General features: G+C 65.2%; 59 protein-coding genes (1 of these 59 running past the window's edge). 33 read left to right on the top strand and 26 right to left on the bottom strand.

Going from position 1 to position 54,344, the window contains the following annotated elements; translation table 11 throughout:
* The 4 genes from ACS5Q0_RS15195 to ACS5Q0_RS15180 all read left to right on the top strand — a co-directional run.
* Positions 1 to 254, top strand: partial view of a c-type cytochrome gene (locus ACS5Q0_RS15195; RefSeq protein ID WP_473127490.1) — the 3' portion only. Its footprint begins 76 nt before the window's first position; the window shows 254 of its 330 coding nt (coding positions 77–330); the start codon falls outside the window, past its left edge; the stop codon is at positions 252 to 254.
* A gap of 85 nt (positions 255 to 339) precedes the next feature.
* On the top strand, positions 340 to 1,632 hold the full coding sequence (gene pncB, locus ACS5Q0_RS15190; protein WP_473127489.1) for a nicotinate phosphoribosyltransferase: 1,293 nt from the start codon (positions 340 to 342) through the stop codon (positions 1,630 to 1,632).
* Between the two features lie 5 nt (positions 1,633 to 1,637).
* Entirely contained in the window at positions 1,638 to 2,402 is a 765-nt protein-coding gene (locus ACS5Q0_RS15185; RefSeq protein WP_473127488.1) for a LamB/YcsF family protein, read from the top strand.
* Positions 2,403 to 2,405: 3 nt separating this feature from the next.
* Positions 2,406 to 3,149, top strand: coding sequence for a class I SAM-dependent methyltransferase (locus tag ACS5Q0_RS15180; protein WP_473127487.1), 744 nt, complete (start codon positions 2,406 to 2,408; stop codon positions 3,147 to 3,149).
* Here the strand turns inward: ACS5Q0_RS15180 and ACS5Q0_RS15175 are convergent.
* Together ACS5Q0_RS15175 and ACS5Q0_RS15170 are read right to left on the bottom strand one after the other, a co-directional pair.
* A complete protein-coding gene (locus tag ACS5Q0_RS15175; protein WP_473127486.1) occupies positions 3,123 to 4,025 on the bottom strand; it encodes an alpha/beta fold hydrolase in 903 nt (300 codons plus the stop codon). The two genes, ACS5Q0_RS15180 and ACS5Q0_RS15175, sit on opposite strands and share 27 nt — an antisense overlap.
* A 102-nt stretch (positions 4,026 to 4,127) precedes the next feature.
* Complete coding sequence (locus ACS5Q0_RS15170) at positions 4,128 to 4,793, bottom strand: YcbK family protein (protein ID WP_473127485.1); 666 nt, start codon at positions 4,791 to 4,793, stop codon at positions 4,128 to 4,130.
* Between the two features lie 329 nt (positions 4,794 to 5,122).
* On the opposite strand from ACS5Q0_RS15170, the gene ACS5Q0_RS15165 reads away from it, so the two are divergent.
* Positions 5,123 to 5,563 (top strand): DUF4112 domain-containing protein, encoded by a 441-nt coding sequence (locus tag ACS5Q0_RS15165; protein WP_473127484.1) that lies wholly within the window; start codon positions 5,123 to 5,125, stop codon positions 5,561 to 5,563.
* Positions 5,564 to 5,598: 35 nt separating this feature from the next.
* Here the strand turns inward: ACS5Q0_RS15165 and ACS5Q0_RS15160 are convergent, their stop codons facing one another.
* The 6 genes from ACS5Q0_RS15160 to ACS5Q0_RS15135 all read right to left on the bottom strand — a co-directional run bounded on the left by ACS5Q0_RS15160 (position 5,599) and on the right by ACS5Q0_RS15135 (position 10,703).
* On the bottom strand, positions 5,599 to 6,408 hold the full coding sequence (locus ACS5Q0_RS15160; RefSeq protein ID WP_473127483.1) for an ABC transporter ATP-binding protein: 810 nt from the start codon (positions 6,406 to 6,408) through the stop codon (positions 5,599 to 5,601).
* Positions 6,401 to 7,126 (bottom strand): ABC transporter permease, encoded by a 726-nt coding sequence (locus tag ACS5Q0_RS15155; protein ID WP_473127482.1) that lies wholly within the window; start codon positions 7,124 to 7,126, stop codon positions 6,401 to 6,403. Before ACS5Q0_RS15155 ends, ACS5Q0_RS15160 begins: the two co-directional genes overlap by 8 nt.
* A complete protein-coding gene (locus ACS5Q0_RS15150) occupies positions 7,126 to 7,782 on the bottom strand; it encodes an ABC transporter permease (RefSeq protein ID WP_473127540.1) in 657 nt (218 codons plus the stop codon). Before ACS5Q0_RS15150 ends, ACS5Q0_RS15155 begins: the two co-directional genes overlap by 1 nt.
* Before the next feature lie 191 nt (positions 7,783 to 7,973).
* Entirely contained in the window at positions 7,974 to 8,819 is an 846-nt protein-coding gene (locus ACS5Q0_RS15145) for a lysine/arginine/ornithine ABC transporter substrate-binding protein (protein ID WP_473127481.1), read from the bottom strand.
* Between the two features lie 215 nt (positions 8,820 to 9,034).
* Entirely contained in the window at positions 9,035 to 9,883 is an 849-nt protein-coding gene (locus tag ACS5Q0_RS15140; RefSeq protein ID WP_473127480.1) for a lysine/arginine/ornithine ABC transporter substrate-binding protein, read from the bottom strand.
* Positions 9,884 to 10,004: 121 nt separating this feature from the next.
* Positions 10,005 to 10,703: a fumarylacetoacetate hydrolase family protein gene (locus ACS5Q0_RS15135; protein WP_473127479.1), complete on the bottom strand. Its 699-nt coding sequence runs from the start codon at positions 10,701 to 10,703 to the stop codon at positions 10,005 to 10,007.
* A 116-nt stretch (positions 10,704 to 10,819) separates the two neighbouring features.
* Here ACS5Q0_RS15135 and ACS5Q0_RS15130 point away from each other — a divergent pair, with 116 nt between their 5' ends.
* Both ACS5Q0_RS15130 and ACS5Q0_RS15125 read left to right on the top strand, forming a co-directional pair.
* Positions 10,820 to 12,286 (top strand): FAD-binding oxidoreductase, encoded by a 1,467-nt coding sequence (locus tag ACS5Q0_RS15130; RefSeq protein WP_473127539.1) that lies wholly within the window; start codon positions 10,820 to 10,822, stop codon positions 12,284 to 12,286.
* Positions 12,283 to 13,209, top strand: coding sequence for a sugar kinase (locus ACS5Q0_RS15125; protein WP_473127478.1), 927 nt, complete (start codon positions 12,283 to 12,285; stop codon positions 13,207 to 13,209). Before ACS5Q0_RS15130 ends, ACS5Q0_RS15125 begins: the two co-directional genes overlap by 4 nt.
* A gap of 204 nt (positions 13,210 to 13,413) precedes the next feature.
* On the opposite strand, the gene ACS5Q0_RS15120 is transcribed toward ACS5Q0_RS15125, so the two are convergent.
* Both ACS5Q0_RS15120 and ACS5Q0_RS15115 read right to left on the bottom strand, forming a co-directional pair.
* Positions 13,414 to 14,235 carry a DUF4142 domain-containing protein gene (locus ACS5Q0_RS15120; RefSeq protein WP_473127477.1) on the bottom strand — a complete coding sequence of 274 codons (822 nt, stop codon included), beginning with the start codon at positions 14,233 to 14,235 and terminating at the stop codon, positions 13,414 to 13,416.
* A gap of 297 nt (positions 14,236 to 14,532) precedes the next feature.
* Positions 14,533 to 15,447: a metallophosphoesterase family protein gene (locus ACS5Q0_RS15115; RefSeq protein WP_473127476.1), complete on the bottom strand. Its 915-nt coding sequence runs from the start codon at positions 15,445 to 15,447 to the stop codon at positions 14,533 to 14,535.
* Between the two features lie 484 nt (positions 15,448 to 15,931).
* Between ACS5Q0_RS15115 and ACS5Q0_RS15110 the strand changes: the two genes are divergently transcribed.
* Together ACS5Q0_RS15110 and ACS5Q0_RS15105 are read left to right on the top strand one after the other, a co-directional pair.
* Positions 15,932 to 16,414 (top strand): NUDIX domain-containing protein, encoded by a 483-nt coding sequence (locus ACS5Q0_RS15110; protein ID WP_473127475.1) that lies wholly within the window; start codon positions 15,932 to 15,934, stop codon positions 16,412 to 16,414.
* A 160-nt stretch (positions 16,415 to 16,574) separates the two neighbouring features.
* A complete protein-coding gene (locus ACS5Q0_RS15105; RefSeq protein ID WP_473127474.1) occupies positions 16,575 to 17,081 on the top strand; it encodes a GNAT family N-acetyltransferase in 507 nt (168 codons plus the stop codon).
* On the opposite strand, the gene ACS5Q0_RS15100 is transcribed toward ACS5Q0_RS15105, so the two are convergent.
* Genes ACS5Q0_RS15100 through ACS5Q0_RS15085 form a run of 4 tightly spaced genes read right to left on the bottom strand, consistent with a single transcriptional unit; the run spans position 17,082 to position 23,930 of the window.
* Complete coding sequence (locus tag ACS5Q0_RS15100) at positions 17,082 to 19,160, bottom strand: hypothetical protein (protein ID WP_473127473.1); 2,079 nt, start codon at positions 19,158 to 19,160, stop codon at positions 17,082 to 17,084.
* A gap of 8 nt (positions 19,161 to 19,168) precedes the next feature.
* Positions 19,169 to 21,973, bottom strand: a complete 2,805-nt coding sequence (locus tag ACS5Q0_RS15095) for a DUF4159 domain-containing protein (RefSeq protein WP_473127472.1) — start codon at positions 21,971 to 21,973, stop codon at positions 19,169 to 19,171.
* 3 nt (positions 21,974 to 21,976) lie between these two features.
* Positions 21,977 to 22,903, bottom strand: a complete 927-nt coding sequence (locus ACS5Q0_RS15090) for a DUF58 domain-containing protein (protein ID WP_473127471.1) — start codon at positions 22,901 to 22,903, stop codon at positions 21,977 to 21,979.
* A gap of 10 nt (positions 22,904 to 22,913) precedes the next feature.
* Positions 22,914 to 23,930, bottom strand: coding sequence for an AAA family ATPase (locus ACS5Q0_RS15085; protein WP_473127470.1), 1,017 nt, complete (start codon positions 23,928 to 23,930; stop codon positions 22,914 to 22,916).
* 207 nt (positions 23,931 to 24,137) lie between these two features.
* Between ACS5Q0_RS15085 and ACS5Q0_RS15080 the strand changes: the two genes are divergently transcribed.
* From ACS5Q0_RS15080 to ACS5Q0_RS15065, 4 genes are read left to right on the top strand one after another with little or no spacing between them, the layout of a single operon-like run.
* Positions 24,138 to 24,734 carry a DUF1285 domain-containing protein gene (locus tag ACS5Q0_RS15080; RefSeq protein WP_473127538.1) on the top strand — a complete coding sequence of 199 codons (597 nt, stop codon included), beginning with the start codon at positions 24,138 to 24,140 and terminating at the stop codon, positions 24,732 to 24,734.
* Entirely contained in the window at positions 24,731 to 25,369 is a 639-nt protein-coding gene (locus ACS5Q0_RS15075; protein WP_473127469.1) for a CoA pyrophosphatase, read from the top strand. Before ACS5Q0_RS15080 ends, ACS5Q0_RS15075 begins: the two co-directional genes overlap by 4 nt.
* Positions 25,366 to 25,623: a DUF6111 family protein gene (locus ACS5Q0_RS15070; protein ID WP_473127468.1), complete on the top strand. Its 258-nt coding sequence runs from the start codon at positions 25,366 to 25,368 to the stop codon at positions 25,621 to 25,623. Before ACS5Q0_RS15075 ends, ACS5Q0_RS15070 begins: the two co-directional genes overlap by 4 nt.
* Positions 25,620 to 26,867 carry a CCA tRNA nucleotidyltransferase gene (locus ACS5Q0_RS15065; protein WP_473127467.1) on the top strand — a complete coding sequence of 416 codons (1,248 nt, stop codon included), beginning with the start codon at positions 25,620 to 25,622 and terminating at the stop codon, positions 26,865 to 26,867. The genes ACS5Q0_RS15070 and ACS5Q0_RS15065 overlap by 4 nt, the downstream gene beginning before the upstream one ends.
* Before the next feature lie 120 nt (positions 26,868 to 26,987).
* On the opposite strand, the gene hemF is transcribed toward ACS5Q0_RS15065, so the two are convergent.
* Complete coding sequence (gene hemF, locus ACS5Q0_RS15060) at positions 26,988 to 27,884, bottom strand: oxygen-dependent coproporphyrinogen oxidase (RefSeq protein ID WP_473127466.1); 897 nt, start codon at positions 27,882 to 27,884, stop codon at positions 26,988 to 26,990.
* 10 nt (positions 27,885 to 27,894) lie between these two features.
* Positions 27,895 to 28,374: a tRNA (cytidine(34)-2'-O)-methyltransferase gene (locus ACS5Q0_RS15055; RefSeq protein WP_473127465.1), complete on the bottom strand. Its 480-nt coding sequence runs from the start codon at positions 28,372 to 28,374 to the stop codon at positions 27,895 to 27,897.
* Positions 28,375 to 28,473: 99 nt separating this feature from the next.
* Here ACS5Q0_RS15055 and ACS5Q0_RS15050 point away from each other — a divergent pair, with 99 nt between their 5' ends.
* The 6 genes from ACS5Q0_RS15050 (at position 28,474) to ACS5Q0_RS15025 (ending at position 35,021) form a co-directional block, all read left to right on the top strand.
* Positions 28,474 to 30,339, top strand: coding sequence for an ABC transporter ATP-binding protein (locus ACS5Q0_RS15050; protein WP_473127464.1), 1,866 nt, complete (start codon positions 28,474 to 28,476; stop codon positions 30,337 to 30,339).
* A gap of 193 nt (positions 30,340 to 30,532) precedes the next feature.
* Positions 30,533 to 31,096 carry a ubiquinol-cytochrome c reductase iron-sulfur subunit gene (gene petA / locus ACS5Q0_RS15045; protein ID WP_473127463.1) on the top strand — a complete coding sequence of 188 codons (564 nt, stop codon included), beginning with the start codon at positions 30,533 to 30,535 and terminating at the stop codon, positions 31,094 to 31,096.
* Between the two features lie 25 nt (positions 31,097 to 31,121).
* Complete coding sequence (locus ACS5Q0_RS15040) at positions 31,122 to 32,402, top strand: cytochrome b (RefSeq protein ID WP_473127462.1); 1,281 nt, start codon at positions 31,122 to 31,124, stop codon at positions 32,400 to 32,402.
* Positions 32,403 to 32,423: 21 nt separating this feature from the next.
* Positions 32,424 to 33,308 carry a cytochrome c1 gene (locus ACS5Q0_RS15035; protein WP_473127461.1) on the top strand — a complete coding sequence of 295 codons (885 nt, stop codon included), beginning with the start codon at positions 32,424 to 32,426 and terminating at the stop codon, positions 33,306 to 33,308.
* Positions 33,309 to 33,383: 75 nt separating this feature from the next.
* Entirely contained in the window at positions 33,384 to 33,992 is a 609-nt protein-coding gene (locus ACS5Q0_RS15030; RefSeq protein ID WP_473127460.1) for a 2'-5' RNA ligase family protein, read from the top strand.
* Between the two features lie 144 nt (positions 33,993 to 34,136).
* A complete protein-coding gene (locus ACS5Q0_RS15025; protein WP_473127459.1) occupies positions 34,137 to 35,021 on the top strand; it encodes an S-methyl-5'-thioadenosine phosphorylase in 885 nt (294 codons plus the stop codon).
* Here ACS5Q0_RS15025 and ACS5Q0_RS15020 read toward each other — a convergent pair.
* Positions 35,018 to 35,209 (bottom strand): hypothetical protein, encoded by a 192-nt coding sequence (locus tag ACS5Q0_RS15020; RefSeq protein WP_473127458.1) that lies wholly within the window; start codon positions 35,207 to 35,209, stop codon positions 35,018 to 35,020. The genes ACS5Q0_RS15025 and ACS5Q0_RS15020 overlap by 4 nt on opposite strands.
* Before the next feature lie 52 nt (positions 35,210 to 35,261).
* On the opposite strand from ACS5Q0_RS15020, the gene ACS5Q0_RS15015 reads away from it, so the two are divergent.
* Together ACS5Q0_RS15015 and ACS5Q0_RS15010 are read left to right on the top strand one after the other, a co-directional pair.
* A complete protein-coding gene (locus tag ACS5Q0_RS15015; RefSeq protein ID WP_473127457.1) occupies positions 35,262 to 35,807 on the top strand; it encodes an adenine phosphoribosyltransferase in 546 nt (181 codons plus the stop codon).
* Between the two features lie 13 nt (positions 35,808 to 35,820).
* Complete coding sequence (locus tag ACS5Q0_RS15010; protein WP_473127456.1) at positions 35,821 to 36,399, top strand: HD domain-containing protein; 579 nt, start codon at positions 35,821 to 35,823, stop codon at positions 36,397 to 36,399.
* Here the strand turns inward: ACS5Q0_RS15010 and ACS5Q0_RS15005 are convergent.
* Positions 36,396 to 37,412: a MaoC family dehydratase gene (locus ACS5Q0_RS15005; protein ID WP_473127455.1), complete on the bottom strand. Its 1,017-nt coding sequence runs from the start codon at positions 37,410 to 37,412 to the stop codon at positions 36,396 to 36,398. The genes ACS5Q0_RS15010 and ACS5Q0_RS15005 overlap by 4 nt on opposite strands.
* Before the next feature lie 37 nt (positions 37,413 to 37,449).
* Entirely contained in the window at positions 37,450 to 38,127 is a 678-nt protein-coding gene (gene nfi, locus ACS5Q0_RS15000; RefSeq protein ID WP_473127454.1) for a deoxyribonuclease V, read from the bottom strand.
* Positions 38,128 to 38,416: 289 nt separating this feature from the next.
* Between nfi and ACS5Q0_RS14995 the strand changes: the two genes are divergently transcribed.
* Together ACS5Q0_RS14995 and ACS5Q0_RS14990 are read left to right on the top strand one after the other, a co-directional pair.
* Positions 38,417 to 39,556, top strand: coding sequence for a hypothetical protein (locus ACS5Q0_RS14995; RefSeq protein WP_473127453.1), 1,140 nt, complete (start codon positions 38,417 to 38,419; stop codon positions 39,554 to 39,556).
* A 113-nt stretch (positions 39,557 to 39,669) separates the two neighbouring features.
* Positions 39,670 to 40,095, top strand: a complete 426-nt coding sequence (locus ACS5Q0_RS14990; RefSeq protein WP_473127452.1) for a group III truncated hemoglobin — start codon at positions 39,670 to 39,672, stop codon at positions 40,093 to 40,095.
* Between the two features lie 5 nt (positions 40,096 to 40,100).
* On the opposite strand, the gene ACS5Q0_RS14985 is transcribed toward ACS5Q0_RS14990, so the two are convergent.
* The 7 genes from ACS5Q0_RS14985 to ACS5Q0_RS14955 form a co-directional block, all read right to left on the bottom strand.
* A complete protein-coding gene (locus ACS5Q0_RS14985; protein ID WP_473127451.1) occupies positions 40,101 to 40,265 on the bottom strand; it encodes a hypothetical protein in 165 nt (54 codons plus the stop codon).
* Positions 40,266 to 40,364: 99 nt separating this feature from the next.
* Entirely contained in the window at positions 40,365 to 41,462 is a 1,098-nt protein-coding gene (ychF, locus tag ACS5Q0_RS14980; RefSeq protein ID WP_473127450.1) for a redox-regulated ATPase YchF, read from the bottom strand.
* Between the two features lie 44 nt (positions 41,463 to 41,506).
* Complete coding sequence (gene pth, locus ACS5Q0_RS14975; protein ID WP_473127449.1) at positions 41,507 to 42,124, bottom strand: aminoacyl-tRNA hydrolase; 618 nt, start codon at positions 42,122 to 42,124, stop codon at positions 41,507 to 41,509.
* A gap of 87 nt (positions 42,125 to 42,211) precedes the next feature.
* A complete protein-coding gene (locus tag ACS5Q0_RS14970) occupies positions 42,212 to 42,829 on the bottom strand; it encodes a 50S ribosomal protein L25/general stress protein Ctc (RefSeq protein WP_473127448.1) in 618 nt (205 codons plus the stop codon).
* Between the two features lie 397 nt (positions 42,830 to 43,226).
* The gene (locus ACS5Q0_RS14965) at positions 43,227 to 44,159 is read right to left on the bottom strand and encodes a ribose-phosphate pyrophosphokinase (RefSeq protein ID WP_473127447.1); all 933 of its coding nucleotides are present in this window, start codon (positions 44,157 to 44,159) and stop codon (positions 43,227 to 43,229) included.
* Positions 44,160 to 44,314: 155 nt separating this feature from the next.
* Positions 44,315 to 44,818 carry a hypothetical protein gene (locus ACS5Q0_RS14960; RefSeq protein ID WP_473127446.1) on the bottom strand — a complete coding sequence of 168 codons (504 nt, stop codon included), beginning with the start codon at positions 44,816 to 44,818 and terminating at the stop codon, positions 44,315 to 44,317.
* 60 nt (positions 44,819 to 44,878) lie between these two features.
* The gene (locus tag ACS5Q0_RS14955) at positions 44,879 to 46,039 is read right to left on the bottom strand and encodes a benzoate/H(+) symporter BenE family transporter (protein WP_473127445.1); all 1,161 of its coding nucleotides are present in this window, start codon (positions 46,037 to 46,039) and stop codon (positions 44,879 to 44,881) included.
* A gap of 107 nt (positions 46,040 to 46,146) precedes the next feature.
* Between ACS5Q0_RS14955 and uvrC the strand changes: the two genes are divergently transcribed.
* The 10 genes from uvrC to ACS5Q0_RS14905 all read left to right on the top strand — a co-directional run bounded on the left by uvrC (position 46,147) and on the right by ACS5Q0_RS14905 (position 54,213).
* Positions 46,147 to 48,162, top strand: coding sequence for an excinuclease ABC subunit UvrC (uvrC, locus tag ACS5Q0_RS14950; protein WP_473127444.1), 2,016 nt, complete (start codon positions 46,147 to 46,149; stop codon positions 48,160 to 48,162).
* Between the two features lie 92 nt (positions 48,163 to 48,254).
* A complete protein-coding gene (gene pgsA / locus ACS5Q0_RS14945; protein WP_473127443.1) occupies positions 48,255 to 48,833 on the top strand; it encodes a CDP-diacylglycerol--glycerol-3-phosphate 3-phosphatidyltransferase in 579 nt (192 codons plus the stop codon).
* A 4-nt stretch (positions 48,834 to 48,837) separates the two neighbouring features.
* Entirely contained in the window at positions 48,838 to 49,089 is a 252-nt protein-coding gene (gene moaD / locus ACS5Q0_RS14940; RefSeq protein WP_473127442.1) for a molybdopterin converting factor subunit 1, read from the top strand.
* Between the two features lie 7 nt (positions 49,090 to 49,096).
* A complete protein-coding gene (locus tag ACS5Q0_RS14935; RefSeq protein ID WP_473127441.1) occupies positions 49,097 to 49,549 on the top strand; it encodes a molybdenum cofactor biosynthesis protein MoaE in 453 nt (150 codons plus the stop codon).
* Positions 49,550 to 49,626: 77 nt separating this feature from the next.
* The gene (locus tag ACS5Q0_RS14930) at positions 49,627 to 49,863 is read left to right on the top strand and encodes a hypothetical protein (protein ID WP_473127440.1); all 237 of its coding nucleotides are present in this window, start codon (positions 49,627 to 49,629) and stop codon (positions 49,861 to 49,863) included.
* A 500-nt stretch (positions 49,864 to 50,363) separates the two neighbouring features.
* Positions 50,364 to 51,323 carry an extensin-like domain-containing protein gene (locus tag ACS5Q0_RS14925; protein WP_473127439.1) on the top strand — a complete coding sequence of 320 codons (960 nt, stop codon included), beginning with the start codon at positions 50,364 to 50,366 and terminating at the stop codon, positions 51,321 to 51,323.
* A gap of 84 nt (positions 51,324 to 51,407) precedes the next feature.
* Entirely contained in the window at positions 51,408 to 51,860 is a 453-nt protein-coding gene (locus tag ACS5Q0_RS14920; RefSeq protein WP_473127438.1) for a hypothetical protein, read from the top strand.
* Complete coding sequence (locus ACS5Q0_RS14915; RefSeq protein WP_473127437.1) at positions 51,857 to 52,519, top strand: ribonuclease T2 family protein; 663 nt, start codon at positions 51,857 to 51,859, stop codon at positions 52,517 to 52,519. Before ACS5Q0_RS14920 ends, ACS5Q0_RS14915 begins: the two co-directional genes overlap by 4 nt.
* A 71-nt stretch (positions 52,520 to 52,590) precedes the next feature.
* Complete coding sequence (locus tag ACS5Q0_RS14910; RefSeq protein ID WP_473127436.1) at positions 52,591 to 53,439, top strand: 23S rRNA (adenine(2030)-N(6))-methyltransferase RlmJ; 849 nt, start codon at positions 52,591 to 52,593, stop codon at positions 53,437 to 53,439.
* 168 nt (positions 53,440 to 53,607) lie between these two features.
* Entirely contained in the window at positions 53,608 to 54,213 is a 606-nt protein-coding gene (locus ACS5Q0_RS14905; RefSeq protein ID WP_473127435.1) for a glutathione S-transferase family protein, read from the top strand.
* Positions 54,214 to 54,344 lie beyond the last annotated feature (131 nt).

Raw genomic sequence — 54,344 nt, 5'->3', positions numbered from 1 at the left:
ATGCGAAGGCCGGTCGCCAGAAGATCACGACATGCCAGGCCTGCCATGGCCTGGATGGCCTCTCGAAGAACCCGGAAGCGCCGAACCTGGCGGGCCAGATCGAGGGCTACCTCGTCAAGGCGTTATCGGAATACAGGTCCGGCGCGCGCAAGAACGAAACCATGAACATTGTGGCGAAAGATCTCTCCGACCAGGATATGGCCGACATTGCGGCCTATTACTCGTCGATCCAGGTCGACGTGCTGCCGCCATAAGGCATGGGTATTGAAGACAGGTGCTCTTTCATCGGTGAGAAGCCTTCGCTATTGTCCTGCCTCCCGAAATGGCTAGGAGCAAGCGATGGTGGACATCGCAACCAGGGTCTACAACCATACCTGGAAGATCGACCCGATCGTTCGGTCGGTGCTGGACACGGATTTTTACAAGCTCCTGATGGCTCAGACGATCTTTCGCCGCCATCGGGATGTCCAGGTCACCTTCGGCATCCGTAACCGCACCACCCGGATCCGCTTGGCCGATATCGTCGATGCGGGCGAATTGCGCGAGCAGCTCGACCATGTGCGCAGCCTGTCCCTGACCCGCGGCGAATCCACCTGGCTTCGCGGCAACACGTTCTACGGCAAGCGGCAGATGTTCTCTCCGGAGTTCATGGATTGGCTCGAAACCTTCCGCTTCCCGGAATATCTCCTGGAAAAGGAGGACGGTCAGTACGTGCTGACCTTCCATGGACCCTGGATCGAGACCACCATGTGGGAGATCCCGGCGCTCGCCATCCTCAACGAACTGCGCTCGCGTGGAGTCTTGAGAGGCATGGGCAAGTTCGAGCTGCAGGTGCTCTATGCCCGCGCCATGACGCGGGTTTGGGAGAAGATCGAGCGCCTGAGGCGTTTGCCGGATCTCTCGATTTCGGATTTCGGCACCCGCCGCCGCCACGGTTTCCTCTGGCAGGACTGGTGCGTGCAGGCCATGATCGAGGGATTGGGGCCGGCTTTCCTGGGCACGTCCAACTGCCTGATCGCCATGCGCCGCGAGGTGGAAGCCGTTGGCACCAATGCCCATGAGCTTCCCATGGTCTACGCAGCGCTGACGAACAGCGACGAGGAACTGGCGAAGTCGCCCTATCGCGTGCTCGCGGACTGGCAGGAGGATTACGAGGGCAACCTGCGCGTCATCCTGCCCGATACATACGGCACGACGAATTTTCTGCAGAACGCTCCCGACTGGGTGTCGTCCTGGACCGGCATCCGCATCGACTCCAAGGATCCCATCGAGGGCGGCGAGGAAGCCATCGCATGGTGGCGCCAGCGGGGACAGAACCCGCGCGACAAGCTCGCCATCTTCTCCGATGGCCTCGATGTCGACGTGATCGAACGCATTCATCGGCATTTCTGCGGACGCATGCGCATCGGCTACGGCTGGGGGACGCTGCTCACGAACGATTTCCGCGGGCTCGCTCCCGAGGGCGGGCTCGATCCCATTTCCATCGTCTGCAAGGTGATTTCCGCCGACGGCCGTCCGACCGTGAAGCTCTCGGACAATCCGACGAAGGCTCTGGGGCCCGAGGACGAGATCGAGCGTTACAAGCGTGTGTTCCACGTGGGTACGCAGATGGCGCAACCGGTTGTGGTGTGACGGACATGAAGGTCGATCTGAACAGCGATATGGGTGAAAGCTTTGGCGCATGGACCATGGGCGACGACGAGGCGATGCTCGACATCGTATCGTCGGCGAATATCGCCTGCGGCTTCCATGCGGGCGATCCGGCCACCATGTTCCGCACGGCTGAGATCGCCAAGCGAAAGGGCGTGGCGATCGGTGCGCATCCGGGCTTCAACGATCTCCATGGTTTCGGCAGGCGCGTGATCCGCGGCGATTCTCCCGCCGAGATCGAACGCATGATCGCCTATCAGATCGGCGCTATGCAGGCCGTGGCCGCGCTGGCGGACCACAAGGTCACCTATGTGAAGGTTCACGGCGCGCTCAACAACATGGCGAACGAAGACGAGAGCCTGGCTCTTGCGATCGCCCGCGCCATCAAGGGAGTCGATGCGAGCCTCGTCAACGTGTGCATGCCGGGCCTTCTGATGGAGAAGGCGTCGGAATCCGTGGGCATACCGGTGGTGCGGGAGTTCTTTGCGGATCGCACCTATGAGGACGACGGCTCGCTGACCAGCCGCAAGAAGCCAGGGTCCGTTCTGCACGACGCGGATGCAGCGGCCGAGCGCGTGCTGCGCGCCCTGCAGGACAGGGCGGTCGTCTCCACATCGGGCAAGCGCATTCCCATCCAGATCGATACGATCTGTGTCCATGGCGATGAGCCGAGCGCGGTCGTGATGGCGCGCACGATCCGGGCCAAGCTCGAGGCCAACGGCATCGCCATCGCACCGTTCTCCGGAGCATGAGGCGTGTCGTTCAAGGATCATTTCTCGGCGAAATCGGGTGATTACGCGGCCTACCGTCCGACCTATCCCCGCACTCTCGTCGATTATCTCGCCGATTTATGCCCGCGGACGGATCTTGCGCTCGATGTGGGCTGCGGCACCGGGCAGCTCTCCGTGCTGCTTGCGGATCGGTTCAACCGCGTGATCGCGACCGATGCGAGCGCGCAGCAGATCGGGAAGGCGCAAGCCCACGAGCGCGTGGAGTATCGCGTCGCCCCGGCGGAGCAGATCGGGCTTGCCGCCGCCTCGGTGGACCTGATCACGGCGGCGCAGGCGGCGCACTGGTTCGATCTCGACGCCTTTTATGCCGATGTGCGCCGGGTCGGAAAACCTGGTGCGGTGCTGGCGCTTGTCACTTACGGCGTGATCGAGGCCGAACCCGACATCGATCCGCTCATTCGGCGCTTCTACAAGGACGTGGTGGGGCCTTACTGGCCGCCGGAGCGCCGCCATGTGGAGGAAGGCTATCGTTCTTTTGCATTTCCCTTCGAGGAATGGACCGCGCCGCCGCTGGCCATCGAGGTGCAATGGCAGGCCTCGGACCTGATCGGCTATATCGATACGTGGTCGGCAGTCCGCGGGCTCGAGAAGGCGCAGGGGCGAGAGCCTGTGGAGGCGTTCCAGCGTGAGCTGCAGACGGCGTGGGGCGAGCCGCAGCGCCGACGTCTCATTCGCTTTCCCCTATCGCTGCGCGTGGGACGCCTGTGATCGGTCGGTCTCGAAGGCAATCGCCAGAAAAGATTTGAGAGCAGCGAGCGTCTCTTCCGGAGCCTCTTCGGCGAGATAGTGGCCGCAATCGATTCCGTGGCCTTCGACGTGATCGGCCCATTCGCGCCAGACCGCCAGCACATCGTACCAGCGCTCCAGGCCGTTTCGGAGGCCCCAGAGCGCCTGGACAGGGCAGGCGATACGCCGTCCAGCCTGCTTGTCGGCTTCATCGAGCCGCATGTCGATGCTGGCGCCGGCCCTGTAATCCTCGCACATGGCGTGGATCGTCTCAGGGTCCGAGAAGCACCGCCTGTACTCGGCCAAAGCCTCCGCGGCGAACATCGCGCGGCCGCGCCGCAGATAGAACGTGTCGGGATCGGCACAAATCAGCGTCTCGGGAAGAGGGTGCGGCTGCGCCAGAAAGAACCAGTGCCAGTAGCCCAGGGCGAAGGCCATATCCGTGCGCTGGAAATGCTCATAGGTCGGCAGGATGTCGAGAACGGACAGGGCGATGATCCGGTCCGGATGGTCGAGCGCCATGCGATAGGCGCAGCGCCCGCCGCGATCATGGCCGACCACCGCGAAGCGCTCGAAGCCGAGGGCTTGCATGACCTCGACCAAGTCGCGCGCCATGGCGCGCTTCGAGTACGGTTCGTGATCGGCGCTCGTCGCAGGCTTGGAGCTGTCGCCATAGCCGCGCAGGTCCGCGCAGACCACGGTGTATTCCTCCGCGAGCTGCGGGGCGATCCGATGCCACATCACATGGGTTTGCGGATGCCCGTGCAGCAGCAGAATTGGCGGGCCGTTCCCTCCATGACGGAGGTTGATGACAGCTTCGGACGTCTCGATCCGGCGATGGGTAAAGGTCTCAAACATGGACCGAGTGTCCAACACTCCCGCAGGCCTTTCCAGCCCTACCAAAGCAGGCGAGGACCGTTCGTCAGCAGGTACGCCCGTCTCGCCCGCTTGCGCGTCCGCTCACCAGGAGCGGCGTTGGCCGTTGTCGATGTGAATAATGCCGTTTCGATACATCTTCAGCCCTCCGACCTCCGGTCTTGATCGCAGGTAAGCCATGACGCCGCGGCTGCGCGCCTTCACCCTGAAATCGAGCGCGCGACAGGACAGGTGCAGGGAATGACTCGCGCCCCCAGCGCGCCGGTTCCGGCTCGCGCTTCGGTGCGTGGACTCAACGCTGACGGCGCCGAAATTGCCCGCGACATCCGCGACCACGGCCAGCAGATTGCCAGGCAGGCAACCGGTCGGCGTCGTGTCGCGGAGCTTGATGGCGCCCTGGGAGACCAAGGAGGAGAAGCCTGAAGGGACGCGCGTCCCGAGCGAGCCGGGATCAGGCAGGGAACTGGTCGCGTCTGGGTCGACAAGGCGATCGGTGGAGGGGAGGCTCGTGTATTCGATCGAGGGAATGGTCCTGTGATGGGCCTTCAACTTTCGCGCGACTTTGTTGACGGCGGATGAGGCGGGTTGCGGTGAGGGAGCAGTCTCTGGGAGAGGGATCGGAATCACGATGCCGTTCGGTTCGGGATGAGGGCTTTGCGCATTCGACGGATTTGGCAGAAGGATTGCCAGGCAGGCGCTCGCGACGACCGTGATCGAAGATGCGCGACGAATTTTCACATCGGTGCTCATCGGGTCTCCCCGTTCTGAGCCCCCACAAGGGAACGCGGGTGGGCAGGCCTCCCGCAGCAGGAATGTTTATTGGCCAGTCGACTGGCGGACGCGTTACCGCTTAGGAGCAGGTACCTAAGCAGTATGCCGGCTGCGACAAGAGCATTCCCGGGAAAACATTCTGATCAAAAGGATTATTGACCGCATAAAGCCTTATTTCAGAAGCATTTTATCCTCTCATGATTCTGGTATTTGAAACATTGTACAAGATGAATATTCGCCTCTTGCGAGCATTGTGGGCGATACACATATCATGTTGCGAGCCGTAACATCGGCGATTGGAGACATGAATGCCTGCTGTCCGTAGCGACATTTTCGAAGCCATCAAAGCTGCCGGTCCGAGCCGGGAGGATTCGCTTGCCCGCATCACGCTCCTGGCAAAGCTGATGGACAGCGCCTTCCTCATTCCCGGTCTCAACCGCCGGGTCGGCTTTGACGCGCTCCTGGGGCTCGTGCCGGGAATCGGCGATGCCATTTCGGCGGCTCTGGCGAGCTACATCATCTGGGAAGCGCGCCAGCTCGGCCTGCCGCGCTGGAAGATCGCCCGCATGGTCGGCAATGTGGCGGTCGATACCGCACTCGGCGCCATCCCGCTGGCCGGCGACGTGTTCGACGTGTTCTTCAAGGCCAATGAGCGCAACCTCAGGATCATCCACGAGCACCTTGGTACGCCCAAGCGCGGGCCTAAAGTGATCGACGGCACGGCGGTGCGGGTCAACGAGCGATCATGATACGAAAAGCGCGGCCCTGAGGCCGCGCTTTTGTTTTACCGGTGGCTCGAGATGAACTGCTTGAAGCGTTCGGATTTCGGGGCGGCGAATACCTCCGCCGGAGGCCCTTCCTCTTCCACCACGCCCTTGTGCAGGAACACCACCCGGTTCGACACGTCGCGGGCGAAGCCCATCTCGTGCGTCACGACCAGCATGGTGCGGCCCTCTTCGGCAAGCGAGCGCATCACGCGCAGAACCTCGCCGACGAGTTCGGGATCGAGCGCGGATGTCGGCTCGTCGAAGAGCATCACGTCCGGGCGCATGGCGAGCGCGCGCGCAATGGCCGCGCGCTGCTGCTGGCCGCCCGAGAGGTGAGACGGATACTGGTTGCGCTTGTCGGCGATTCCGACCTTCGCCAGCAGCTCCTCGGCCTCGGCGATGCACTCCGCTTTCGGGCGCTTCTGCACATGGACCGGCGCCTCGATCACGTTCTCGAGAATCGTCATGTGGGACCAGAGATTGAAGCTCTGGAACACCATCGCGACCCTTGAGCGGATGCGATCCACCTGCCGCTGATCGACGGGCATCATGCCTTTGCGCCCGGACTTGAGCTTGATCGTCTCGCCGCCGATGGTGACGTCGCCGCCATCGGGCACTTCGAGCATGTTGATGCAGCGAAGCATCGTCGACTTGCCAGAGCCGGAGGCACCGAGGATCGAGATCACGTCGCCCTCATTGGCCTTGAGGGACACGCCTTTGAGCACCTCAAGCGATCCGAAGCTCTTGCGCAGGTTGCTGATCGAAACGGCAGGGGTGGACTGGGACGATACGGGCTGGGGCGACAAGGATGCGACTCCGTTAGACATGGGCGGCCTCCAGGCGCGGCTCCACGGCCGGCGGGCGGCGCAGGTGCGGCGAGAGCCACCATTCGATAGCCATGATGATGCGGGTGATGACGAAGTTCAGAACGAGGTAGATCAAGCCGGCTACGACGAACACCTCTACGGCCCGGAATGTCTGCGAAATCATCTTGGCCGCGAGGCCCGTGACTTCCATCATGGTGATGACGGAGGCGAGGGACGTCGCCTTCACCATCAGGATGATCTCGCTGCCATAGGCAGGAAGAGCCTGCCGCACGGCGATCGGGAAGACGATGCGGCGGAAGAGGAGGAAGCCCGACATGCCGCAGGCGCGCGCGGCCTCGACCTGGTTGTGGGGCACGGACTGAAGACCGCCGCGGATGATCTCGCTGCCATAGGCGGCCGTGTTCAGGGTCAGCGCGAGCACCGCGCACCAATAGGGCTCGCGGAAGAAGCCCCAGAGTCCGAGTTCCTGCAGCGTCGGACGGAACTGCCCGAGGCCGTAGTAGATCAGGAAGATCTGCACGAGCAGGGGCGTGCCGCGGAAGACGAACACGTAAGCCTGCGCCGGCCAGTCGAGCGCCTTGACGTTCGACATGCGCATGAGCGCGAGCAGCATGGCGAGCACTGCGCCGAACGCAATCGACGTGAAGGCGAGATTGAGCGTGAGCGGCACGCCGGTGATGAGGCGCAGGAAGGCTTCCTGCATGAAGGCGAAGTCCATCAGGAAGCCCTCCGCATGCCGCGCATCGAGTGGGTCTCGGCACGCTGGAAGAGATAGGTCGAGACCCACGTGATCACGAGATAAAGGATCGCCGCCGTGATGTAGAAATCGAACGGGCGGCGGGTCGAGCCCGCGGCGACCTGGGACTGGCGCAGAAGCTCGACGAGGCCGGTGACGGAGATCAGCGCGGATTCCTTGAGCACCAGCTGCCACGTGTTGCCGAGGCCGGGGATCGCATAGCGCAGGACCTGCGGCGCGATGATCCGGCGGAACATGAGCCAGCGATGCATGCCGACCGAGCGCGCGGCTTCCAGTTCGCCGCGGCTGACGACTTGATAGGCGCCGCGGAACACTTCGGCCTGGTAGGCTCCGGACACGATGCCGATCGCCAGGGCGCCCGTGACGAAGGCCGGCACGCCGATGAAGCCCTCGGCGCCGAACAGGCTGCCGATGGCGCCCAGGGCCGCGCTACCGCCGAAATAGAAGAGATAAATGACGAGAAGATCCGGGATGCCGCGCAGAACGGTGGTGTATCCGTCCGCCAGCCACCGGACCGGCGCATGGCCGCCGATCTTCCCCCAGGCCACGAAGGTTCCGACGACTGATCCCGCGAGGAACCCGCAGGTTGCGACGGCGATCGTCATGCCTGTCGCCATCAGAAGAGCCCATCCCCATCCGTTGGGGCCGAACCCGACGAGTTCGAAATAGCTCAGGTGCTGCACGCTTTGACTTTCCTGCCTGTGCCCGTCCTCCGAAGGGGACGGGCCGTTTCCTCTCATGTCCGGCCTTGCCGGTTGCGGCTCCCCAGGTCAGGTCGGCTTGAGGAGCGCCGTTGGCCGCTTTCTTGTCAGGTTTGCGGCGTCATGTCGATCTTGAACCATTGCTGCGTGAGCTTCTGAATGGTGCCATCGTCGATGGCCGATTGAATTGCCTTGTCGAACATCGCCTTGAGCTCGGCGTCGTCCTTGCGCAGGCCCACGGCCACGCCGCGCCCGAGCACGTCGCCGCTCACCGCGCCGCCGACGATCTCCATGTCCTTGAATTCCGGCTTCTCGGTCGAAGCCTTCAGGGAGGAATGGGCGGCGAAGATCGCATCGATTCGCCCGGCCGCCAGATCGAGATCGTGCTGCTCGGTGGTCTTGTATTCGCGGATCGTGATCGTGTCCTTGAGGTATTTCTCAAGGAACTGGCCATTGACGGTGGAGCTCTGCGTGCCCACGGTCTTGCCCTTCAGGAGCGGCTTCCATTCCTCGATCATCTTCTTGGCCGCCTCGGGGTCCTTGTCGAGGCTCAGGCGCTGGCCCGCGCCCGCGAGCTTTTCGAGCGGCGACCCTTTCATCACGCCCCAGCCGTGGGGGCCGGAGGCATAAGGGCGCGAGAAGTTGATGGTCTCCAGGCGCTTTTCCGTGATGTTCATGCCGGCCATGATGGCGTCGTACTTCTTGGCCTGAAGCGCCGGGATGATGCCGTCCCAGTCCTGGGCCACGATCTCGCACTTCACCTTCATGCGCGCGCACAGGTCGTTGGCGAGGTCGATCTCGAAGCCCTCCAGCTTGCCGCCGGGGCCGGTGAAGTTCCACGGAGCATAGGCGCCTTCGGTGGCGATCTTGATGGTCTTCTCCTGGGCCGAGACCCCTCCCATCGCGAGAGCGGAGGCCAAGAGGGTAAGACCCATTGCCTTGAATATTTTCATCGTTTTCCTCTGGTCGGATTCGACTGATCCCGTTGCCCGAACGAGGGCCTCAGCTCGTCATTCGGATCCCAAAGGTAACAGCCAAAAGCCAAGCCGGCGCAAGGGGTAATCGTGCAAAATCAACGGGCTAGGCTGGTGATTTCGGTCGCACTCGGCCCATTTCCATACAAAAAAGGCGCAGCCGAAGCCGCGCCTTGAAGAGAAAAGAGGCTCTTTTAGCCCTTCGGGGAAATGTCCACCTTGAACCACTTCTCCGACAGCTTCTTCACCGTGCCGTCCTGGACGGCGGCCTGGATCGCGTCGTTGAAGGACTTCTTCAGCTCGGTGTCTTCCTTGCGCAGGCCGACGCCGACGCCCGCGCCGAGCAGGCCGCCGGTGATGGAGGGGCCGACGAGAACGTAGTCGTTCTTGAACTCGGGCTTCTCGAGGGTGCCGATGATGCTGGTCGCATCGGCCAGAACCGCGTCGATGCGGCCGGCGGCGAGGTCGAGGTCATGAGCCTCGGTGGTCTTGTACTCGCGGATCTCGGCGGTGCCCTTGTAGTACTTGTCGGCGAAGTTCGCGTGGATGGTCGAGCCCTGAACGCCGATGGTCTTGCCCTTCAGGAGCGGCTTCACGGCGTCGATGGCCTTCTCGGCAGCTTCCTTCTGCGTGCCGAGGTTGTAGGCCTGGCCGGTGCCGGGCATCTTGGCGAGCGGCGAGTCCTTGGGGACCAGGAAGCCGTTCGGGCCGGCGGCGTAGGGACGCGAGAAGTCGATGGTCTTCTTGCGCTCGTCGGTGATGCTCATGCCGGCCATGATGGCGTCGTACTTCTTGGCCTGAAGCGCCGGGATGATGCCGTCCCAGTCCTGGGCCACGATCTCGCACTTCACCTTCATGCGGGCGCACAGGTCGTTGGCGAGGTCGATTTCGAAGCCCTCCAGTTTGCCGCCGGGGCCGGTGAAGTTCCACGGAGCATAGGCGCCTTCGGTGGCGATCTTGATGGTCTTCTCCTGGGCCGAGGCCCCGCCGAACGCGAGGGCGGCGCCGAAGACGGCAAGACCGACGGTTTTAACGAATTTCATAGTCGTTCCCTTAACTTATGGCTTGGGTACGCCTCAAGCCGATTGTCCCGCAGCCTTCCGGCCGCGCCGTGACGCAGTAACGGTCAATCTCCGAAAAAAGGCAAGGGGCCGCCAAGGCTCCTTACACAACCCGGAGGCGGATCTCCCCGAGGCCCTCGATGGCGGCCGTCATCGTCTGCCCTTGGGTGACGGCGCCGACCCCGTCCGGAGTCCCGGAGAAGATCACGTCGCCGGGGGTGAGCTCGAAATAGGAGGAGAGATAGGCGATCTGCTCGGCGACCGACCAGATCATGTCGGAGAGGTCGCCCTTCTGCTTCACGGCGCCGTCGACCGACAGAGAGATGGTGCCTCCGGCCGGATGCCCGAGCGTCGCCGCCGGATGGATCAGCCCCACCGGACCCGACAGATCCGCTGCCTTGCCGAGCTCCCACGGGCGGCGCAGCTGCTTGGCCTCGTCCTGAAGATCGCGGCGGGTCATGTCGAGGCCGATCGCATAGCCGAACACATGGTTCAGCGCCTCGTCCACCGGGATGTTCCGGCCACCCTTGGCGATGGCGACCACGAGCTCCACCTCGAAATGGTAGTTCTGCGTCTTGGGCGGATAGGGGTGCTCGGCCGTCTCGCCTTCCGGCACGGCCTGGAGGGCGTCGGACGGTTTCATGAAGAAGAACGGCGGCTCCCGCGTCGGATCGCCACCCATTTCCCGCGCATGGGCGGCATAGTTGCGGCCGACGCAATAGACGCGGCGCACGGGGAAAAGATCGCCGGAGCCGGCGACCGGGAGAGCAGGGATGGCGGGAGTGGGAATGACATAGGCCATGGGTGTTCGCGAGCGCCTTCTGATGAAATGGCAGGATTCGTCTTTGTCTTTCCTACACCTTGCGGTTCTCACCACAAGACGTCATGAACGGGGGCTCCACATGAGGAACGACGATGATGGCATCTGGCGGCACTGGCGCGGCTCTCATTGACACTCTGAAGGCGCGCCTCGGAGAGGCTTATGTGCTCACGGCGGCCGGTGATCTCGAAGGACATGTCACGGAGTTGCGCGGCCTCTATCGCGGCGAGGCGCTTGCCCTGGTCAGGCCCGGGAACCGTGACGAAGTCGCGTTCGTGCTCCGGGAATGCGCGCAGGCCGGATTGCCTGTCGTACCCCACGGCGGCAACACGGGTCTCGTCGGCGGCGGCGTCCCCTTCGGCGGGGTGGTGCTGTCGCTCGCGCGGCTCGACCGCATCCGTGACATCGACCCGGTGAACGCCACGATGACGGTCGAGGCCGGTTGCATTCTCAAGACGGTGCAGGACGCGGCGAGCGATGCCGGTTATCTCTTTCCCCTGTCGCTGGCCTCGGAAGGCTCGTGCCGGATCGGCGGCAATCTCGCCACCAATGCGGGAGGCACCGGCGTACTGCGCTACGGCAACATGCGCGAGCTGACGCTCGGCCTCGAAGTGGTGCTCGCCGACGGACGGATCTGGGACGGTCTGAAGGGCCTGCGCAAGGACAATACGGGCTACGACCTGAGGGATCTCTTCATCGGCTCGGAAGGCACCCTCGGAGTCATCACGGCGGCGGTCCTGAAGCTCTTTCCCAAGCCCCAGACGCGGGTCACGGCCTTCATCGGCTGCGCGTCGCCGCGCGATGCGCTCACGATCTTCCAGCGGCTGCGAGAGGCGGCGGGCGATCAGCTCACCGCCTTCGAATATCTTCCCGAGTTCGGTCTCGAGATCGTGCTCAAGCATCTGGCCGGTTCGGTGCGGCCGCTTGCCGAAGCACACAACTCCTATGCGCTGATCGAACTCTCCTCACCCCGGAAGGACGCCGACCTGCAGGGCCTGCTCGAAGCCGTGCTCGGCGAAGCTTTCGAAGAGGGGCTGGTGCAGGACGCCGTGCTCGGCTCCAGCGAAGCGCAGAGCCAGGCGCTCTGGGGCCTGCGCGAGAGCCTCTCCGAAGTGCAGGGCCGGGAAGGCGGATCGATCAAGCACGACGTGGCCGTGCCCGTCTCGCGCGTCGCGGAATTCATCGAGACCGCAACGAAGGCCTGCGAGGCGGAAATGCCGGGCGTGCGGGTCTGCGCCTTCGGACATTTCGGCGACGGCAACATCCATTTCAACCTGTCCCAGCCGGTCGGCATGGACAAGGCCGAGTATCTTGCCCAATGGGAGCGCTTCAACCGCATCGTCCATGACATCGTGCACGGCATGAACGGATCGATCGCCGCCGAGCACGGCATTGGCCTCATCAAGCGCGACGAGCTGTTGCACTACAAGGATCCTGTGGCTCTGGACCTCATGCGCAGCCTCAAGCGCGCGCTCGATCCGCAGAACATTCTCAACCCCGGAAAGGTCGTGTCGATCGGAGAGAACGCTCCTGCGGCATTTCCCAAGGCAGGACGGCACCCATGAAGAGCATCGATCTTCTCACCTTCGGCGAGCCCATGATGGAGTTCGCGGAGGTGCGGCGCGACGGTGAGCGCCTCTACCTTCCGGGTTATGGCGGCGACGTTTCCAATGCTGCAGTCGCGGCGGCCCGCCAGGGCGCGAAAACCGCGATCTTCACGGCCTTGGGGCACGATGTCTTCGGTCAGAATTTTCTCGATCTGTGGAACGGGGAGGGGATCGATTGCTCCTCGGTGATCCTGCGCGAGGACGGCAGGACGGGAGCATATTTCATCAGCTACGGCGCGGAAGGTCATGTGTTCACCTATGCGCGCGCCGGATCGGCGGCGAGCCTGGTCACGGTCGAGGAACTGCCGCTGGACCAGATCGCCTCCGCGCGGATCCTGCATGCATCGGGCATTTCGCAGGCGATTTCGGACAACTGCGCCGATGCCGTGTTCGCGGCGATCCGTCATGCCAAGGCCAATGGCACCGTCGTCAGTTACGACACCAATCTTCGCCTGAGGCTCTGGCCGCTGGACCGCGCCCGTGCGGTCATCCACGGCGCATCCGCCCTCTCGGACATTCTTCTTCCCGGTCTCGATGATGCGCGCCAGCTCACGGGGCTGGAGCGGCCGGAGGAGATCTGCGTGTTCTATCTCGGTCTCGGGTGCGGCGTCGTCGCGCTCACCATGGGCAAGAACGGCACCATGGTCGCGACGCGGGAGCGGACTGAGATCATCGCGGCTAGGCCCGTCGAAGCCGTCGACGCCACGGGCGCGGGTGATACCTTCGACGGCGCGTTCCTGGCCGAGTGGCTCGTGCATCGCGACCCGTTCCGTGCGGCAGCCTATGCCAATGCCGCCGCCGCCCTGTCGACCCTGGGCCATGGAGCGGTCGCGCCGATCCCGCAACGGTCGAAGGTCGAGGCCTTCCTTCAAGGCGCATAAGAACGGCGGGCCCGAGAGCCCGCCGCCAAAATCTATCGTATCTGTCGTGCTGCTTAGAGCATCGTGCGGACCCAGCGGGCCGCGCAGCGACCCGAAGGGCTACGTCAGTGAAAAGTGGATCCGGTTTTCCGCACGATGCTCTCGTCTCAGGAGAAAGCATCGGATCTGCCCCAAAAGTGCAAATCCACTTTTGGGTCCGATGCTTTAGCGGCGCCGGATCGCTGCAGCGCCGGGAAGGCGACTGGCCTGTGCGAGGTGGTTCTCAATATGCGGCACGACGGAGGCCGCGAACTGGCGCAGGGACGGATCGCCGCCGGCCTGGGCATAGCTCGCGTGCAGGTTCAGCGCCTCCTGGTGCGCCAGACTCTGATACTGGCCATAGAGACGGTCGAATTGCGGGCCCGAGGCCGAAGCGAGCTGGTTCAGCATGGCTGTCTTGTCGGGGCTGAGGGGAACGCCGAGGCGGATCGGAGCGATCGAGCCGGTTGCCTGCACGTCGGCGCCTGCGCCGGCCGCGGCGCCCGTCGTCGCACCGACGCCCGCGCCCACGGCGGCACCGACCGGGCCGCCCACCAGGGCGCCGACCCCAGCGCCCGTGAGGGTTCCGGCCGCCGTGCCGCCGGCCGCACCCGGTGACGTCGCTGCCGCGCCTGCGGTCGTGCCGGCTGCTGCGCCGACGCCCGCTCCGACCGCGGCGCCGACCGGGCCGCCGACCAGCGCGCCGATGCCCGCACCGGCCAGCGTGCCACCGACGGAGCCCGGGATGAATTCACCGGAGGCCGAATAGACCGCGCGACCGCCATTCAGGGCCTGGCTGGTCATGCCGTGATCACGGATCATCTCCTGAGCGAAACGGCGCACGTTGGGATTGCGGGAGCGTTGCAGGGCGAGCTGGCTCGACGCAATCTCGAACGCGTCGGATTGAGCCGCCATCGTGCGGTAGGTCTGGCTATCCATCATCGTCTGCGCAAAGGCCGGGGCGGAGATCAACGCAAGCAAGGCCGCGAGAGCAACATGTTTCTTCATGAGATAACTCCTGTTCGAAAGGGAGCAGAGCACCGCGCGAAGCCCGCGTGGCTTGCAAAACTCATGGGTGGCTGCTGCATCCCTTCAACGAGGAGCGATCTGAGCGGTTCCCGAAAGGAAAAGGGGTAGTCTCACGATGCCGAAAGAGGCATTGTTGCTGCGCTTCATGTGCAACAGAGCAATGCAGACTTCGATCTGTTCTATGTCTCTCTGGCGTTCAACCTTCTGGAGGAGCTGTAATGCTTTCCGTTCCGCTCAGGAGATCATGATCGTCACTGCTTGACGAGGGCCGTGTGATCACGGCCCCTCTTGAGACTGGCGGATCTGGCTGAGCGACAGCATTCCCATGCCTCCGACCGTACCGTCAGGCTTCAGGCCGCGCAGTTCCGCCTGGAGCAGGAAGCCGGTGTCGTCCTGGTCGATCGTGAAGAGATGATAGCCTGCCTTGTGGGTGAGCGTTCCGCTGCGGGCCGAGGCCGATGGGGCCCCGATGACGGGCACCGGACCGCGCGGCCCGGGGATATGCGCGAGCGACCCCACGTGATTGTGCCCATGAAGAATGAGCTCGGCGCCGACGCGGCCGATCATGGCTTCGAAGCGCTTGGCGTCCGTGAGATTACGCCCCGGCTCGGCCCCGCCGATATGCGGCGGATGATGGATCAGGACGACGCGGAAGCAGAACGGGTCCCGTCCCAGCTCGCTCAGCATCGCCTCCGTATCCTTGGTCTGCTGCGAGCCCACCCGTCCGCTGGCGACGAAGGGAAGGGTGGGAATGGCGGAGGAAAGGCCGATGATGGCGACCGGCCCATACCGGCGGAGATAGGGGAATACGGCCTCGCGGCCGTCGTCTCCCCGGGTCCACGGCGCAACCTTCCTGAGCAGGCCTTCGAGCGAGCCGCGCACATAGGCGTCGTGATTGCCCGGCACGAAGGTGACGTGAGCGGGGTCGCCGAGGCTCTCAAGAAAGATCCGCGATGTCTCCCACTCATCGGGCAGGCCGATATTGCACGTGTCGCCCGTGCAGGCGATGTGATCCGGTTTCTGGGCGTGGATATCGGCGACGAGCTCCGCCAGGAGCTCCATGTCGTGAAGGTCGTGCCGGCTGCGATGCCAATTGTACCAGCCGGTCAGGCGCTTGCTCAGCAACTGCTTCAGGCGTGGCCGGGGAAGGGGGCCCACATGCGGGTCAGTGAGATGGGCAATGCGAAACATGACGGCCTAATGAAGTGAACGGACGAGAGTTCGCCCGTGCCGCCCGTGGCGTCAAGCATGGCCGATAAAGAAGAGATCCTTCGGAGGCGGTCGCGGACAGAGACCCATGGCCTCCGCCTCACGATATGGGCGAGGACGTCCTGCCCGGGCCCGGGTCCCGACAGAAACCGGGCGTGGTCCGAGCCAGGAGCCAGGTCCGTGAGACGTGGCTCCGCTGCGTCAGAGGCAGGTTTAGTACTGCGCGCCCGGGATCAGGGTCGAGTAGATCCTGCGATCCTCAAGATTGAGAGCCGGGGACCAGGAGAAGCGGGCGGAGCGGTTGAGAAGGGACAGGATCAGCGACAGAAACATTGGAACACCTATGGTTGCCGTCGTATTAGACCTTAGTAGAATGAAGGTCACGCGCTAATCCGCCGGATCAGCCATGCGCGGGATGAATGTCTTTGTTCATCTTCCTGTAATCTTCTCATGATTAATTCGACCAATGTCCGACTCTGCGCCATCGAACAAAGCCTCCCGTTTCGTGACTTGGGGGCTCCACACCTATTGGCGGTTTTCCCGGGGCATGACCCTGGGAGTGAGGGGCATCGTCCTCGACGGGGAGAACCGGATCTTTCTCATCCGGCACACCTATGTGCCCGGCTGGCATCTGCCCGGGGGCGGCGTGGAAACCGGAGAAACGGCCCTCGACGCGCTGACTCGTGAGCTGCGCGAGGAGGCCTGCATCGCCATCGATGCGCTACCGGCGCTCGCGGGCGTGTTCTTCAACCGGCGGGCGTCCCGGCGCGATCACGTGCTCGTCTATCTGATCCGGCACTTTACCGTCCTCGAGGAGAAGCAGCCCGACCGCGAGATCGCGGAGGCAGGCTTTTTCCCCCTTGCCCGGCTGCCCGAGGGGACGACGGAGGCGACGCGCCGTCGGCTGGCGGAAATCCTGGAAGGGGAGCCGCTTTCACCCATGTGGTGAAAGAGGAGGGTTTGCGCGGCGTCCCAAGGGCTGCTATGGCCAGGGCACTCGAGGAAACGCCACGCTCATGACCATCATTCGGATCCAGCGACGACGACAGGGCTGATCTCATCGTCCAGCCCCCATTCCGATTGCCGTCTTCCGCTTTTCGAGTCCGTCCATGACCGAGCTTTCCCTTCTCATTCGCTCCGAGCAACCCATCGACGACGAGGCGATCGAGCGCCTTCACGAGCGCGCCTTCGGCCCGGGGCGCTACGCCCGCACGGCCTCCCGCCTGAGAGAGGGCGCGGGCCATCTGCTCGAACTCTCCTTCACCGCCATGGTGGGCACCCTGCTGGTGGGCTCCGTGCGCCTGACGCCCGTCATGGCGGGCCGGGAGCCGGCCCTGATGCTCGGACCGTTGGCCGTCGAGCCCGCCTTCGAGAGCCGGGGCATCGGCGCCGCGCTCATGCGCCGCTCGCTGGACGCGGCGAAGACGAAGGGACACACGCTCGTGCTGCTCGTGGGCGACGAGCCCTATTACCGCCGCTTCGGCTTCAAGCTCGTTTCGCAGGGGCTGCAGCTGCCGGGACCCGTCAATCCCGCGCGGTTCCTGGCCCTCGAACTGGAGGAGGGGGCGGTCGCCCGCGCCAGGGGCATCGTCACGCCGCTCCCGAAAGAGGCCTGATCAGGCCCTTCTGCGGCCTTCCGTCAACCAGGCCGCGAGCGTCGCGCCGATCAGGAGCGCGAGGCCGATGAAGCCGAGCGCCAGCGGGAACACCGAGACGCCGCGCACGATGGCGCTCTGGCTGGGCTTGATGCCGATCCAGTCGCCGCCGGAAAACCGCGAGCCCGAGTGCACGGCAAGGATGCGGGGGACGGTGATGCTCTGGTCGCCGGCCGTCGCCACCCGCCGGACCGAGCCGCCGGTCGCTTCCGCGATCGGAGTGAGCGCCTCGGTGTTGCTGAACACGTCCATCAATTCGCGGGGGTTGGCCGGTCCGATGCTGACGAAGGCGATGAGATCGCCCGACCGGACCGTGTGAAGCCCCAGTTCCTTGCCTTCGATCTCGGCCGTGAAGAGGCCCGGTCGGCCCTCGTTCAGCGGAACGCTGGCTTCCACGCCGCTCGGCGACACGAGGGTCACGGGATCGGCGGTATCCGCCATGGTCTGCCGCTCGATGTGGATCGTGCGGCCGCTGGCGGAGGCGCGGAGGGCTTCCTCTTCCAGCGCCGGTTCCTTCATGAGCCAGTGGGCCAGCCGGCGCAGGAGATCGAGATGGGGGCCGCCATCCTGATAGCCGCGGGCCCAGAGCCAGGCGTGGTCCGAGAGGAGCAGCGCGACACGGCCTTTCTCCTCACGCCGGAGCACGAGCAGCGGCAGGTCGTTCGCGCCCGACATCAGCGTCGCGCCCGATTGCACGTCGGAGCCGATGATGCGCAGCCACTCGCCCCATGCGGGCGGCGAGGTCTCCGAGCCTGGGAGGTCCCGCGTCACCGGATGGCGGTTCCCCGTGTCGGTGATGTGGGCCTTGTAGGGCTGCTCGACGATGCGGCCGTTGGGGATGCCGGGAATGACGGGCGAAAGCCGCGTCTGGGCCAGGCTGCCGTAGCTTGCGAATTCCGGCCCCGCCGCCACGAGGATCGCGCCGCCTTCGCGCACATAGCGCACGATGTTCTCGAAATAGCTCGAAGGCAGGATGCTCTGGTTGGCGTAGCGGTCGAAGATGATCAGGTCGAAATCCTTGATCTTCTGCTGGAACAGCTCGCGCGTCGGGAAGGCGATCAGCGACAATTCGTTGATCGGCGTGCCGTCCTGCTTTTCCGGCGGCCGCAGGATCGTGAAATGGACGAGATCCACATTGGCGTCGGATTTGAGCAGGTTGCGCCAAGTGCGCTCGCCGGCATGGGGTTCGCCGGACACGAGCAGCACGCGCAGCTTCTCGCGGATGCCCTCGATGGGCACGACCGCGCGGTTGTTGGCCTGCGTCAGCTCGTTGGGCAGTCCCTCCACTTCGAGCTCGACCACGTTCGTGCCGCCATGCTCGATCTGCACCTGCAACGAGAACGGGGTGTCAGCGCGCACCTGCTGGCGGGACAGAACCTGCCCGTCGCGCCGGAGCGTGACCAGGGCCGAGCCCGTGCCGCCGCGCTCCATCACCTGCGCGCGAATGGTCTGCTCCTTGCCCACGATGCCGAAGCGGGGCGCCTCGATCAGCTTGATCTGCCGGTCGCGCTCGTCGGGGCGGCCCGTGATGAGGGCGTGAAGCGGCGCATGGAAACCGAGCGCCTCGGCGGAGGGCGGAATATCGTGCACCACGCCGTCGGTGATAAAGATCACGCCCGCCAAGCGGTCCGGCGGGACATCCGCGAGGCCGTTCGAGAGCGCGGTGAACAGGCGCGTTCCCTCATCGCCCGTACTGTCGTCCGCTTCGATGTAGCGCGGCTCCACATCCGCGAGCGAGCCGAAGCGCCGCTCCAGCTCGGCCTTGACCTGGTCCGTCATCGCGGAGCGGTCGCCGAGCGTCTGGGACGTCGTGCGGTCGGTCACGACGGCCACGATATCCTTCACCTTCTCGCGCTCTTCCTGCACGAGCGACGGATTGGCGAGCGCGAGCAGGACGAGCCCCAGGGCGAGAGCCCTGAGGATCGCCACGGGTCCGCGGGAGACGATGGCGAGGATCGCGAGCAGGGCGGCCACGGCGCCGACGGCCCAGAGCGCATAAACCGGGATGAGAGGCGAGAAGCTGATCGAAAGAACTGACATGAACCGCTCTATTGCCCCAGCCGCTCGAGCAGCGCGGGCACGTGCACCTGATCCGCCTTGTAGTTTCCGGTGAGCGTATACATCACGATGTTGATGCCGCTTCGATAGGCCATTTCGCGCTGGCGCGGATCGCTTCCGACCACGGGAAAGAGATATTCCCCTCGGTTGCCGACTGCCCAGGCCGCGGCAAGGTCATTGGAGGTGATGATGATCGGAGACACGCTGTCGCCGGAGCGTGCCGGACGGTTCTGTTCGCCTTCCGCCTGCGGAGGAAGGGCCTCGACCCAGGTCTGCCCCGTGGCGTAGCGGCCCGGGAAGGCATCCAGGATATAGAAGGTCTTCGTCAGGACGTGGTCGTTCGGCACCGGCTCCAGCTCGGGAATGTCGAGGGTGGCGAGCATGCGGCGCAGATACTGGCCCTCTGCGCTGACGGCGCCATCGGGGCGGTTGCTGAAGGCGTCCCGCGTATCGAAGATCACGGTGCCGCCGCCTTTCATGAAGGCGTCGAGGCGCCGGATCGCGGCCTCCGACGGCATCGGCCGCGTGGCGACGATGGGCCAGTAGATCAGCGGATAGAAGGCGACTTCATCCCGCGAGAGGTCGATGCCGATCGGATCGCCCGGCGAAAGGGCGGTGCGCTGCGACAGAACCTGCGTCAGCCCCGTGAGCCCGGCCTTGCTGGTGTCGTCGACGCCCGCGTCGCCCGTGATCACGTAGGCCAATCGTGTGACGAGGGCGGGGCTCGCATTCTCGTCCATGCGGCGTGGCCCCAAGTCCTGCGCTCTCGCATCGAAGGCCGATGTGAGAAACAGCATCGATGCGAGCAGGATGGAGGCCGCGGCGCCTGCCTTGCGCAGGCGTCCCGAAAGGTTCGCGAGATGGCCGCCGAGCCAGAGCGAGGCAAGGGTGTCGGCGAGCAGCAGAATGAGGGCGAGCATGAACAGAGGCATGCGCAGATCGACGGTTTGGGCGCCCTCCAGGGGCGCAATACGGGCCTTCAGCGGAGCGACGTCGAGCGGCGCGAGCTTGTCCCCGGGGAGAAGGGCGTTCACGGCGAGACTCGAGTCGGCAGGGCCGTAGAAGCCGGGCGGGTGCTCTCCCATCGCGCGCTCGGCGTAGCTGCGCGGGACGGCGCGGGCGTTGGCGGGCGGAGACGTGAACATGCCGTAGCCATCGAGGGTGAGGCGGGGGGCGACGGTCTCGTTTTCCGCGTTGCGCGACTCGGCGTTCACGTCGTGCGGCGCGCCCGAAAGAGCCGTGATCCGGCGAAGCATATCGACGAAAAGGCCGGAGAGCGGCAGGTTCGACCAGGTGGTGTCCGCCGTGACATGGAAGAGCACGAGAAGGCCGTCGCCACGCTTGTCCGCCGTGACGATCGGCGTTCCGTCCACCAGCGACGCCCAGGTCCGGGAGGCGAGGTCCCCGTCGGGCTCAGCGAGGATCTGGCGGCGGATGCCGATCTCTTCCGGAATCTTGAGCCCGAAGAAGGGGCTCTCGCGTGTGAAGGGCGCGAAGGTCTTCGGGGTGTCCCAGGAGAGCGACCCGCCGAGACTGCGCCCGCCGCGGCGCAGGCGAACCGGCACGAGTTCGTCGTTGCCTGCCGCCAGACGCGAACCGGCGAAGCGCAGGAGCAATCCGCCTTTCTCGACGAATTCCGAGACCCTGCCCAGGGTCTCGCGGTCGAGACCGCCCACATCGGCGAGAACGAGCACCGAGACCTGCTCCTCCAGAAGCTGGTTCACCGCATCGGCGACGCCGCCGCGCCCCATCCGGATTTCCGAATAGGGGGACAGCGCCCGCTCGATGTAGAAGAGCGGCGAGAGCAGAGGCTGGGTCTGATCGGCGGTGCCGCCGAAAACGAGCCCGACGCGCCGGCGCTTGCTGCGCTCGTCGATCAGGTTCACCGCACCGGCGGAGCCCTCTCCGAGAATCTCGATGCGGGCGATGGCGTTCCGGATCTCGGTGGGAAGATCGAAGGCCACCATCGTTTCGGTCGCGCTGGGATCGAAGCGGAAATGCATGTCGGCGAGCGGCAGGTTCTTCAGGTCCAGCGCCCGCAAGGTGCCCGAGTCGCGGCCGTTCGGCTCCGCCCGCACGACCCGCGCATTCAAGCGGCCACCGGCGTTCTCGACGCCGGCGACAGCAAGCGTGGAGGCGCGCTCGGGTTTGAGCACCGTGATCCGCCGGTCATTCGCCATCTGCGCCAAGCCGTCGATGAAGCCTTGCCCATCAACGCCGGCCACCCCGTCACTGATCCAGACGATGTTCGCATCCGGCGTGCCTTCCAGGAAGCGCTTGATGGAGTCGAGGTGGGCCGCGCGGTCCTGCAGATGCGGTTGGGGCTTCAGGGAGCGCAGGCGCTCCAGGGCCGCGGCCGGATTGGTCAGCTCGAAGGCCGCAGGTTGTTCGGCCGTCGCAACGAGGGCGACGGTGCGTCCGTCGCGGCCGGCGGCTTCGATGCGTTCGGAGGCCAGATTCATCCTGTCCCGCCAGTCATGCGCGGCGGCGAGGCCATTGTCCACGATCAGGAGAAGCGGCGCACGGCCGTTGTCCTCGGCGAGGGGATTCCAGATCGGCCCTGCTGCCGCGAGAATGAGGAAGGCGGCGAGCAGCAGCCGCATGAGCAGCAGCCACCAGGGCGTGCGTGCGGGCGTCTCCTGCTCGGGCTGCAGGTCGGCCAGGATCTTGAGCGGCGGAAAATCCACCCGTCTCGGCTGTGGCGGCGTGATGCGCAGAAGCAGCCAGATGGCGGGTAGAGCCGCGAGCGCCGTCAGAACGAGCGGAACGGCGAAGGTGAGGGGAAGGCCGAACATGATCTAGCGCCCTCCCAAACTTGCGCCGCGGGCGGCCGAGACCAGCGTCAGCAGACGCAGCGCGGCCTCGCTGGCCGGACGGTCGGTGCGATGGATCGTGAAGGTCCAGCCTCGGCGGCGCGTGATCTCCTGCAGCCCGGCGCGATGCTGCTCGATCCGCTCGCGATAGGCGCGGCCCCAGGATTGGGCGTCACCGATCCGAAGCGCGAGGCCATCCTCGAGATCGTGCAGGACGGCTTGGCCCTGGAAAGGAAAGGTCTCCTCGACAGGGTCGACGACCATGACGAGATGCCCCCGCGAGCCGCGGGCGGAGATGCCTTCCACGGCGGCCGCGATGTCGCGCAGGGGGGAGAGGAAGTCGCTGATCAGGATGGCTTCGTGCTGCGGGGCGATGGGCGCGCCCGGCGGGAGATCGTCCTCCAGGGACGAGCGGTCCGTCACGAGGGTCTGCGCCATGGTTTCGGCAATGCGCCGGGTGGCGCGCGGGGCCATGAGGCCGAGCATGCCGACCCGCTCGCCCGATTCCACGAAGCAATCGGCCAGGGCCAGGCCCAGCACGACGGCGCGCTCGATCTTGGGCACCTGGGCGAGTTCCGAGGCATAGGCCATCGACGCGGAGCGGTCGATCCAGATCCACAGGGTCTGGGCCGTCTCCCATTCCCGCTCGCGGACGTAGAGCCGGTCGTCGCGGCCCGAGCGGCGCCAGTCGATGCGCTGCGCGGCCTCGCCCGTCACGAAGGGACGGAATTGCCAGAAGCTCTCGCCGACGCCCGCGCGCCTGCGCCCATGGATCCCGTGCGCGAGGTTCGCCGCGACGCGTCGTGCTTCGAGCACGAGGCGCGGCATGCGATGGGCGAGCGAGAGGGCGCTCTCGGTCTCCTGGCGACCCGGCGAGCGGGCGCTCTCGGGAAGGACCCGGACACGGGCCATGACGAAATCCTTAACCTGCCAGCCGGGAGGTGAGGCGGCCGATGACGCTCGACAGCGTCTCGCCGTCGGCGCGGGCGGAGAAGGTGAGCGCCATGCGATGCTTGAGGACGGGCTCGGCCAGCGCCACCACGTCGGCCATGGAGGGGGCGACGCGGCCTTCGATGAGGGCTCGCGCGCGCACCGCCAGCATGAGCGCCTGGCTGGCGCGGGGCCCTGGGCCCCACAGTACCTTGTCGCTCACGCCGTCGATGCTCTCGTTCTCGGGGCGGGCCGAGCGCACGAGATCGAGGATCGCTTCGACCACGCTCTCGCCGACGGGCAGGCGCCGCACGAGGCGCTGGGCGTTCATGAGGGCTTCGGCGTTCATGACGGCGACAGGCTTGTGATCCTCCGCGCCGGTCGTCTCGATGAGGATGCGCCGCTCGGCCTCGCGGCTCGGATAATTCACGTCGATCTGCAGCAGGAAGCGGTCGAGCTGCGCCTCGGGAAGGGGGTAGGTGCCTTCCTGCTCGATGGGATTCTGGGTGGCCAGCACATGGAAGGGCTGGGGCAGGTCGTGCCGCTCGCCGCCCACGGAAACGTGATGCTCCTGCATCGCCTGCAGCAGGGCGGACTGGGTGCGCGGGCTCGCGCGGTTGATCTCGTCCGCCATGAGAAGCTGGGTGAAGACCGGACCTTTGACGAAGCGGAAGGAGCGGCGGCGGTCGGCTCCTTCGTCGAGGATCTCCGAGCCCAGGATGTCCGAGGGCATCAGGTCCGGCGTGAACTGGATGCGGCGGGCGTCCAGGCCGAGGACGGTGCCGAGCGTCTCGACGAGCTTTGTCTTGGCGAGGCCTGGAACGCCCACGAGCAGACCGTGGCCCCCCGCGAGCAGGGTGATCAGGGTCTGATCGACGACGTCTTCCTGGCCGAAGATGACGGTGTGGATGGCCTCCCGGGCGCGCCCGACAGTCTCAAGCGTGGCCTCCGCATTGCGGATGATCGCATCGTCCAGGGCGGTGGGCGCTTGAGAAATGCTGGCCGTCATGAGGTCATTCTCCCTCTCGTTGCAGTCGCCCCCAAACACCTAGTCTGCCTTCGATCCCTATCGAGAGGCAAGAGTCGATGCGCCGCAGCGGACGGGGCCGAAGGATTGGATGTCGCTGTCGGGAACTCTATGCTTAAGGAAGTAGCCGATGACAGCCTTCCGTCGATCCTCACCATTCACTTTCCTGTTCACGCTTGTGTCATGACCATGTCCAACACCCCCGCATCCGGCAGCGCCCTGGCCCACCTCATGGAGGCGCTCGGCCCCGACGTCAGGCGGAAGGGCCTCCCTCCGGTGGAGCGCTGGAATCCGCCCTATTGCGGCGAAATCGACATGCGCATCGCCGCCGACGGCTCCTGGCACTATATGGGCTCGCCCATCAGCCGGCCCGCTCTCGTCAGGTTGTTTTCCACGGTCCTGCGGAAGGACCCGGAGCGCTACGTGCTCGTCACGCCCGTGGAGCGGGTGGGAATCGTCGTGGAGGATGCTCCATTCCTCGCCGTCGAGATGGCGCTCGAAGGGGAGGGGGAGGATCGCCAGATCGCGTTCCGCACCAATGTGGACGACCTCGTGCCGGTGGGGCCGGACAATCCCCTGCGCTTCGAAGAGGGCGAGCATGGCGGTGTCAAACCTTACGTGAAGGTTCGCGGCGACCTGTGGGCGCTCGTCACCCGCTCCGTGGCCATGGACCTGATCGCGCTCGCCGAGGAGCGGGTGCTCGAGGGGCGGAAACTGTTCGGGGTCGCGGTGAAGGATGGATTCTTTCCCATCGCCTCCGCCGCCGACCTGGGAGACCTCTCATGAGGACAGCCCCCCTGGACCGGCCGGACTTTCTCACCCTCGCCGCCGAGCGGCTGCGGCCGGAACCGCCGCACCCGGAGGATGCCCTGGCCAATCCGCGTGGGGATCACAGCCTCGACGACGTCCCGCTCGTCCATCCCCTGAACCCGAAGCCCGCCGCCGTGCTGGTCCCTGTCGTGATGCGGGAGGAGCCGACGCTCCTGCTCACGGAGCGATCCGCGCAGCTCCGCCAGCATTCGGGGCAGATCGCCTTTCCGGGCGGCCGGGTCGATCCGACGGACGATTCGATCCTGGCGGCGGCCTGCCGCGAAGCCGAAGAGGAAATCGGGCTCGACAGCCGGTTCATCGGCCTGCTCGGCTATCTCGATGCGTATCTCTCCACCACCAATTACCTGGTCATTCCCGTCGTGGCGCGGGTCTCGCCGTCCTACACGCTCGATCTCAATCCGCATGAAGTGGCCGACGTCTTCGAGGTGCCGCTGAGCTTTCTCATGGATCCGTCGCGGCACGAACTCCATTCCCGAGAATGGAAGGGCATGCTTCGCCGCTATTATGCAATGCCCTTCGAAGGCCGCTATATCTGGGGCGTGACGGCGGGAATCATCCGCAACCTCTACGAAAGGCTCTACACATCGTGACACGAGCGTTCCTGCAGGGATTGGTGCTGTTTTTTCTGCCCTTCGTCCTCTTCGCCGCCTATCTCGTGATTCGTCGCCGGAATGCCCTGGCCTGGTCCTCGTGGAGCGATCAATCGCTCTGGCTTGCCATCGCGGGCCTGGTCATGGTCATCGCCTCCCTCGTCGTCACGGGCTTGACCACCGAGCGGCATACCGGCGCCTTCGTGCCGACGCATATGGAAAACGGGCGAATCGTTCCGGGGCAGTTCCAGTGACTCAGACACTCGATCACACAGCGCTTCTCAGCCTTCTCGATCGCCCGCCGCTGCGCCGCCTGCTCGAGGTCCTCAACGGCCGAGGAGAGGAGACGCGCATCGTCGGCGGCGCCGTGCGCAACGCCCTGCTCGGACGACCCGTGACGGAAGTCGATTGCGCCACCACCATGCTGCCCGATGCCATGGTGCAGCGGGCGAGCGAGGCGGGGTTCAAGTCCGTTCCGACCGGCATCGATCACGGCACCGTCACCGTCATCGTCGACGGCGAGCCCTTCGAGGTCACCACCCTTCGCGTGGACGTGGAGACGAACGGGCGTCAGGCCGTCGTGCATTTCGGACGCGATTTCGTGCTCGATGCCCTGCGGCGCGATTTCACCATCAACGCTCTTTCCTTGGGAACAGACGGCCGGCTCTACGACTACACGGACGGCGTCGCGGATCTGAGCGCGCGCCGCGTGCGGTTCATCGGCGATGCGCATACGCGCATCCGCGAGGATTATCTGCGGATCATGCGCTTCTTCCGCTTCTATGCGGAATATGCGGAGGGCGAGCCCGACCCAGAGGGCCTCGCTGCGGCGGGATCGGAGCGCCAGGGCTTAGGCATCCTGTCGAAGGAGAGAATCCGCCACGAACTCCTCAAACTCCTCGTGGCGCGCCGCGCCGAAGAGACGCTGCGTGTCTTGAGCGCTCACGGGTTTCTCACATGGCTGCTCGCCGGCGCCGCCGAGTTCGGGCGCTTCGGGAGGGTTGCTGCGTTCGACCGGGACGATCCGGTTGCGATCTGGCGTCTCGCGGCGCTTGCCGTGATGGTCGAGGAGGATGCGGAGCGACTGCGCGAGCATCTGCGGCTGTCCAACGACGAACACAGGACGCTCATCGCCTATGCCCGGCTGCTTGCCACATTGAAGACCTGGGCCTTGCCGCTTGACGCCACGGCCATCCGCCGCCTCGTCGCGGATCATGGCGTCAAGATGGTGAGCGTCGTCCTCGCCGCCCTCGACGGAGAACCGTCGCCCGTCATCCAGGGTGACGCGTCCGGTGCTCTCGAGCGCTATCGCAGCGGTGCGGAACCCGTACCGGTCTTTCCGCTGCGGGGCGCGGATTTCGTCGCACGCGGCATTCCGAAGGGACCGAGAGTCGGCGAGCTTCTCGGCTCGGCGCGTCAGGCGTGGCTTGCGGAAGGCTGCCGGACCGACGAGGCCTCCATGACGGATTTGCTGGAGCGGGTTCTGGCGGGGGCCTGAATACATCGTCATCCCCGGCCTTGTGGCCTTGTGCCGGGGATCCACGTCTTCCGCTCGCTGGGGTTCCCTAGACGTGGATGGCCGGGTCAGGCCCGGCCATGACGGAGAAGGGCATCTAACTCAAGGCCACCGCACCGTCGGCGGCATCGAGGACAGGATCGAGGCGATGTTGCCGCCGGTCTTGAGGCCGAAGATTGTGCCGCGGTCGTAGAGCAGATTGAACTCCACGTAGCGGCCGCGCCGCACCTGCTGTTCGATGCGGTCCTCCTCCGTCCAGCTTTTCGTCACGTTGCGGCGCACGATTTCGGGATAGATCGTCAGGAAGGCCTCGCCCACGTCCTTGGTGAAGGCGAGATCCTCGTCCGGATCTCCGGTCCAGTGATAATCGTAGAAGATGCCGCCGATGCCGCGCGGCTCGTGGCGGTGCTTGAGGTAGAAATACTCGTCGCACCACTTCTTGTACTTTTCGTAAGCGCCGTCAGGGGCGTGGCGACGGCATGCGTCTTCCATCGCCGCGTGAAAGGCCACGGTGTCGGGATCGTCCTGAACGCGGCGGCGGTCGAGCACGGGCGTGAGGTCCGCCCCGCCGCCGAACCAGGCTTTCGTGGTCACCACGAAGCGCGTGTTCATATGGACTGTCGGCACGTTCGGGTTCCACGGATGGGCGATGAGCGAGATGCCGCCGGCCCAGAAGCGCGGATCCTGGTCGGAGCCGGGAATCTGGCCGCGGAATTCCGGCGCGAACTCGCCGTGCACGGTCGAGACATGCACGCCCACCTTCTCGAACACGCGGCCCCGCATCATGGACATCACCCCGCCGCCGCCCGGCGCGCCGCTATGGTCCTTGCGCTCCCAGGGCGTGCGCTCGAAGCGCCCCGCCTCCGAGGCCTCCGGGGGCAGGGGAGCCTCGTCCTCGTCCTCGATCGCCTCGAAAGCGGCGCAGATCCGGTCGCGCAGGGATGCGAACCAGAGAGGGGCTTCGATCTGCAGGCGTTCGATATCGGCTTTGTCGGTCATGGGCGTCGCTTCATAGGTCGGTGGGGGAGGGCATAGGGAAGGAACCGGTCTGCCGCAAGGCTTCGCCGAGGATCATGGCGGCCGTGACCGCCACGTTGAGCGAGCGCATGCCCGCCTGCATCGGCACGACGATCCGCGCATCCGCCGCCGCGTGGACCTCCTCCGGCACGCCGGCGGATTCGCGGCCCACGAGGACGACGTCCTCCGGCTCGTAGCGGAAATCCGTGTAGGGCACCGCCCCCTTCGTGGTGGCGAGCACCAGGCGGCCTCTGCCTTCGCGCCGCCATTCCTCGAAGGCGCGCCACGAGATGTGACGCGTGATCGTCACGTGGTTGAGGTAATCCATGCCGGAGCGGCGGAGATTGCGGTCGGAGACGTCGAAGGCCGCGGGCTCGATGATCTCCACCGGAACGCCGAGGCAGGCGGCGAGGCGCAGCATGGTGCCGGTGTTCTGCGGGATGTCCGGCTGGAAAATGGCGAGGCGAGGCATGACACTCTCATCGGGGCAGGAGGGGCCTACGTCAAGTGAACGCTTTCGGTGCCGCGGGTGTTAAAGCAGGGGATGGAAGACGGGAAAACGGGGAAGGATATGTTCCGGTGGCTGGAAACACGGGTGGATCCGTTCGCGCCGTTTGACGAGAACGAGACGCCGCCGAACGCCGTGGGGCGCTTCACCTGGCATTATCTCCGGCCCGTTCGCTTCTGGCTCGTGGTCCTGTTCGTCGTGGCGCTCGCGGCGGGCCTGTTCGAATCCTCCCTCTATATCCTGCTGGGCTGGCTGGTGGACATCCTCGCCCATTCCACGCCGGACCGGATCTGGGCCGAGCACGGCACGACGCTCCTGGCCATGGCGGCCCTCGTCGTTTTCGTCAGGCCCATCCTGAACTTTGCGCACGAGGTGGTCTCCAACCAGGTCATCATCCCCCAGAGCACCAATATGATCCGCTGGCGGACCCATGTTTATACGCTGGGCCACGCGGTGAGCTATTTCCAGGCTGATTTCGCGGGCCGCCTCGCCAACCGCGTCATGCAGGGCGGCGGGGCGATCCGCAGCATCGCCGTCACCCTGATCGATACGCTGCTCTACGTGGCGATCTATGCGATCACGGCGCTCGGCATCTTTTCCAGCGTCAGCCCATGGCTTGCCCTGCCCATGGGGCTTTGGATCATCGGCTACGGGGTTCTCCTGCGCTACTTCGTGCCGCGCGCCAAGGAGCGCTCCTTGAAGGTGGCCGATACCCGGTCCGCCCTCGTGGGCCGGGTGGTGGACAGCTACACCAACATCCTGACGGTCAAGCTCTTCGCCCGGGCCGACGAGGAACGCTCGGCCGTCAGGGAGGCCGTGGGGGCGAACACGGACGCTTTCCTCCGGTCCCTGAGGCTCAATTCCGTCGTTTCGGGGCTCCTCTCGATCATGAACGGCCTGCTCCTGGCGGCGACGGGGGGCCTGTCGGTGCTCCTGTGGAGCCAGGGCCTGATGACGAGCGGCGAGGCGGCGGCCGGGCTCGCCCTCGTCATGCGCATCCTCGCCATGTCGGGCTGGGTGATGCACGAGGTGCGCGACGTCTTCGAGAATATCGGCACCGTCCAGGAGAGCATGCAGACCATCGCCCGTCCGCACGGACTCGTGGACCGGCCCCAGGCCCCGCGGCTCAAGGTCACGCGCGGCGAGATCCGCTTCGAGGACGTCTCCTTCCACTACGGCAAGGAAGAGGGCGTCATCGAGGGGCTCAACCTCACGATCCGGGCCGGGGAGAAGGTCGGGCTCGTGGGCACCAGCGGCGCGGGCAAGACCACGATCACTTCGCTGCTCCTGCGCCTCCACGACGTGGAGAAGGGACGCATCCTCATCGACGGCCAGGACATCGCCCGGGTGTCGCAGGCTTCCCTGCGCTCCTCCATCGCCGTGGTCACCCAGGACACCTCGCTCCTCCACCGGTCGATCCGGGAGAACATCGCCTATGGGCGGCCGGGGGCCAGTGAGAGAGACATCGTGGAGGCGGCGCGCCTCGCCCATGCCCATGAGTTCATCATGGGGCTCGAGGATCACCGGGGGCGGCGCGGTTATGACGCGCATGTGGGCGAGCGCGGCGTGAAGCTCTCCGGCGGCCAGCGCCAGCGCATCGCGATCGCCCGGGTCATCCTGAAGGACGCTCCGATCCTGGTTCTGGACGAGGCGACCTCGGCCCTCGATTCCGAGGTCGAGGCGGCGATCCAGGAGTCGCTCTCCACCCTCATGGAGGGCAAGACGGTCCTCGCCATCGCCCATCGCCTCTCCACCATAGCGGCCCTCGACCGCCTCATCGTCCTGGAGGAGGGGAGGATCGTGGAGGAGGGGACCCATGCGCAGCTGCTCCGGGCCGGCGGGATCTATGCCAGGCTCTGGCGGCGCCAGTCGGGCGGCTTCCTGGGGGCGGGGGAGGGCGAGGAAGCCGCGGAGGCGGCGTCATTCTAGGGAAACAGGCTGGAACATCTCCAATCCGCCTATGGACAGGCGGGCTTGGCCGTGCCAAAGAGCCACCGCGCGGCGACTCCCAGTCGCATTGCGTGCGCGTTGACGCGTATGCTTGTTCCTTCAACCTGGAACCGGCGTGCCGAATGTCTTGATTTGCAAGGCATTGCAGATGCGCGGTTCTCGTTTTTGATCAATGCTGGAGAGCCAAGTGGCCGAGACCACCACTCATGTCGCTGAGCCGACACGGCGCGATTTCCTTTACATCGCCACGGGCGCAGCTGCCGCTGTCGGCGGAGCTACCCTGGTATGGCCCTTCATCCAGTCTCTGGCGCCCGACGCGGCGACTGAGGCCGCCGGCGCCCCCGTCGAGGTGGACCTGACCCCGATCGCCGAAGGGCAGATCGTCAAGGTCTTCTGGCGCGGTAAGCTGATCTTCATCCGGCATCGCACGGCCGAAGAGATCAAGGCCGCTCAGGACGTTAACGTAGCGTCCCTGCGCGATCCGCAGCCCGATTCCGCCCGCGTGAAGCAGGGTCACGATCAATGGCTCATCGTCTATGGCAACTGCACCCATCTGGGCTGCGTGCCGCTCGGCCAGCAGGGCGAGTATCATGGCTGGTTCTGCCCGTGCCACGGGTCGATCTTCGACACGTCCGGCCGCGTCCGCGGTGGTCCGGCGCCGATCAATCTGCCGATTCCGCCCTATTCCTTCGCGTCCGATACGAAGATCGTGATCGGGCAAGAGGCCACGGCGTAACCCAAGCGACGATCAGGCGATAATTATGAGCGAACATTCCACAACTTACGTTCCCAAGAGCGCCTTCGGTAAGTGGTTCGAGAGCCGCTTGCCCATCGCTGGCCTCATCCACTCCTCGTTCATCGCGTTCCCGGTGCCGCGGAACCTGACCTATTTCTGGACCTTCGGCGCCATCCTGGTCTTCATGCTCGTGTCGCAGATCGTGACCGGCGTGTTCCTGGCCATGTACTACACGCCGAATGCCGCGATGGCCTTCCAGTCCGTCGAGCACATCATGCGCGACGTGAACTACGGATGGCTGATCCGCTATCTGCACGCCAACGGCGCGTCGATGTTCTTCGTCGCCGTCTACGTGCACATCTTCCGCAACTTCTACTACGGCTCCTACAAGGCGCCGCGCGAAGTGCTCTATATCCTGGGCGTGATCATCTTCCTCCTGATGATGGCCACCGCCTTCATGGGCTACGTGCTTCCCTGGGGCCAGATGAGCTTCTGGGGCGCCACCGTGATCACCAACCTCTTCTCGGCGGTCCCGGGCGTCGGCGAGACCATCGTGCACTATCTCTGGGGCGGCTATTCGGTGGGCAACCCGACCCTCAACCGCTTCTTCTCGCTGCACTATCTGCTGCCCTTCATGATCGTCGGCGTCGTGATCCTGCACGTTTGGGCGCTGCACGTGCCTGGCCAGAACAACCCGACCGGCATTCCGATCAAGTCGGGTAAGGACGCGGTTCCGTTCACTCCCTATGCGACGATCAAGGACATCTTCGCCGTCGTCGTGTTCATGCTCTTCTTCGCATGGTGGGTGTTCTATCTGCCGAACTATCTCGGTCACGCGGACAACTACATCCCGGCCAACCCCGCCGTGACGCCCGCGCACATCGTTCCCGAATGGTACTTCCTGCCGTTCTACGCGATCCTGCGCGCCATCCCCGACAAGCTCGGCGGCGTCATCGCCATGATCTCCGCCATCCTGATCTGGTGCTTCATGCCCTGGCTCGACACCTCCAAGGTGCGCTCCACGGCCTACCGCCCGCTCTACAAGCAGTTCTTCTGGCTGTTCGTGGTGGTCTGCATCGTGCTCGGCTGGCTGGGATCCCGTCCCGCCGAGGGCTGGTACGTGATCGCCTCGCAGATCTGCACGGTCTACTACTTCGCCCACTTCCTGATCGTTCTGCCGGTGCTCGGCTTCGTCGAGCGTCCGCTGCCCCTGCCGAATTCGATCCTCGAATCCGTCATGGGCGTGCAGAAGGGCGGAGCCGGCATGCCGGCCGGCGCCAATGCCGCACCGCATTCCAAGGGCTGATGAGAGCTGGGGAAAGATAAAATGATGAAGCGTACTCTTCTCATCGCCGCAGCCGTTCTCGGCTTCTCAGGCAGCGCCTTCGCTGCCGGCGAGACCCCGGTCCCGCCGCAGCAGAAGTGGAGCTTCGCGGGTCCGTTCGGCACCTTCGGCCGGGCTCAGCTTCAGCGCGGCTTCAAGGTCTACCGCGAGGTCTGCGCCTCCTGCCATGGCCTGTCCTACGTGGCCTTCCGCAACCTCTCCGAGGAGGGCGGGCCGGAATTCTCCGAAGCGCAGGTCAAGGCGCTGGCCGCCGAGTACCAGATCACGGACGGCCCGAACGAGTCCGGGGACATGTTCCAGCGTCCCGGCCGCCCGGCCGACCGCTTCCCGGCTCCGTTCCCGAACGAGAACGCCGCCGCGGCCGCGAACGGCGGCAAGGCCCCGCCGGACCTGTCCCTGATGCCGAAGGCCCGCACCTACGAGCGCGGCTTCCCCTGGTTCATCCTCGACGTGTTCCGTCAGTATTCGGAGAACGGCGCGGATTACGTGGTCGCGCTGCTCAACGGCTATGAGGAGCCGCCGGCTGGCTTCCAGGTTCCGGAAGGTGGTCACTACAACCACTATTTCCCGGGCCACGTGATCGCCATGCCGAAGCCGATCAGCGATGGCCAGGTGGAGTATCCGAAGAACGAGGCCGGGCAGCCTCAGGTGCCGGAAACGGTGGATCAATACGCCAAGGACGTGACGGCCTTCCTCACCTGGACGGCCGAACCGCACCTCGAGGCCCGCAAGCGCCTCGGTTTCCAGGTCATGCTGTTCCTGCTCGTTCTGTCCGGTCTGCTCTACTTCACGAAGAAGAAGGTCTGGGCCCGTGTGGGCGGCGAGGTCGAAGGTCACGCCACCCCGCCGATGACCCACAATCCTTAACAACCAAAGGCCCCGGCTTCCGGAGCCTTTTTCTTTTCTGGTGACATCCGGCCGGGACGGCCTTAAGCCGTCGCCATGCTGCAGACCATCGCCGACGAGATCTGGGGCCGGCCGTGCCTCGCCTATCACGTCCAGCCCGACCTTGCCCCCAAGACGCAAGCCTGCCTCGCTCAGCTTCAGACGGAGATCGCCGAGTGCTGGCCCGTGCCGCTCTTCATGGCGCCGCCCGAGGCGCTGCACGTGACGCTCTATGCGCTGGTCCAGGTGAAGGACCGGTTCGACAAGGAGGGGTACTGGGCCGGCATCGCCGAGCGCTGCCGAGCCCTGATGGAGGAACTCTGCCGGGGGCATCGCCCGCTGGATCTGCGCTTTTCCCGGCTGAAGGTCACCGATGCGGCGATCATTGCCGTCGCCACCGACGAGACGGGGCTGATCGAGAAACTCCGCAACGCCATCGCGGAGGTGATCCCCCCTCCGGCGGGACACGCGCCCGTGCGCTACAACCTGATCCACACGACGCTCGCGCGCTACCGCACGTCGGATGCGGTGCCGGAGGCGGTGATCCGGGCCGTGGAGGCGATCCCGGTTTCGGTCGCGGCGCCTGTCGAGCGCCTCAAGATCATCCGCGAAACTCTCTTTCCCTGTCAGGCGCTCGACGAGATTGTCTCGTTCCCGCTCGGCTGAGAAGCGCTCGGCCTTCGTATCGCGTCGCGGGATCGAAAATAGCGCTGGGCTTCCGGAGGTGGCAACCAATGGAACACCTGGTTGGGTTCTCGCCCGTCTGCCGTTAAAGTCGCGGCCAACACTGAAGGAAGATACGGGGGCAGGATGACGAAGGCGGTACTGGGAATCATCGGCGGCTCGGGGGTTTATGACCTTCCGGGGATCGAGGATGTGCGGGAAGTGCGCATCTACTCTCCCTGGGGCGAGCCGTCCGACGTGCTGCGCATGGGGCGGATCGGCGGGACAGACGTGGCTTTTCTGCCCCGGCACGGCCGCGGCCACCGCCTTTCGCCCTCCGACATCAACTACCGCGCCAATATCGACGTGATGAAGCGGGCAGGGGTGACGGATCTGATTTCCGTTTCGGCCTGCGGCTCCTTCCGGCAGGAGTATTATCCCGGTTTCTTCGTGCTGGTGGATCAGTATGTCGACCGCACACACAAGCGCGAAACCTCGTTCTTCGGCAGGGGCTGCGTGGCCCATGTGCCGATGGCGCATCCGGTCGGCCCGCTGCTGCAGCGGCGGATCGCCGAAGCGGCTGCGGCGGAGGAGATCCCGCACGCAGTCGGCGGCACGCTCGTGTGCATCGAGGGCCCGCAATTTTCCACCTATGCCGAGTCCATCACCTACAAGGAACTCGGCTACGACGTGATCGGCATGACGGCGATGCCGGAAGCCAAGCTCGCCCGTGAAGCCGAAATCACCTATGCGACCATCGCCATGGTGACCGATTACGATTGCTGGCATCCCGAGCACGACAGCGTGGACGTGGCCTCCGTGGTCGCGGTCGCGAAGCACAACGCCGCGAAGGTGGCGCATCTCCTCGCCTGCATCGCCCGCGATTTCCCGGCCGAGCACGAGCCATGCCCCGCGCGATCCGACCGGGCGCTCGGCGGCGCCATCATGACGGCTCCCTCCGCGCGCGATCCCGAGCTGTTGCGTAAGCTCGACGCGGTGGCGGGCAGGGTCCTGAAGACGCCAGGGATCTAGCGCATCATCCAGCCCATGTGGCCGAAGCCGAAGATCGCGCCGAAGATCCAGCTGATGAAGGCCAGGATGAAGCTGACGATGACGGCGGCCGGAATGATGGCGAGGGAAGCCTTGACGAAGAAGAGAACAAGGCTTCCAAAGGGGATGTCGATGTCGGTCAGAACGGTTCGAGAGGGTTGTTCGGCCATTGCAAAGCTCCTCTGAAAACCTCACTTCCTTTCACCTATGGCAGGCTCAAACATGGACCAGCGTCTTCTCACCGACCTGAAAACAGCGATCCGCTCGATCCCGGATTATCCTAAGCCCGGCATCGTGTTTCGCGACATCACGACCCTGCTCGGCGATGCACGCGCTTTCCGCCGCGCCGTAGACGAGTTGGTTCATCCTTTCGCGGGCGGCCGCGTCGACAAGGTCGCGGGCATCGAGGCGCGCGGGTTCATCCTCGGCGGCGCCATCGCCCATCAGCTCTCCTCGGGCTTCGTGCCGATCCGCAAGAAAGGCAAGCTGCCGCACGAGACGGTGCGCATCGCGTACTCGCTGGAATACGGCGTGGACGAGATGGAGATCCACACGGACGCCATCGGGCAGGGCGAGCGCGTCATCCTCGTGGACGACCTGATCGCCACCGGCGGGACAGCGGTCGCCGCGACCCAGCTTCTTCGTCAGATGGGCGCTCAGATCGTGGCGGCCTGCTTCATCATCGACCTGCCCGATCTCGGCGGCGCCCAGAAACTGCGCGATCTCGGCGTCGAAGTGCGCAGCCTCGTGAGCTTCGAGGGGCACTAGGGGAGCAACGGCGATGCCGGGCGACCGCATCCTGGGGGCGCTGCAATTCTTGCGGGAAGCGGAGCGGCTCAAGAGCACGCTGCGCAGCGGCTACACCTCCACGGGCCGCCCGGAGAGCGTGGCGGAGCACACATGGCGCCTGTGCCTCATGGCGCTCGTGCTCGCGGACGAGTTCGAGGCGGTCGATCCGTTGCGCCTCATCAAGCTCTGCATCGTCCACGATCTCGGGGAAGCGCTGAGCGGGGACATCCCCGCCATCGTGCAGACGGACGGCCTGAACAAAGCCGCCCAGGAAAGGGCGGACCTGGAAGAGCTGACGAAGGCGCTCGATCCGGCAAAGCGAGCTGAAATCCTGTCCCTGTGGGAGGAATACGAGGCGGCCTCCTCGCCCGAGGCCATCCTCGCTAAAGGCCTCGACAAGCTGGAGACGATTCTTCAGCACGTTCAGGGGCAAAATCCCGCGAGCTTCGACTACGCGTTCAATCTCGGCTATGGGCGCAAACAGACCTCGGCCCATCCGCTGCTCGCCGAGATCCGCGCCCTCCTCGATGAGGAGACGAGGGCGCGGGCCGAAGATTCAAAGGCCGTTTAGGGCCGCCGCTCCCAGAACACCATGCCCTCGAAGGAGAAGACCTCTTCTCCGTGCTGGTTCGTGGCGCTGTTGTGATAGAACACGATCCCCCAGCCGGGGCGGGAGTTCGACACGCGCTTGCCCGTCACCGTCGAGCAGTAGGTGAGGGTATCGCCCGCATAGGCCGGCTTCAGCCATTTCAGGTCGCTAAAGCCCGGGGAGGGGCCGAGCCTGGCAGGGCGCGCGCCGTGAGCCAGGGCATTCGCGCGGATTCGGTTGCGGTACTCCACCATCAGCTTCATCCAGACGCTCGCCGTGTGCCAGCCGGAGGCGCAGAGGGCGCCGAACAGGCTGTCCTTCGCCGCGTCTTCATCCACATGGAAGCGCTGTGGGTCGAACTGCCTGGCGAAACGAATGATCTCGTCGGGCTCGAAGGTATAGGTTCCCAGCTCCTCCGCCTCGCCGATCACAAGATCCTCGAAATAGGGGTTGGGGGAGATATGCGGCAGCTCCCGCGCGGGCGTGTGGTCGGGCATGGCCGAGGCGGCGGCTGCGAGAGCGCTGCGCCCGGATCCCTTGACGGGTTCCGCATCACGACGCCCGAACATGATCCAGTTCTTCTGGCTGAACACGGCCTCGTCGGCTTGGTTCAGCATCTCGAACCCGAAGCGCACGAGGCCGATGGAGGGGCGGCTCTTGGAGGGCCGGCTCTCCAGGACCGTCATGCGGGAGCGCAGCGTGTCGCCGGGCCGTACGGGCTTGAGCCACTTCACCTCCTCGATGCCGGGCGAGCCCATGGAGGTGGAATCCAGGATCATCCCGTCCGCGAGCAGGCGCATGTTGATGCAGCAGGTGTGCCAGCCCGAGGCGATGAGCGTGCCGACGAAGCTGTCCTTGGCGGCGAGCTCGTCCACGTGGAAGGGCTGCGCGTCGTATTCCTGCGCAAAGGCGAGCAGAGCCTCCTTCGTGACGGTGTAGGGGCCGAGCATCTGCGAGGAGCCGGGCGTGAAGTCTTCGAAAGCGTAACGAGGCATGGCGTAATCTGTGCGGTTTTGAGCGCTTCGCGCGAGCTCAGGCCGGGAGCGGACTGAACTGTCCGGCTGCGTTGTGCGCCAGACGGATCGGTTCGGGCAAGCGATACTTTGGAGAGCAGCGCAGCACGAGCTCCGCCGCGGTCGGGATATCGGCCAGATGCCCCGGCGAGATGAACATCGGGTTCTTGGCCGTGCGGGTGCGCAAGGCCACGCCGATGGTCTCCTTCCTGTCGATCAGGGGGGCCGCCGATCCCTTCTCCTCCCCGAGATCCTTGTAGCGCCCGCACAGGAGGGTCTTGCCGCAGCCGATGGTGGGACGCTGCAGCCACAGGCCCATATGGCTGGCGATGCCGATGCGGCGGGGATGGGCGATTCCCATGCCGTCGAACAGGAAGACGTCGGGCTCCGATTTCAGCTTCTCGAACGCCTCCTCAAGCACCGGACCTTCACGGAAGCTCAGCAGGCCGGGCACATAGGGGAACGGCGTCGGTCGCTGGGCGAGAACCGTTTCCACGGGCAGGAAGCCCGGATAGGTGACGACGACGATGGCGGCCTGGGATTGCTCGTTCTTCACGCTCACATCCACCCCGGCCACGAGCCTGACGGCGTCGAGATCGATGGGACGGTCCGACACGACCTCCCGCCTCAGCTCCTGCTGAAGGGCGATGGCCTCGGAAGGGGACAGATTCCAGGAATGGCGGTGGTGCAGCTGCATGAAGAGATGAACGGAGTTGAGTGAAGTTCAACGCTCAAGGTGGATGAACGATCCGCATGGCCATGGGATCCGGCAGGAACGCAGGGCGGCCCTCATGGCCAAGTCTCTGGCGATACGGGGAAATCCCTTAAGCACTTGATCTGAATTTCCCCTCGCATTGTGCGGGTATACCTCCGTTGCGATCCGAAAAGACATTAGTCCGCGTGAAGAGGATATCATGCATACCGCGATTGCCACGAACGGCTCTGCGCCCCGTGAGCCAAGACCAGGAAATCCAACAAGAACTCCGTTGTCTCTCAGGAATCTGGCGGCGGGTCTCGCCGCCCTCGCCACGAGCGCGATCTGGACCGTGCCGGCCGAAGCGCATGTGAAGTGGTTTGCACCTTATATCGTCAATGCCACGCCGCAGCCCATCGGCGCTACGCTGACGAATGTGTGGTTCTGGACCGGCATCGGCCTCGTGCTCGCCTTCTTCATGGCCACGCTCGTCGTCGAGCGCAGCGTCATCGGACGGGGCATCCTGTCCGGCCTCGATCGCGCGAGCGCGCCGCTCTGGAGCCGTTCCGACGATTTCATGCGCGCGACCATCGGCGGCTTCTTCGTCGCGATCTTCGCGGTGGGCGGCATTTATCTTACGCCTGATCTCAAGACGAATTCCGAACTGATCTCCTGGGCACAGCTTCTCATCGCGGCCTGCGTGTTCTCGCGCCGGACCATGCCGATCGCGGCGGCCGGAATCATCGCTCTCTGGGTGGTGGCCCTGCGGGAATACGACCTGTTCCACCTGCTCGACTATCTGGCGCTCGGCGTCGGTGTCGCGGCCTATCTCGTGATGGCGTCGACGGACGATCCCAAATGGCATGCGCGCCGCTTCATGGCCCTGCGCTGGGGCATTGCGATCGCGCTCATGTGGTCGAGCCTGGAGAAGTTTGCGTATCCGGACTGGTTCTATCCTCTCGTCGAGGAGAAGCCCTTCCTGACCTTCGGCATGCCGCGCGACGTGTTCATTCCGATGGCCGGCGTGGCCGAGTTCACCCTCGGGTTCGGCCTGCTCTGGACGCCTTTGGTGCGCCGCCTGTCCGCCGTGTCGCTGCTGCTGATCTTCTTCACCGCAGTCTATCCGTTCGGGCGGGTCGACCTCATCGGCCATGCCATGATCATGGCGTCGCTCTTCCTGGTCGCCGCCGATCCCTGCCGTGAGGCCAAGGCTCTCACGGTGAAGATGCCGGGCCCATTGCCGCGCTTCGGCAGGCTCGCTTCCGTACCCGCCGGTCTCGCTGTCGCTCTCGTGGTGTTCGTCACCGGCTACTGGGGTCTGCACGGCGCCTTCTATGGGGTTGAAGAAGGCCTCCAGCCCACCGAAATGTCCACCCATACCCACAACGTGGAACATCCGCATGGGCCGCAGAACGCCCGCAGCCACCTCTGAAAGGACAAACCGGGCCGTTATGAGCGGCCCGGTTTGATCCTGAGCAATGACCGCTTGAAGGGGGTGGGAGCATCTGCTCCTGTCCCATTTCCGTTGAAGAGGAGAGATCCGCTTTGGCCTATCCGACCGCCACAGGCCGCAGCATTCCCATCATCACGCCCGCCGAGGGCGTGACGGAGGAGATGATCCGCGAGCTTGTCGTTACGTTTTATGACCGCGTCCTGAAGGATCCCGAACTCGGGCCCATCTTTCACAAGGCCCTGTCGGGCCGGTGGAGCGAGCACCGCGCAATCATGGTGGATTTCTGGTCCTCGATCGCCCTGAGGACGGCTCGCTACAGCGGCAAGCCGCAGGCGGCCCATTTCGGTCTGGACCTCACGCCTGAGCTGTTCACACGCTGGCTCGATCTTTTCGAGAAGACGGCGCGCGAGATCTTCGAACCCGATGTGGCGGAGTTCTTCATCGTTCGCGCGCAGCGCATCGCGGACAGCCTGCAGATCGGGCTTGGGATCGGCCCGAAGGCGCTGCGCCTGCCCTGAGAGGCTTAGCGCTCCCACCACTCCAGATCGTCGGCAGCCGTCTTCGGCAGGAGGGACGATATGGCGATCATGGCGAGGCCGCAGGCCACGAGCACGGCGACGAAGAACTCAGCGCTGCCGAGGCTCGGCGAAACGATGATCGAAATGATTTTATCAAAGGTGTCCTGCATCGATCCAACCTCCATGCCGGACATGAAAGCAGAAACGTCCTGAACGGCCCGAAAAGCGACCGTTCAGGATTCCGACAGAATTTAGTTCCGGATTCGGGCTTAGGTGTTGAAGCGGAAGTGCATCACGTCGCCGTCCTGAACGACGTAGTCCTTGCCTTCCAGCCTGAGCTTGCCCGCATCGCGCGCGCCCGCCTCGCCCTTGAGCGACACGTAGTCCGCATAGGCGATGGTCTCGGCGCGGATAAAGCCCTTCTCGAAATCCGTATGGATCACGCCGGCGGCGGCCGGTGCCCGTGTGCCCCTGGTGATCGTCCAGGCGCGGGCCTCCTTCGGGCCGACGGTGAAGTAGGTGATGAGGCCGAGCAGGTCGTAGCCCGCGCGGATCACGCGGTTGAGGCCGGGCTCCTCGAGGCCGACGGCGTCGAGATAATCCTTCTGGTCCTCGGCGGGCAGAACGGCGATCTCGCTCTCGATCTTGGCCGAGACGACGACGGCCTTAGCACCTTCTTCTTTGGCGCGCTCGAAGACGCGGGCCGAGAACTCGTTGCCCTTGTCGGCGGAGGCTTCCTCTACGTTGCACACGTAGAGAACGGGCTTGGAGGAGAGGAGGCCGAGCATCTGGAACAGGCGCTCCTCCTCGACTTTGCGCTCCACCATGCGGGCGGGCTTGCCGTCGCGCAGCAGGGGCAGGGTCCGGTTGACGAGGTCGAGGGTTTCCTTCGCTTCCTTGTCGTTGCCCTTGGCCTTCTTCTCGAGGGCGGTGACGCGCTTCTCCAGGCTGTCCAGGTCGGCCAGCATCAGCTCGGTCTCGATGGTCTCGATGTCGGCGATCGGGTCGATCTTGCCCTCGACATGGGTGATGTCCGTGTCCTCGAAGCAGCGCACCACATGGGCAATGGCATCCACTTCGCGGATATTGGCAAGGAACTGGTTGCCGAGGCCTTCGCCGCGGGACGCGCCGCGCACGAGGCCAGCGATGTCCACGAAGGTGAGGCGGGTCGGAATAATCTGGGCCGAGCCAGCGATACCCGCGAGCTGGTCGAGGCGCTCGTCCGGCACCGCCACGTCGCCCACATTGGGCTCGATGGTACAGAACGGATAGTTCGCGGCCTGCGCCGCGGCGGTCTGCGTCAGCGCGTTGAAGAGCGTGGACTTGCCCACATTCGGCAGGCCGACGATGCCCATCTTGAAGCCCATGGCCTCACTCCTTGTCCATGGCCGGCCTGCGGCCGGCGGAAATCCTATTTGTCGGCGGCCTTTTCTCCGGGCCGCTTCACGTCGGTCCAGCCCCTCGCCTCCATGGCGAGGTGGACCTTGTTCTGAAAGCTCCCGTCCTCACCCTTGGCGAGGAGGGCGGCGTTGTCGGCGATGATGCGGCACAGGTCCTCGACCCATGGCTCCTCGCTCTTGCCGAAATCGCCCAGCACATGGCCCTGCACGAGCGCCTTGTGGCCGGGATGGCCGATGCCGAGCCGCACGCGGCGATAATCGTTGCCGCAATGGGCGGAGATCGAGCGCAGGCCGTTATGGCCCGCATTGCCGCCGCCGATCTTCACGCGCAGCTTGGCGGGCGGCAGGTCGAGCTCGTCGTAGAAGACCGTGACGTCCTTCAGCGGGATCTTGAAGAAGTTCTGGGCTTCCCCCACCGCCTGGCCGGACAGGTTCATGAAGGTTTGCGGCTTCAAAAGCAGCACCTTCTCGCCCCCGATCACCGCGTCGGCGGCTTCCGATTGGAAGCGCTTGCGCCAGGGACCCGCGTTGTGCACGCGCGCAATCTCGTCCACGGCCATGAAACCGATATTGTGGCGGTTTCTGGCGTAGCGGGAACCGGGATTGCCAAGGCCGACGAAGAGGCGCATCGCTCAGGTATTCTCATAAGAAACGCTCCGGCCTTGCGGTCGGAGCGTTGAAGCCGGTCGATGGGCTTGAACGCCCGATGAGGCCGATCAGGCGGCGGGGGTGCCTTCGGCGGCAGCCGGAGCCGCTTCCTCTTCCTTCAGGCCGGTCGGGGCCACGACGGTGACGAGGGTGAGGTTCTCGGTGGAGGTCGCCTTGGCGCCCTTCGGCAGCTTGATGTCGTTGAGGTGGACCGAGGCGCCGATGTTGAGGCCCTCGACCGAAGCCTCGACGAAGTCCGGGATCGCGTCGGGCGAAACCTGGAGCTCAACCGAGTGCTCGACGATCTGGACCGTGCCGCCGCGCTTCACGCCCGGGGACTTCTCCTGGCCGACCACGTGGACCGGAACCACGACCTTGATGGTCTGGCCGGCGGCGACGCGGAAGAAGTCGACGTGAAGGGGGAAGTCCTTCACCGGATCGAGCTGGTAGTCGCGCGGGATTGCGCGGACCGTCTTGCCGTCCACGTCGATGTCGAAGATCGTCGTGAGGAAGTGACCGGCGAAGATCAGCTGCTTGGTCTGGTTGAAGTCGAGAGAGATCGCCTGGGCCGGCTGGCCGGCTCCGTAGATGACGGCAGGAACTTGGCCTTGGCGACGAACGGCCCGGGCGGCCCCCTTGCCGGCCCGGTCGCGCGCCACGGCCTTGATTTGCTTTGCTTCGCTCATGGTCGTGGTCCTTTGAATCGAGTTGAAAAACCGATGGCCGCCTTAAGGCGGCCATGAGGTCCGCGCCCGTGCCTCCAAGGGTGTCGAGCGGGCGCGAGGCGGCTTATAGGGGAAAGTGCCCCTTAATGCAAGAAAGCGGCTTGGAAAGTCTGCGCCCCCGCAACCCGGAGAGAGGGGCTCAGAAAAGACGCTGTCCTCTCCCCTCCCTTGCGGGCGGGGAGCGACCGGGTGAGAGCTTGAGGCCAGCGAGGCTCTTCAACTTCTCCCTCAGGGAGAGGGGGGCTGGGCGGCTTCACGCGCCCGTCTCTGAGATTAAAGGGCCGAGGGCCTTTTGCCGGAGCAGCGGACCCAGAAGCGGACTTGCACTTCTGGGACGTTTCCGACGCGCTGGGCGCTCTTAATCGAACAGGCTCGACACAGAGCTTTCCGTCGCCGTGCGGCCGATGGCCTCGCCCATGAGGGGGGCGATGCTGATGACGCGGATGTTGTGGGCAACCTTCACGGCCTCGGTTGGCAGGATGGAATCGGTGATGACCAGTTCCTTGAGCTTGGAGCTGGCGATGCGGGACACGGCCCCGCCAGAGAGCACGCCATGGGTGATGTAGGCGTAGACTTCCTTGGCGCCGTTCTTGAGGAGGGCTTCGGCCGCGTTCACCAGCGTGCCGCCGGAGTCGACGATGTCGTCGACCAGGATGCAGGAGCGGCCGGACACGTCGCCGATGATGTTCATGACCTCGGACTCGCCCGGGCGCTCGCGGCGCTTGTCCACGATGGCGAGCTGGGCATCGATGCGCTTGGCGAGAGCGCGGGCGCGCACCACGCCGCCGACGTCGGGCGAAACCACCATGCGGTTGCCGCCGTCGAGCCGCTCCTTGATGTCGCGGGCCAGCGTCGGAGCCGCGAACAGGTTGTCGGTCGGGATGTCGAAGAAGCCCTGGATCTGACCGGCATGGAGGTCCAAGGTCAGAACGCGGTCGACGCCGGCATGGGTGATGAGGTTGGAAACGAGCTTGGCCGAGATCGGCGTGCGGGCGGCAGGCTTACGGTCCTGGCGGGCATAGCCGAAATAGGGGATCACCGCCGTGATGCGGCGGGCCGAGGCCCTGCGCAGCGCGTCCGTGATGATCAGCAGTTCCATGATGTGGTCGTTCGTGGGGAACGACGTCGACTGGATGACGAAAACGTCCTCGCCGCGCACGTTCTCCTGAATTTCGACGAACACTTCCATGTCGGCGAAACGCTTCACCTGGGCCTTGGCCAGCGGAACGTTGAGATAGGCGGCGATGGCCTCGGCCAGCGGACGGTTGGAATTTCCCGCAACGAGCTTCATGCAAGCAACTTTAGCTATGAGTGACCTGTCGAGCCCGCTGCGCAGGCTTGGTCCATCTGCGCGGTCAGGCGCAAGGCTCTTAGCAGCGATATCAAACCGTCACAATACGAGTCGTGCTGCTTAAAGTGCCGCAAGAGCGGGTTGCGGCCATGCGGTCACTGCAGGGCAACAAGGTTTCCGTCGTCCGAAACCTCGGCCGTCTGGACCGATTTCGAGGCGCTCAGGAACTCGGCGATCTCGTCCATGCTCGACTGAGCGAGCTTGGCAAGGGTCTCCTTGTCGATGGCCGAGATCGATCCCGATGCCAGGGTGATGGCGCGCGAACCCTCGAGCCTCTTCGCCCGGCGCTTCTGGGCGTCGAAGACGTCCCAGACATAGGAGACCTTGGTCTGCCCGTCCTCGGTTGCGGTCGAGATATAGCCGCGGACCCGGTAGCGGGCTTCCGTTCCGGAGCCCACCAGATCGACCTTGCGCTCGGAGGCCGCGGTCGAGAGCTCTCCCAGCAGGGCGGTCTGGACCGGGGCAGGGGCGCCGTCGATGCTCTCGACGGCCACCGGCACGCCTTCGGGCGAGCCGCCCAGGAGCGATCCCTGGCACGCGGCCAGAGTCATGGTCATCCCCAATGCGGCAAGCCGCCCCCAATATGTCGTCCCGGCCATGAAGGCTCCCGTTCTTGTTCGGTAACGAAATATTAATCGTAACGGGGGCCGGCGTCCAGATCAGCCAAGCTTGCGCAGGCGGACGAAGAGGGCATCAAGCGCGAGGGCGACGAGGCCAGCGGCCAGCCCCCAGAACGCCGATCCGATGCCGTAGAGGGTGATGCCGGACGCCGTCACCACCAGGGCCAGCACGGCGGGAAAACGCTTCGTCTCCTCGGAAAGGGCGGAGCCCAGGGCTCCCGCGAAGGCCCCCATGAGGGCGAGCCCCGCGACGGTCTTGATGAGTTCGGGAGGCAGGGCCGCGATCAGGCCGATGAGCGCGGCGCTGAAGGCGGCGAAGGCCAAATAGCTCAACGTGTAGAAAGGCCCGACCATCCAGCGCTTGCCCGGATCCGGATGGGTGTCGGGCCCGGTGCAGATGGCGGCCGAGATGGCCGCGAGGTTGCTGGTATGGGCTCCGAACAGGGCCGTGACCATGGAGGCGAGCCCCGTCACCGCGAGAATCGGCTGGGTCGGAGGCGTGTAGCCGGAGGCGCGCAGCACGGCGAAGCCGGGCAGGTTCTGGGACGCCATGGTCACGAGGAACAGGGGCAGGCCGAGGCCGAGGAGGGCGGCGGGCTCGAAGGCAGGCGCGATGAAGGTCAGGGACGAGAGGCTGAAATCGGAGGAGAGGGGCTGGGCCGATCCGCCGCCGAAGGCGATCCCGAGGCCCACGAACAGCACCGCCAGCACGGCGAGTGCCGGGTTGAACAGCCGGGCCACGAGAAACAGGCCAACGAGGGGCAGAACGAGGCCGGGCGCGCCTTGCGCACTCTCGAACACGCCCATCACGAAGCGGATCAGCACGCCCGCGAGCATGGCGGCGGCGATCGAGGTCGGGATCTTCTCGATCAGGCGGCCGAACGGCTTGATGAAGGCCGCCAGCACGATGAGGAAGCCGGTCAGCAGGAAACAGCCCACCGCCGCGTGAATGGAAATGCCGCTGGAGGCGGCGATCAACGCCGCGCCGGGCGTCGACCAGGCGGTGACCACCGGCATCCGGTAGCGGACGCTCAGGTAGCCGCTCGTGGCTGCCATGGAGAGGCACAGGGCCGCGACCCAGGACGAAGTCTGCGCCGCGTCCGCCCCGACCGCCTGGGCCGCCGCGATGATGATGGCGATCGTGCTGCCGAAGCCCACGAGGGCCGCAACGACGGCGGATGTGACGATCGACAGGCGCATGCCGGGCTCCCGCTATGACAGGCTTCGCGGTTTATCCCGAATGAACCGCCCGCGCCAGTTCGTCCGCTGCACTTTCCTGAAGGGCCGCCAGCGCTTAAATCTCCCTCATGAGTCGCAACACCTATAACGACGTTCCGCCCGATATCCTGGACAACGAGGAAGACGACGACAGCGTAGCCGTGGAGAGCGGCTCGGATGTCGAGTTCGACCTCGAGGCGAACCCCGATTCCGTCCAGCGGGGGACGGAGGTCATCCGCCGGTTCTGGACGACGCTGCCCAATGCGCCGGGCGTCTACCGCATGTTCGATGCGAAGGGCGACGTGCTCTATGTCGGCAAGGCGAAGAGCCTGAAGAACCGCGTCGGCTCCTATGCGCGCGGGCAGGCCCATTCCAACCGCATCGCCCGCATGATCGCCGAGACCTCCTCCATGGAGTTCGTGACCACGGCGACGGAGACGGAGGCGCTGCTGCTGGAGGCCAACCTCATCAAGCAGCTCAAGCCGCGCTACAACGTGCTCCTGCGGGACGACAAGTCTCTGCCCTATATCCTGCTCACGGCCGATCACGCGGCTCCGCAGCTCGTCAAGCATCGCGGCGCCCGCAAGCGGAAGGGCGATTACTATGGGCCCTTCGCCAGCGTGTGGGCAGTCAACCGCACCATCAATGCCCTACAGCGGGCCTTCCTGCTGCGCTCGTGCAACGACAGCTACTTCGAAAACCGCACGCGACCCTGCCTGCTGTTCCAGATCAAGCGCTGCTCGGGCCCGTGCACTAACGAGATCTCGCCCGAGGATTATGCCTCGCTGGTGAGCGAGGCGCGCGGCTTCCTGTCGGGCAAGTCGAACGCGGTGAAGCAGCGTATCACGGAAGAGATGCAGCAGGCGGCCGAGGAGCTCGAGTTCGAGCGCGCCGCGCGCTGCCGCGACAGGCTCGCCGCGTTGTCCGCGATCCAGGGCGTGCAGGGCATCAACACGCAGTCGGTGGAAGAGGCCGACGTGTTCGCTATCGACGAGCAGGCGGGGCAGTTCTGCGTGGAGGTGTTCTTCTTCCGTAACTGGCAGAACTGGGGCAACCGCGCCTATTTCCCGAAAGCCGACAAGTCGATGACGCCCGACGAGGTGCTCAGCTCCTTCATGGCGCAGTTCTACGACGACAAGCCCGCGCCGCGCGTGATCCTGCTCTCCCATGAGATCGAGGATGCGGAGCTGATGGCCGCGGCGCTTTCGACCAAGAGCGAGGCGCGCGTGGAGATCCACGCGCCGCAGCGCGGCGAGCGCCGCCAGCTTATCGATTACGTCCTGCGCAACGCGAAGGAGGCGCTCGGGCGGCGTCTGGCCGATACGGCATCGCAGCAGAAGCTGCTCGTTTCGCTCGGCCAGGCCTTCGGCATGGCCAAGGCGCCGAAGCGCGTGGAGGTCTACGACAACTCCCACATCATGGGCACCAACGCGGTCGGCGCCATGGTGGTGGCGGGCGCGAACGGCTTCATGAAGCAACATTACCGCACCTTCAACATGAAGTCGGAGGACCTGAAGCCCGGCGACGATTACGGCATGATGCGCGAGATGCTGCAGCGGCGCTTCGCGCGGCTCGTGAAGGAGGAGCCGAGGTCGCCTGATCGCCAGGAGGCGGACACGCCGTCCGATCCCGACGATGCTTTTCCCGCATGGCCTGACCTCGTCCTGATCGACGGCGGCAAGGGTCAGCTCGAAGCCGCCCGGCAGGCTCTGGCGGAGGTCGGGGTGGGCGAGGACGACGTGACCCTGATCGGCATCGCCAAGGGTCGCGACCGGGACGCGGGACGTGAAACCTTCTTCAAGGCCGGGCAGCCCCCGTTCAAGCTGCCGCCCCGCGATCCGGCTCTCTATTTCGTGCAGCGCCTGCGCGACGAGGCGCATCGCTTCGCCATCGGCTCCCACCGGGCCAAGCGCAAGCGGGAGATGGTCAAGAACCCGCTCGACGAGATCGCCGGCGTCGGCCCCACTCGCAAACGGGCGCTTCTGCACCATTTCGGAACCGTGAAGGCGATCCAGCGCGCGGCGCTGGAGGACCTCATGAAAGCCCCCGGCGTGAACGCCGCCACGGCCCGCGCCGTGTACGATTTCTTCCACGAGCGGGGGTAAAGGCTTTCGATAACGGCAATGTGGCCTGTCTCGCGGTTGACGGAGCAAGGCGAGACATGCTTCCTGCCTAACCTATGAGCACTGCACGTTCCATGCGCCGGTCCCAGGCTTTCAATCTCGCCAATCTGCTCACCTATGGCCGCCTGGTGGCCGTGCCGGTGGTCGTCGGCCTTCTGTTCTGGCCGGAGGACCATTATTCGCGCTGGTTCGCGCTCGCCGTCTTCGCCCTGGCCGCCATCACCGATTATTTCGACGGCTACATCGCACGGGCGTTCTCTCAGCAATCGGCCCTGGGCCGCATGCTGGATCCGATCGCGGACAAGCTCCTGGTCGCAGCGTGCCTGCTGATGCTCGTCGCCGACAAGACGATCCAGAGCTGGGACATCTGGGCGGCGCTCGTCATCCTGTGCCGCGAGATCCTCGTCTCGGGCCTGCGCGAGTTCCTGGCGGAGTTGAAGGTGGGCGTGCCGGTATCCCGGGTCGCCAAGTGGAAGACCACGTTCCAGCTTCTCTCCCTCGGCTTCCTGATCGCCGGACCGGCGGGCGAAATGGTGCTGCCCGGCACCGTCCTGATCGGGCGCATCCTTCTGTGGGTATCCGCCCTGCTGACGCTCTATACGGGCTGGGACTATTTCAAGACCGGCATCAAGCATGTCGTCGACGAGGGCTGACGCGATGAAGCTCGTCTATTTCGCATGGGTGCGTGAGCGGGTCGGCAAGACGGACGAGACCATCGATCTGCCCGAGGGGGTCGCCACCGTTGCCGACCTCGTGCGCTGGCTGAAGACGAAGGGCGAGGAATACGAATACGCCTTCGAGAACGAGGCCATCGTCCGCGCCGCCATCGATCATGTGCATGTCAAGCCCGAGGCCTCGATCGCCGGTGCGCGGGAGATCGCCTTCTTCCCGCCTATGACCGGCGGGTAGGGAAATCATGGTCGCCGTCCGGATCCAGGCCGAGCCGTTCGATATCGCCGCCGAGACGGCGGCCCTTACGGCCAAGCGGGGAGACATCGGGGCCGTTGTTGCCTTTACAGGATATTGCCGGGACGAGGGCGGCAGGCTCTCCGCCCTGGAACTGGAGCATTATCCCGGCATGGCAGACGCCGAAATCGCCCGCATCGCCCGTGAGGCGGAGGCGCGCTGGCCCCTGCTGGGGCTCACCGTCATCCATCGCTTCGGCCTGATCCGCCCGGGAGAGCCCATCGTGCTGGTACTGGCGGCGAGCGCCCATCGCCGGGCCGGATTCGAGGCGGCCGAGTTCATGATGGACTACCTGAAGACCCGCGCACCGTTCTGGAAGCGCGAGCATCTGACGGACGGCACGGTCGGCGCCTGGGTCGAGGCCAAGAGCAGCGACGACGAGGCCATGGAGAGGTGGGCCTGAGATTCAGGCCCGATTCTGCATTGACCGCGCGGCCCTGGAGGACGACCATTCCCCGCAGACGACAAGCGGAGGCGCCTATGCCCAACGCCTTGGTCCTTCTCTCGCTCCTGACCGCGATGCCTGCCGGAGCCCAGCAGGCGCAAGCCCCCGGTCACAACCCTATCGAGTGCTATTGCCGCGCTCAGGGCAGGACCTTCGCCCAGGGAGAGACCCTGTGCTTGAAGACGCCCGATGGCCCCAGGCTCGCGCGGTGCCAGATGGAGATCAATGTGATGTCCTGGGCCATCACGTCCACGCCATGCCCGGAGGCATAAAAAACGCCGCCTGAAGCGGCAGCGTCTGAAAGAATGTGAACTCTGGATCGGGCGAAAGCCCTTGAAGGCTGTTGGCCGCCTTAGAAAAGACCGGCGACGGTCGCACAAATAAACGAGAAGGAAAGACAGGCCGCAGCGATGTTGAGCTTGCCGGCCCAATCGAAATTCGACGTCATGTTCATGACATGGCCCCTATCTGAATAGAGAGGGATCCTATCAGGATGAAGGGGCCCTGAAAAGAGCGACGCGGGTGCGGCAAAGGTGATCACAATCCGGCAAAATGGTTAACAAGCCGTTAACTCATTGACTTCGCTGGGCTTGAAGCCGGAGGGGCGCGGCAAAAAATTTCTGCCTCCGGGCGGGCCCTCCCTGGCCTGGATCGGATCCGGGGGACGTTGACCGGATGTTTACCCGGCGCGGCGTAGGGTCAGCTCATGCGTCGTGGATTAGTTGCGTTTATTGTCCTATCGCTGACTGGGCTCGGGTTGACCGGTTGCGGGTTGTTTCGTTTCGAACAGCGCGAGCCCTGGCGCGCGCAGGCCGAGGAGGCCTGCCTGGCCCAGCGTCTCGTGCAGCCCTCGGCCTATATGGCCCTGTCGTCCAAGATCGACGGGCCCGGCGTCTGCGGCATGGATCATCCCTTTAAGGTCGCCGCCTTCAACAACGGCGAGGTGGGGCTGAAGTCCAACGTGACGCTGGCCTGTCCCATCATCCCCCGGATCGACACCTGGCTCGACGAGATCGTGAAGCCCGCGGCTGTCATGTATTTCGGGGTTCCGGTCGTCGACCTGAAGGCGGGCTCCTATTCCTGCCGCCCGCGCAACAATCAGCGGGGGGCCAAGCTCTCCGAGCACTCCTTCGGCAATGCGCTTGACGTGATGGCCTTCGTCCTGGCCGACGGCCGCGAAATCGCGGTCGAGAAAGGCTGGAAGGGCAATCCCGCGGAGCAGGACTTCCTGCGCGAGGCTTTCGTGGGCGCCTGCCGCTATTTCACGACGGTTCTCGCCCCGGGATCCGACGCCTATCACTACAATCATATCCATATCGACCTGGCGCGGCACGATCCGCGCGGCGACCGTCGCATCTGCAAGCCGATCATCAAGTTCACGCCGCGAATCGATCCGGAGCAGAGCCGCCAGATCCTTCAGAGCGTCAGCGCTCAAGGCGACCTGCCGTCGGCGGACCTGGAGCAGGATGTGCCGGAGGAGAGCGCCGCGGCCGGGTATGGAGCGGATTCGCCCATGGGCGCTCCCATGGCTCCGCCGGTGGTCTCCGCCCCCGTAGCGCCGACCGCGCAGCGCTATTCCGGTAATCCCGTGCCGGACGTCTATACGCCTCCGCCGCCGCCCGGATATGGTGGATACCCGTCCCGGCAAGGCTTCGGAGCCCAGCAGACCTATGCGCCGCAGAGGCCTTCCGCCGGGCAGCCCATGGTGCTGAACGGACACGCCGGCTACTAAACCGTAAGCGGAGCCTTGACCTTCTGGGCTGCCGCCCACATGGTCGATGTGACATCAATCCGTCGACCTGTTGGAGCAGTGGAAATGAAGTGGCTGGCGGCTCTTATCTCTTGCCTGGTGGTCAGTGCGCCCGCGTTCTCTCGCGAGATCAACCCGGCCGAGCGGCGCGAGAAGCCTCATGAGCTTTCGCTGAGGCAGTATAACGCCAGCCTGCCTGCCTGCGCCGATCCCGCGGTTCTCGGTGACATCGCATCGCGTTTCTCGACCAAGGAGCGCCGGTTCTGGAACTCCGACCTCCAGATCCTGGCCTTCGAGCGGGTGGAGCAGGTCGCCTGGCGGCCCTGGGGCCTCGACTACATCCCACGCCGCTACTGCACCGGGACGGTCGTCGTCTCCGACGGCTACCGGCACAAGGTGAATTTCTCCATCCGCGAGGATCTCGGGTTCCTCGGCGTCGGCTGGGGCACCGATTCCTGCGTGGACGGCTTCGACCGCCACTACGCCTATGCCCCCCATTGCAAGCAGGCTGCCCCTTGATCTTCAGACGGTGCCTCGCCCTCGCAGGCGCGTGCCTTCTGTTGACCCTCCCGAGCGCGGCGCAGTCGCCGCGCGAGGTGAGGGGAGCCCCCATGGGGCAGTTCGATTTCTACGTGCTCGCCCTGTCCTGGTCGCCCGGCTATTGCGAGATCAGCGGCCGGAAGAGCCGGCAATGCGATACCGGAAGCGGCCTCGGCTTCGTCGTGCATGGGCTCTGGCCCCAATGGGAGCAGGGCTATCCCAGCTTCTGCGAGCCGAGCGGGCGTTTCGTGCCCAGCGCTGCCATCCGGGAGATCTCGGGCCTCTTCCCCGATGACAATCTCGCCCGCTACCAGTGGCGCAAGCATGGAAGCTGTTCCGGAGAGAGCCCGAGCGGCTATTTCAAGGCCGTCCGGCGCGCGCGCGACCTGGTGCGCATTCCCGATGGCTTCAGGGGGCTGAGCGACCGCTCGCAGGTTCTCCCGAGCGAGATCGAGCGCGCCTTCATCAGCGTGAATCCGGGACTTCGTCCTGACATGATCGCGGTCTCGTGCGGGCGGCGCATCTTCGAAGAGGTCCGGATCTGCCTGGACAAAGACCTTCGCGGGTTCCGCCAATGCCCGGAAGTCGATCGCGACGGATGCCGCGCCGGCGAAATCGCTGTTCCGGCACTCCGTTGAACCATCGAATGCGAGCATCGCCTGCTCGCGCGGCGTATCCGCTTTCTACACGATGCGCTAGGATTTGAAGAATGAACTACCGTCATGCCTTCCACGCCGGCAACTTCGCCGACGTCATGAAACATGCCCTCCTGGTGCGGATTCTGGTCTATCTGCAGCGCAAGGAGACGCCGTTGCGCGTCATCGACACCCATGCCGGAATCGGGCTCTACGACCTGATGGGCGACGAGGCCGAGCGGACGGGCGAGTGGGTGGAGGGCGTCGGCCGTCTCGACGAGCCGTTCGCCCCAGAAGTGGAGGAGATCCTCGCGCCCTATCGCAATGTGATGGCGGATGTGCGCGCCCGGCACGGAGAGACCATTTATCCCGGTTCGCCCGGCATCGTGCGCGAGCTGTTGCGGCGTCAGGACCGAGGCGTGTTCGTCGAGCTGCATCCGGCCGATCATGATGTGCTGAACGAGGCCTTCAACGCGGTGTCGAATCTCAAGGTGATGCATCTTGACGGATGGACGGCGCTCCATGCCCTCATTCCGCCCAAGGAGAAGCGCGGGCTCGTGCTGATCGATCCTCCCTACGAGAAACCCGGCGAGCTGGAGCGGCTGGGCACGGAGCTGCTGGCGGCGCTCAAGAAATGGCCGACCGGCGTCTATGCGGGCTGGTACCCCATCAAGGACGTGGCGCCCGTCGATGCGGTGGCGGCGCGCTTGCACGAGGAGAGCCCGCGACCGGGCCTTCGTCTCGAACTCTATGTGGACGATCCACGGGATCCGTCACGCCTCAACGGTAGCGGGCTGTTCGTGCTCAATCCGCCCTGGGCGCTGCGGAGCGAGGCCGAGGTGCTCCTGCCTGCGCTCGCGGAGCGCCTTTCGCGCAGCGGTTACGGCGCCTATCGGTGTGAGGCCTTCGGTCCCCCTGCCTAGAGCATTTTTCGGCGAAGTGGATCCGGGTCGCCGCCAAAAAATGCGGCACATCAAAGAGAAAAGCTGATTTCACTTACGTGGAATCAGCTCTTAGGCGGATTGCCGCCTCCATCGCGAGCGGGCATGAATACGGCCGTTCTCAGGCGCATTCCTCGACAGGACCCCATCATGCTCGTTCTCCGCTCCTCCGCCGCATCGCCTTTCGGCCGCAAAGTCAAAATAGCCGCTCATGTTCTCGGCCTCACGGACCGCATCCGGATCGTCGATGCGGATACCCTGAATCCCGAGGACAACATCCGGCAGCAGAACCCATTGGGCAAGATCCCGGCGCTGGTGCTGGAGAACGGCGAGGCGCTCTACGATTCACGCGTGATCGTTGAATATCTCGATTTCCTGGCCGGTGGCGGACGCCTCTTCCCGGCGGGCGAGGCCCGCTTTACAGCCCTGCGCGATCAGGCGCTCGCAGACGGCATCATGGATGCCGCGCTGCTGCAGGTCTATGAGGGCCGTTTCCGTCCGGAGGACAAGCACGAGCCCAAATGGGTCAATCATCAGGCAGGCAAGGTGGAGCGCGGATTGGCTCATGCGGAGGCCCATCTCTCGACGCCCGCAAGCGACCTGCATGTCGGCCATATCGCCCTGGCCTGCGCGCTCGGCTATCTCGATCTGCGGTTCGCGGGCCGCTGGCGCGAGTCGCATCCGAAGCTCGTGGCGTGGCTTGCGGATTTCGAGGCGCGGGTTCCCGCCTACGCCAAGACCCGCGTAGCGGCATAAGCCTCATAAAAAAGGCCCGGGTTTCCCCGGGCCTTTTCTGTCGCGAGAGCGACGGATCTTAGTAGGTGCCGAAGCGGTAGTTGAGGCCCGCGCGCACCACACCGAAATCGGTGTCGCCGGTGCTGAAGGTG

Source organism: Microvirga sp. HS2, assembly GCF_055792805.1.
Note: the sequence above shows the minus strand (reverse complement) of the source record. Positions and strands in the feature narration are given on the sequence as shown.

Coding starts and splice junctions, on each gene's coding strand:
- ACS5Q0_RS15030 (WP_473127460.1), top strand. CDS start 33,384: ATGCTGCAGACCATCGCCGACGAGATCTGGGGCCGGCCGTGCCTCGCC.
- ACS5Q0_RS15170 (WP_473127485.1), bottom strand. CDS start 4,793: ATGAGCACCGATGTGAAAATTCGTCGCGCATCTTCGATCACGGTCGTC.
- ACS5Q0_RS15145 (WP_473127481.1), bottom strand. CDS start 8,819: ATGAAAATATTCAAGGCAATGGGTCTTACCCTCTTGGCCTCCGCTCTC.
- ACS5Q0_RS15110 (WP_473127475.1), top strand. CDS start 15,932: ATGTCCGACTCTGCGCCATCGAACAAAGCCTCCCGTTTCGTGACTTGG.
- ACS5Q0_RS15090 (WP_473127471.1), bottom strand. CDS start 22,903: ATGGCCCGTGTCCGGGTCCTTCCCGAGAGCGCCCGCTCGCCGGGTCGC.
- ACS5Q0_RS14935 (WP_473127441.1), top strand. CDS start 49,097: ATGGTCGCCGTCCGGATCCAGGCCGAGCCGTTCGATATCGCCGCCGAG.
- moaD (WP_473127442.1), top strand. CDS start 48,838: ATGAAGCTCGTCTATTTCGCATGGGTGCGTGAGCGGGTCGGCAAGACG.
- ACS5Q0_RS15085 (WP_473127470.1), bottom strand. CDS start 23,930: ATGACGGCCAGCATTTCTCAAGCGCCCACCGCCCTGGACGATGCGATC.
- ACS5Q0_RS15075 (WP_473127469.1), top strand. CDS start 24,731: ATGAGGACAGCCCCCCTGGACCGGCCGGACTTTCTCACCCTCGCCGCC.
- ACS5Q0_RS14920 (WP_473127438.1), top strand. CDS start 51,408: ATGAAGTGGCTGGCGGCTCTTATCTCTTGCCTGGTGGTCAGTGCGCCC.
- ACS5Q0_RS14965 (WP_473127447.1), bottom strand. CDS start 44,159: ATGAAGCTCGTTGCGGGAAATTCCAACCGTCCGCTGGCCGAGGCCATC.
- ychF (WP_473127450.1), bottom strand. CDS start 41,462: ATGGGCTTCAAGATGGGCATCGTCGGCCTGCCGAATGTGGGCAAGTCC.
- ACS5Q0_RS15120 (WP_473127477.1), bottom strand. CDS start 14,235: ATGAAGAAACATGTTGCTCTCGCGGCCTTGCTTGCGTTGATCTCCGCC.
- ACS5Q0_RS15040 (WP_473127462.1), top strand. CDS start 31,122: ATGAGCGAACATTCCACAACTTACGTTCCCAAGAGCGCCTTCGGTAAG.
- ACS5Q0_RS14955 (WP_473127445.1), bottom strand. CDS start 46,039: ATGCGCCTGTCGATCGTCACATCCGCCGTCGTTGCGGCCCTCGTGGGC.
- ACS5Q0_RS15050 (WP_473127464.1), top strand. CDS start 28,474: ATGTTCCGGTGGCTGGAAACACGGGTGGATCCGTTCGCGCCGTTTGAC.
- ACS5Q0_RS15175 (WP_473127486.1), bottom strand. CDS start 4,025: ATGTTTGAGACCTTTACCCATCGCCGGATCGAGACGTCCGAAGCTGTC.
- ACS5Q0_RS14905 (WP_473127435.1), top strand. CDS start 53,608: ATGCTCGTTCTCCGCTCCTCCGCCGCATCGCCTTTCGGCCGCAAAGTC.
- ACS5Q0_RS15095 (WP_473127472.1), bottom strand. CDS start 21,973: ATGTTCGGCCTTCCCCTCACCTTCGCCGTTCCGCTCGTTCTGACGGCG.
- ACS5Q0_RS15135 (WP_473127479.1), bottom strand. CDS start 10,703: ATGGCCTATGTCATTCCCACTCCCGCCATCCCTGCTCTCCCGGTCGCC.
- ACS5Q0_RS15055 (WP_473127465.1), bottom strand. CDS start 28,374: ATGCCTCGCCTCGCCATTTTCCAGCCGGACATCCCGCAGAACACCGGC.
- ACS5Q0_RS15155 (WP_473127482.1), bottom strand. CDS start 7,126: ATGGACTTCGCCTTCATGCAGGAAGCCTTCCTGCGCCTCATCACCGGC.
- ACS5Q0_RS15150 (WP_473127540.1), bottom strand. CDS start 7,782: ATGGCGACAGGCATGACGATCGCCGTCGCAACCTGCGGGTTCCTCGCG.
- ACS5Q0_RS14960 (WP_473127446.1), bottom strand. CDS start 44,818: ATGGCCGGGACGACATATTGGGGGCGGCTTGCCGCATTGGGGATGACC.
- ACS5Q0_RS15035 (WP_473127461.1), top strand. CDS start 32,424: ATGATGAAGCGTACTCTTCTCATCGCCGCAGCCGTTCTCGGCTTCTCA.
- ACS5Q0_RS15115 (WP_473127476.1), bottom strand. CDS start 15,447: ATGTTTCGCATTGCCCATCTCACTGACCCGCATGTGGGCCCCCTTCCC.
- ACS5Q0_RS15005 (WP_473127455.1), bottom strand. CDS start 37,412: ATGCCTCGTTACGCTTTCGAAGACTTCACGCCCGGCTCCTCGCAGATG.
- pth (WP_473127449.1), bottom strand. CDS start 42,124: ATGCGCCTCTTCGTCGGCCTTGGCAATCCCGGTTCCCGCTACGCCAGA.
- ACS5Q0_RS15105 (WP_473127474.1), top strand. CDS start 16,575: ATGACCGAGCTTTCCCTTCTCATTCGCTCCGAGCAACCCATCGACGAC.
- ACS5Q0_RS15130 (WP_473127539.1), top strand. CDS start 10,820: ATGGCATCTGGCGGCACTGGCGCGGCTCTCATTGACACTCTGAAGGCG.
- pncB (WP_473127489.1), top strand. CDS start 340: ATGGTGGACATCGCAACCAGGGTCTACAACCATACCTGGAAGATCGAC.
- ACS5Q0_RS15015 (WP_473127457.1), top strand. CDS start 35,262: ATGGACCAGCGTCTTCTCACCGACCTGAAAACAGCGATCCGCTCGATC.
- ACS5Q0_RS15025 (WP_473127459.1), top strand. CDS start 34,137: ATGACGAAGGCGGTACTGGGAATCATCGGCGGCTCGGGGGTTTATGAC.
- ACS5Q0_RS15020 (WP_473127458.1), bottom strand. CDS start 35,209: ATGGCCGAACAACCCTCTCGAACCGTTCTGACCGACATCGACATCCCC.
- hemF (WP_473127466.1), bottom strand. CDS start 27,884: ATGACCGACAAAGCCGATATCGAACGCCTGCAGATCGAAGCCCCTCTC.
- ACS5Q0_RS14910 (WP_473127436.1), top strand. CDS start 52,591: ATGAACTACCGTCATGCCTTCCACGCCGGCAACTTCGCCGACGTCATG.
- ACS5Q0_RS15185 (WP_473127488.1), top strand. CDS start 1,638: ATGAAGGTCGATCTGAACAGCGATATGGGTGAAAGCTTTGGCGCATGG.
- pgsA (WP_473127443.1), top strand. CDS start 48,255: ATGCGCCGGTCCCAGGCTTTCAATCTCGCCAATCTGCTCACCTATGGC.
- ACS5Q0_RS15010 (WP_473127456.1), top strand. CDS start 35,821: ATGCCGGGCGACCGCATCCTGGGGGCGCTGCAATTCTTGCGGGAAGCG.
- nfi (WP_473127454.1), bottom strand. CDS start 38,127: ATGCAGCTGCACCACCGCCATTCCTGGAATCTGTCCCCTTCCGAGGCC.
- ACS5Q0_RS15140 (WP_473127480.1), bottom strand. CDS start 9,883: ATGAAATTCGTTAAAACCGTCGGTCTTGCCGTCTTCGGCGCCGCCCTC.
- ACS5Q0_RS14930 (WP_473127440.1), top strand. CDS start 49,627: ATGCCCAACGCCTTGGTCCTTCTCTCGCTCCTGACCGCGATGCCTGCC.
- ACS5Q0_RS15165 (WP_473127484.1), top strand. CDS start 5,123: ATGCCTGCTGTCCGTAGCGACATTTTCGAAGCCATCAAAGCTGCCGGT.
- ACS5Q0_RS14970 (WP_473127448.1), bottom strand. CDS start 42,829: ATGAGCGAAGCAAAGCAAATCAAGGCCGTGGCGCGCGACCGGGCCGGC.
- ACS5Q0_RS15100 (WP_473127473.1), bottom strand. CDS start 19,160: ATGTCAGTTCTTTCGATCAGCTTCTCGCCTCTCATCCCGGTTTATGCG.
- ACS5Q0_RS15125 (WP_473127478.1), top strand. CDS start 12,283: ATGAAGAGCATCGATCTTCTCACCTTCGGCGAGCCCATGATGGAGTTC.
- uvrC (WP_473127444.1), top strand. CDS start 46,147: ATGAGTCGCAACACCTATAACGACGTTCCGCCCGATATCCTGGACAAC.
- ACS5Q0_RS15160 (WP_473127483.1), bottom strand. CDS start 6,408: ATGTCTAACGGAGTCGCATCCTTGTCGCCCCAGCCCGTATCGTCCCAG.
- ACS5Q0_RS15080 (WP_473127538.1), top strand. CDS start 24,138: ATGTCCAACACCCCCGCATCCGGCAGCGCCCTGGCCCACCTCATGGAG.
- ACS5Q0_RS14985 (WP_473127451.1), bottom strand. CDS start 40,265: ATGCAGGACACCTTTGATAAAATCATTTCGATCATCGTTTCGCCGAGC.
- petA (WP_473127463.1), top strand. CDS start 30,533: ATGCTGGAGAGCCAAGTGGCCGAGACCACCACTCATGTCGCTGAGCCG.